This is a genomic window from Microbacterium sp. ARD31 (genome assembly GCF_031844425.1).
Map to the genome: position 1 here is coordinate 1 of NZ_JAUZVE010000043.1, position 56,167 is coordinate 56,167.

Genomic DNA, 56,167 nt, shown 5'->3' on the forward strand with positions numbered 1-56,167 from the left:
TGGATGGCCGTGCCCATCGCGCCGTCCAGCACCAGGATCCGCTCGCGGAGGATCGACGTCAGGGCGTCGGTGGCGTCGGGACGGTGCTCGGGCTTCACGGGATGTGGCCTCTCTCGGCGGCTCTCTGGACGGGCAGACAGCCAGACTAGGAACCCGGTCCGACAGGTGGACGCGGTTTCCACATCGTGGCACCGCGGGACACGAGCGTGAAATCACCACGGCTGGCTAGGCTGGACCGGTGATCGAGTTCGACGACGTGCAGGGTCTGGTCTCCCCGGTGGTGATCGCCGCCTTCGAGGGGTGGAACGACGCAGCCGACGCGGCCTCCGGCCTGGTCGACCACCTGCTCGAGCAGTGGAAGGCCGAGATCATCGGCGCGGTCGACCCCGAGGAGTTCTACGACTTCCAGGTGAACCGCCCCGTCATCGGCACCGACGCCAGCGGGCACCGCCGGCTCACCTGGCCCACGACCCGCATCGCGATCGCTCGGCCGGCCGAGCTCGACCGCGACGTCATCCTGGTGCGCGGCATCGAGCCCAACATGAAGTGGCGGCAGTTCTGCGCGGAGCTGCTCGCGGCGTGCGACGACCTGGGCGCAGAGCTCGTGGTCACGCTCGGCGCGCTGCTCGCCGACACCCCGCACACCCGCCCGATCCCGGTCAGCGGCACCGCCAGCGAGCCGGAGCTGGTCGACCGGCTCGACCTCGAGCAGTCCAGCTACGAGGGCCCGACCGGCATCGTGGGGGTCTTCAACGACGCCTGCATCCAGCTCGACATCCCGTCGGTCTCCTACTGGGCCGCGGTCCCCCACTACGTCGCGCAGCCACCGTGCCCGAAGGCGACCCTCGCCCTCCTGGGCCAGCTCGAGGAGCTGCTCCAGGCGCCGATGCCGCTCGGCGACCTTCCCGACGACGCCAAGGCGTGGGAGCGCGGGGTCGACGAGCTGGCCGCCGAGGACGAGGACGTCGCCGACTACGTCCGCGCGCTGGAGGAGACCCGCGACACCACCGACCTCCCCGAGGCGTCCGGCGAGGCCATCGCGCGGGAGTTCGAGCGCTACCTCAAGCGGCGCGACACCGACTGACCGGCCGCCGCGTCCTGGGTCGAGCGGACCAACGGCCGCTCAACGGCCGCCATGGCGTACGTCCAGCGTCCATTTCGCAACGCCAGTTCGCGGGCCGCGTCCAGGTCACCACTCCAGCGCACGGTTGTCCGCTCGAGCGACCAGATGGACGCTCGACGCCTACGTCACAGGGACAGGCCGAGCGCCGCGTCGAGCAGCCGGTGGACGGTCGCGGCCGCCTCGTGGTCGGATGTGTCGGCCAGCCCGGTCGTGCCGAGGGTGGCGTCGACCCACTCCTGCACGGCCGCGACGGCGGTGGGGGCGTCGAGGTCGTCGGCGAGCGCTGCGAGCACCCGCTCGACCACCGGGGCGGACGCGGCACCATGGCCGAGCGCCAGCGCGCGGCGCCAGTCGGCGAGCGTGTCGACGGCGTCCCACAGCTGGTCGTCGGTCCACTCCCAGTCGCTGCGGTAGTGGTGGCGCAGCAGCACCAGCCGGATCGCCATCGGGTCGACGTCGCTCATCCGCAGCGCCGAGACGAAGACCAGGTTGCCCTTGGACTTCGACATCTTCTCGCCGTCGTAGGCGACCATGCCGGCGTGCGCGTAGGCGCGGGCGAAGCGCTCCCCGGGGTGCGCGACCTGGCCGTGGCCGGCCGACATCTCGTGGTGCGGGAACACGAGGTCGCTGCCGCCGGCCTGGACGTCGAAGGTGGTGCCGAGGTGCTCCAGCGCGATCGCGGTGCACTCGACATGCCACCCGGGTCGGCCGGGACCGAAGGGGCTGTCCCACGACGGCTCCCCCGGGCGCTCGGCGCGCCACAGCAGGCAGTCGAGGGGGTCCTTCTTGCCCTCGCGGTCGGGGTCGCCGCCGCGCTCGGGGAAGATCGTGAGCATCGTGTCGCGGTCGAGGCCGGAGACCTCGCCGAACGCGGAGTCGGCGGTGACGGAGAAGTAGAGGTCGTCCTCGACCTTGTAGACCGCGCCCGCCTCCTCGAGGCGCTGGATCAGCGCGACGACCTGCGGGATCGACTCCACCGCGCCGATGTAGTGCGCGGGTGGCAGGACGCGCAGGGCCTCCATGTCCTCCCGGAACAGCTGCGTCTCGCGCTCGGCGAGCTCGGCCCAGTCGACCTTGACCTTCTCGGCGCGCTCCAGCAGCGGGTCGTCGACGTCGGTGACGTTCTGGACGTAGGTCACGTCGTGGCCGGCGCTGCGCCAGGCACGGTTGAGGAGGTCGAAGGCGACGTAGGTCGCGGCGTGGCCCATGTGCGTGGCGTCGTAGGGCGTGATCCCGCAGACGTACATCCGCGCCGGACCCTCGGGCCGGGTCTCCACGAGCCCGTTGCTCGCGGTGTCGTGCACCCGCACCACGGGACCCGTCACGGGGAGTCGGGGAACGTCGGGGGACGACCAGGCACGCATGCCGCGCAGCCTATCGGCCGCCCCCACGCCCCCTGACGTGGTAGTCCCCGACGTTCCGGTCGGCGCCGACGCTCCGGGGCGTGCAGAACGTAGGGGACCACCCCGGGGTCAGGGCCGGTGACGGTCAGAAGGGTGGCCAGGGGATGACGGGGTAGCGGGAGGACGCCGGGGGCGGGAAGGTGCCGTCCGAGAGCAGGCGCCGCAGCCGACGGGTGGTCACGGCGACCTCGTCGTCGGTCAGCAGGTCGGTGAGCGTGGCCCCGAGCTCGCCGTCGAGGGCGGTCGCGAGCCGCCGCAGTCCCGCGGCCTCGTCGTCGGTGATCGGCTCGCCGACGAACCCCCACAGCACGGTGCGCAGCTTGTGCTCGACGTGGAAGGTCAACCCGTGGTCGACGCCGTGTCGGTGCCCCGAGGCCATGGGCAGGACGTGGCCGCCCTTGCGGTCGGCGTTGTTGACGACCACGTCGAAGAGCGCCATTCGCCGGAGCTCGGGCGAGTCCTCGTGCACGAGCGAGACGGACTGGTCGTGGGCATCGAGCCCGTCGAAGACGTGGCGGAAGCCGCGCGGCACCTCCCCCTCGGGGACGATGTCGACCGGCGCCTGGTCCTCGACCTCGTCGCGCCACAGCTGGACCATCCCGGGACCGTGCGGACCGTCGCGCAGGACGGTGGTCGGCACGATGTCCCAGCCGAGGGCCTGCGAGACGGCGTACGCACCGACCTCGCGCGCCGCCAGGGTGCCGTCGGGGAAGTCCCACAACGGCCGCTCGCCGGCGATCGGCTTGTAGACCACGCGGACCCCGTCGACCTCCCCGACGAAGGTCGCGTTGGAGGCGGGCAGGACACGCCCGTGGAGGGTGAGTTCACCCGTCGGGAAGCCCGCCGGCGGATCGTCAGGGGTCACGGCGACGGAAGCCGTTGGCCCGCACGCACAGGTGGCCGTCGGGGTCGATCGGCTCACCGCAGAAGGGGCAGTCAGGACGCCCGGCCTCGATCACCGAGCGGGCGCGCTCGACGAACGAGCGCGCCGCCGCAGCGGTGATCCGGACGAGGAAGATCTCCTCGGGCTCGGGCTCGAGGAGGTCCTCGAGGTCCTCCTGGAGCTGCTCGGGCGAGACGACGGCCGCCTCGGTGAAGGGGAACACCTCGATCACCACGCGCTCGTCGCCCGCGTCCCACGACAGCGTCATGGTGCCGGCGCGGAACTCCTCCTCGATCGGCTGCTCGAGGGGCTGGTTGTCGGTGAGGTCGCGCGGCGCGATCGCAGGGATGAGCACGTCGTCGCCCGCCGCGGTCATCAGCTCGTCGAGGAGCTCGTCGATGCGCTCGGCCAGCGCGGAGACCTGCTGCTTCTCGAGCGAGACGCTGATCAGACGGGCTCCCTCGCGGGCCTGCAGGAAGAAGGTGCGCTGGCCGGGCTCGCCAACGGTGCCGGCGACGAAGCGCTCGGGTGGGTCGAAGCGGTGCACGACGGGCATGTCACTCACCCTAGGACCTCCCTGTCTGGGCGCCGGGGCCTGCTCCCCCACCCACCTCGGCGTCGTCGCGGCGACGGCGCGACCGCGCCTTCTTCGGCGGGGTCAGCCAGGACAGGTCGCCCGCGTGGGTGTTGGTGCCGAGGACGAAGGGCCGGGTCTCGCCGTAGCGGATGATCGACACCGAGCCGGGGTCGACGTGGATGCGCTGGAACAGGTCGAGGTGGCTGCCCAGGGCGTCGGCCAGGATCGACTTGATCACGTCCCCGTGGCTCACGGCCAGCCAGACCGCGTCGTCGCCGTGCTCGGCGCCCACGCGGCTGTTGTGGCGACGTACGGCGGCCACGGCCCGGTCCTGCATCGCTCGCATCGACTCCCCGCCGGGGAACGTGACGGCCGACGGCTGGGCCTGGACGGTCCGCCAGAGCTTCTCCTTGGCCAGCTCCTTGATCGGACGTCCCTGCCACTCGCCGTAGTCGCACTCCGAGAGCTGCTTGTCGGTGGTCGCGCGCAGTGCGGCGGGCTGCCGCGAGGTGATCTCCCTGGCCGTCTCCCGGCACCGCTCGAGCGGACTGGTGACCGCGGCTGCGAGCCGCACGCCGGCCAGCCGCTCGCCGACCGCGCCCGCCTGCTGCACGCCGGTGTCGTCGAGGTGCACGCCGGGTGTGCGGCCGGCCAGGACGCCGGCGGTGTTGGCCGACGAGCGGCCGTGTCGGACGAGGATGACGGTGGGCACGGGAGCGACCCTAGTAGGACTAGCCTGACCCGGTGATCGTCGACAACGCCCTCTACCACCAGGGACGGCGGGTGGGCCTGGGAGCGGGCGACGACCAGAGCCTCGGCTACGCCCGGATCCCGTGCGACCCCGGTGACTTCCAGTGGATCGGCATCCACGACCCGAGCGCCGAGGAGCTCGAGCTCATCGCCCGCACCTTCGGCCTGCACCCCCTCGCCGTGGAGGACGCCGGCGACTCCCACCAGCGGCCCAAGCTCGAGCGCTACGGCGACACGCTGTTCCTGGTGCTCAAGACGCTCTGGTACGTCGACGAGGAGGACGCGGTCGAGACCGGTGAGATCAACATGTTCGTCGGCCCCGACTTCGTGGTGACCGTCCGGCACGGCCAGGGCATCGACCTCGCGGCGTCGCGGCGCGACCTCGAGCGCCGCGCCAAGGTCCTCGAGCACGGCCCGATGGCGGTGCTGTACGCCATCTGCGACCGGGTGGTCGACGAGTACGAGAAGGTCGGCGCGGCGCTCGAGGTGGACGTCGACGAGGTCGAGGAGTCGGTCTTCTCCCCCGCCCGCACCGACGACTCCACCCGCATCTACGTCCTCAAGCGCGAGATCGCGGAGGTGCGCCGCGCCGTCTTCCCGCTCCGGGAGCCGATGCGCAAGTTCGCGATGGGCGTCGAGGAGCGCGTCTCCCCCGAGACCGCGACGTACTTCCGGGACGTGGCCGACCACCTCCAGCGGGTCTCCGAGGTCATCGACAACCTCGACCAGCTGCTGTCCACCGCCTTCGACGCGCACCTCGCCCGCATCTCGGTGCAGCAGAACGAGGACATGCGCAAGATCTCCGCCGGCGCCGCGCTGGTCGTCGTACCCACCCTGGTGGCCGGGGTCTACGGCATGAACTTCGACCACATGCCCGAGCTGCACTGGACCTACGGCTACCCGTTCGCCCTGCTGCTGATGGCGTCGATCGTGGTCGGGCTGTTCGCGTGGTTCAAGAAGTCCGGGTGGTTGTGAGCCGACCTGCTCCGACCGCGTGGCGCGTGGTCTGGTGGTTCGGCTTCGTCAGCCTCGCCGCGGACATGGTCTACGAGGGCGCCCGGTCGGTCTACGGCCCGCTCCTGGCGGCGCTGGGCGCGTCCGCGGTCGTCGTCGGGCTGGTCACAGGCGCCGGCGAGGCGGTCGCGCTGGTACTGCGGCTCGCCTTCGGCCCGATCGCGGACCGCACCGGGCGGTACTGGTCGCTCACGATCGTCGGCTACGGCCTGACCGCGGTGTGCGTGCCCCTCATCGCCCTGGCGCCGCGGCTGGGCGCGGCAGGCGTCGCCTTCGCGGCCACGCTGATCCTGCTCGAGCGCCTCGGCAAGGCCGTGCGCTCACCCTCCAAGTCGGCCCTCCTCGCGCACGTGGCCGCCGCCGTCGGCCGCGGCCGCGGGTTCGGGGTGCACAAGGCGCTCGACCAGGTCGGCGCCTTCGCCGGCCCGTTGCTCGTCGCCGCCGTCGTCGCCGTCGCGTCGATCTGGTGGGGCATGGCGGTCCTCGCCGTCCCCGGCGCGGTCGCGATGGTGCTGCTGCTCACCTTGCGCCGGCGGGTCCCCGACCCGGCCGTGTACGACGCCCAGCCGTCGGCCGCGACCCCCGGCGGGGAGCGCCGCGGCTGGTGGGCCGAAGCGGTCGGCGCGGGCCTGTCCGGCGACTTCTTCCGCTACGCCGTCGCCGCCTCGCTCACCACCGGCGCGCTGGTGACCTTCGGCATCATCGGCTACCACCTCACCGTCGAGGGCCTGGTGCCGGTCGCGGCGGTCCCGGTCGTCTACGCCGCCGCGATGGCGGTCGAGGCGCTGGCGGCGCTGCTGGTCGGCTCGGTCTACGACCGCACAGGCACCCGCGTGCTGCTCGTCGTACCCGTCCTGGTCGCGCTCGTGCCCGCCCTCGCGCTCGGCCCGGCGCCCGTTGCGGTGCTGGCCGGGGTGGTGGCGTGGGGCTTCGCGCAGGGCGTGCAGGACTCGACGGTCAAGGCGGTGGTCGCCGACCTCGTCGAGGCCCCGCGGCGCGCGACGGCGTACGGCGTCTTCGCGGGCATCCAGGGCATGTTCGCAGTCGTCGGCGGCGTGGGCGCCGGCTGGCTCTACGAGCGGTCCCTGCTCGCGCTCGTCGCGGTGGTCGCGGTCACGCAGGCCGTCGCGCTCGCGCTCCTGGCCGACACGTTCAGGCGCTCAGCACGCCTGCGCCGAGCAGGATGAGCGTGGCGGCGCCGAGCGCGATGCGGTAGAGCACGAACGGGGTGTAGGACTTCGTGCTGACGTAGCGCAGCAGCCAGGCAATGGCGGCGTAGCCGACCACGAACGACACCACGGTGGCGGTGATCGTGGGTGCCCAGCCGAAGTCGTTGTGGCCGTGCGGGATCTCCTTGAGCTCGAACAGGCCCGCGCCGACCACGGCTGGGATGGCGAGCAGGAACGCGAACCGGGTGGCGGCCTCGCGCTCGAAGCCGAGGAAGCGGCCCATCGAGATGGTCGCGCCCGAGCGCGAGACGCCCGGGATGAGCGCCATGGCCTGGGCGGCACCCATCAGCACGGCGTCCTTGAGCGTGATCTTGCCCAGTGCCCGGTCGGTGCGGCCGACGCGGTCGGCGACGCCGAGCACGACGCCCAGCACGATCAGCGTGCAGCCGATGATCCAGAGGTTGCGGAAGTCGCGCTCGATGACGTCCTTGAGCAGCACTCCGAGCACGACGATGGGCAGCGAGCCCACGATGATGAACCAGCCCATGCGCGAGTCGATCGTGCCGCGGAACTCCGGCTGGAACAGCGAGCGCACCCATGCGCTGCCGATGCGCCAGATGTCCTTGCGGAAGTAGATCAGCACGGCGAGCTCGGTGCCGATCTGGATGACCGCCGTGAACGCCGCCCCCGGGTCGCCCCACCCGAACAGCTCCGGGAAGATCCGGAGGTGGGCGCTGCTCGAGATCGGGAGGAACTCGGTCAGGCCCTGGATGACGCCGAGGACCACGGCCTTGAGGAGATCGGTCACAGGGCAGGAGCCTACGGGCGCGTCCGTGCCCGTCCGCGCAGGACCCGTGGCTACGCTCACCTGCATGCAGCAGCGACGGCTCGGCGCGACCGGCCTGAAGGTCTCCCGCCTCGGCCTCGGCACCATGACGTGGGGCCGTGACACCGACGAGCACGAGGCCCGCGACCAGCTCATCTCCTTCGCCGAGGCGGGCGGGACGCTGCTCGACACCGCTGCCGGCTACGGCGATGGCGCCAGCGAGGAGCTGATCGGGTCACTCGTCGGCGACGTGGTGGCGCGCGACGAGGTCGTGCTGGCGACCAAGGCCGGCATCTCGCGCCGCACCGGCGAACGGGTCACCGACACCTCCCGCGGCACCCTGCTGTCCACGCTCGACGCCTCGCTCGCCCGGCTCGGCGTCGACCACGTCGACCTGTGGCAGGTGCACGTCTGGACCGACGAGACGCCCGTCGAGGAGACCCTCTCCGCGCTCGACCTCGCCGTGTCGTCGGGCCGCGCCGCCTATGTCGGCATCTCCAACTACACCGGCTGGCAGACCGCCCAGGCCGCCACCTGGCAGCGGGCGGTCCCCGGCCGCACTCCCCTGGCGTCCACGCAGGTCGAGTACTCCCTGCTCAACCGCCAGGTCGAGCACGAGGTCGTGCCGGCCGCGCAGGCCCTCGGCCTGGGTGTGCTGCCCTGGTCCCCGCTGGGCCGCGGCGTGCTCACCGGCAAGTACCGCACCGGTACGCCGTCCGACTCGCGCGCCGCGACCGAGCACTTCGCCCGGTTCGTGGGCGCCTACCTCGACGAGCGGGGGCGGGGCATCGTCGAGGCCGTCGCGCGCGCCGCCGACGGCCTGGGCTGGACCCCGCTCGAGGTGGCGCTGGTCTGGGTGCGCGACCGCCCGGGCGTGACCGCCCCCATCGTCGGGGCGCGCACCGCCGCCCAGCTCAAGGGAGCGCTGGCGGTGGACGAGCTGACCCTGCCCGCCGAGATCGTCGACGCGCTCGACGACGTCTCCGCCGACTGACCGACGAGTCCGACGCACGAGGAGGTTGCCCATGGCCCGGATCCAGCGCCGTCCACCCGGACGGGGCATCGAGTGGGAGTTCGAGACGCTCGTGCTGCCCAAGGACTTCTCGCGCAACGTGGTGACCCGCATGCTGGTCGAGCGCGCGGAGCACGGAGGCTGGGAGCTGGACCGCCTGCGCATCGGCAACGACGGCAAGCGCCGCGTGGTGCTGCGCCGCAAGATCATCCGCCAGCGACTGACGCTGTTCGCCGGCTGACCCCCGCCTTCGGCGTAGGGGACTACCACCGCCGATGGGGTCGGGACCCCATGGCGGCCGGAGGCCGGAGGTGCTCGACTCGAGGTGACGGGGTCGCCCGACCCCGGTGAGGGGACGACGTCGATGTCCATGCGACGCAAGCACAAGACCGAGCTCGGGATCGTGGAGCTGGCCGTCGACCCGGCGGACGTCGACCGTCGCACGTACCCGGTGCGGATCCGGCTCACCCGCCCGCTCACGTCGTGGGAGGTCGAGGGCCTGGCGACAGTCGTGCCCGGTCTCCGCGCCGACGGGGACGCGATCGTGGTGCCCGACGCCCGGTTGGACGACGTGGCGCGCGAGCGCGAGGAGTGGACGTTCCGGCTCGAGCGCGTGCAGTCGCTCGCCGACGAGCTGGAGGGCGAGAACCTGGTGGCCGACCACCGGCGCGTGGACCGGCAGGCCCGGCACGGGTCGCACCTGTGGAGCCGGCAGGCCGACGACCGCGGCCTGCACTGAGGGCTACCAGCCGGAGGTGCCCGGGGCGCCCTTGAACGGGCCGGTGACCCTCGACGTGATCCAGCCGCCATAGAAGCTGCCCGGCTGCGGCTGGACGACCTCGCCGTCGACCGTGCACTCGTCGACGCGGCCCGGGTAGAGCGCGACGTGGTCGAGCAGTGCTTCGAAACCCGGGCTCGGGGTGGGGTAGGTCCACGCGACGGCGGGCACCACCTGGTCGCCGACGACGAGGTCGAGGTAGGCGGCCTGGCCCTTCCACTCGCACCACGAGGCGCCGTCGGCGGGCCGGAGCGCGCCGGGCGCGAACGCGTCAGCCGGCAGGTAGTACGTCGGCGGGTGGCTGGTCTCCAGCACGCGCAGGCTCGCGGTCGTGTCGGCCACCACGACACCCCCGTGCGTCACCACGACGCGTTCGCTGCTCGGCTCCACCCTCGGCGGACGCGGGTAGTCCCACACGGACTCGGTCATGGCGCCAATGTACGGAGCCCGACCCAGCAGAGCAGTCAGTCGGGCAGGCCGCGCGACGCCAGCCACGCCCGGCCACGCCGGTCGGAGGCCTGGGCGAGCCAGGCCTCCTCGACGATCTCCACCAGCTCGTCGCGGTCAATCTCGCCCACCCGGGAGGCGCGCAGCAGCACGGACGGGTGCCCGTCGAAGTGGGGCGTGGTGAAGAACGGCAGGCGGTCGTCCTGGAGCAGCGCCTGCTTGTCGCCCTCGGACGCCACCCAGATGACCACCACGTCGTCGTAGCGCTCACCGGTCTCCGGGTCGACCGCGTCGGGTCGTGGGGTCCGGAAGAAGACGAACGACTTGCTGCCCACCTGGTAGACGGGGTTGCGCTCGGGACGGAACACGGTGACGTGCGGCATCGCCCGCGCCGTGGCGTGGATGTCGTCGACCGTCGCCCGTCGGCTCACGTCGCGGCGGACTCGGCTCTCTCGCGCAACGCCGCCACCATGGCGTCGGGGTCGTCGGCGGAGTAGACCGCCGAACCGGCCACGAACACGTCGGCACCGGCCTCGGCGCACCGCTCGATCGTCTCCAGCGACACCCCGCCGTCGACCTGGAGCCACGTCTCGACGCCGTGCTTGCGCATCAGCTCGCGGGCGGTGCGGATCTTCGGCAGGCACAGGTCGAGGAACTTCTGGCCGCCGAACCCCGGCTCCACCGTCATGACGAGCACCATGTCGAGCTCGGGCAGCAGGGCCTCGTAGGGCTCGATGGGAGTGGCCGGCTTCAGCGCCATCGACGCGCGCGCCCCCTGCGCGCGGATCTCCCGGGCCAGCCGGACCGGTGCCTTGGCCGCCTCGGCGTGGAAGGTCACCGAGCCGCAGCCCGCCTCGGCGTACGCCGGTGCCCAGCGGTCGGCGTCCTCGATCATCAGGTGCGCGTCGAGCGGCTGCGAGGCGTGCTTCGCGAGCGACTCGATCACCGGCAGGCCGAGCGTCAGGTTCGGCACGAAGTGGTTGTCCATCACGTCGACGTGCACCCAGTCCGCGCTGGGGATCCGGGCCACCTCGTCGGCCAGGCGCGACAGGTCGGCGTTGAGGATGCTCGGCGTGATCTGGATGCCCACGGGGTCGATCCTAGGGACTGCCGGGTCCGTCCATCCGGGCGGCTCGGCTCCCGGTGGGTACGACGACGTGGAGGGCGTTGCGGTCGACCTCGAAGGTGGCCGGGGTCGTGGCCGCGATCTCGCCGTCCAGGTTCACCGGCAGCGGCTCGTCGGTGACGAGGCGCAGCCGGCGGGCGGTCACGTGGTGGACCCGTTCGTGCTCGACGAGGTGACCCGTGCGCAGCAGGCGGGCGACCGAGACGTGGTCGCGCAGCCGGCCCTGCTCGACGGCGTACACGTCGAGCAGGTGGTCGTCGATCGAGGCCCTCGGCGCGACCGTGAGGCCGCCGCCGTAGTGGCGCCCGTTGCCGACCGCGACCTGCATGAGGTCGGACAGCTCCAGGACGGTGCCGTCGTCGAGCTCGAGCCGGGCGCCGAAGGGGCGGTGCGCCCGGTAGGCCGCCAGCGTGGCCACCGGGTAGGCGAGCCGGCCGAGCCGTTGCTTCAGGGCCGGGGAGAGGCGCTGAGTGACCGCCACGGACAAGCCGACCGAGGCGACGTTGAGGTAGGCCCGCCCGTCCACCCGGCCGAGGTCGATGTCGACGACCTTGCCGGTGACGAGCGTGTCCACGGCCTCGACCAGGCCCGTGGGGACCCCCAGCGTCCGGGCGAAGTCGTTGGCCGTGCCGAGCGGCAGGACGCCCAGCCGGGTGGGCGTGTGGGCGACCATCTCGGCCGCGCACCCGATGGTGCCGTCGCCTCCCCCGGCCACCAGCAGGTCGGGCGCGTCCTCCATCGCGGCGGACAGCGCCTCGAGCAGCTCGAGGCCGCCGTGCACCGGCCGGACCGTGACCTCCCCGGCCACACCGCGCAGGGCCTGTACCACGAGCGGCAGGACGCGCGCGCCGCTGCGGGAGGCGGTGTTCACCACGACGGCGACGCGGTCGGTGCGCAGGTGGGCTGGGGTCTCTGGCGGCATGCCCAGAACGTAGGTGGTGAGGGTGAGAGGAGTCTGAGGGCGACCTGTGGCAGGGCTGTGCGCCGGTCCACCCCTACGCCTGCTCCTCCAGGTCCGGGGTCGTGTGGCCCTCCGCCTCGTCGCGGTCGGCCCACTCCAGCAGCGGCGCGATGTCGAAGGGGTGCTCGTCGATGTCGGCGTGGAGGTCGCCGAGGTCGGCGTACCGGGCCGGCATGGTGAAGAGGGTGAAGTCGTCGGGCGTGCAGTCGTCGACCTCGTCCCAGCGGATCGGCGCCGAGACCCGCGCCTGCGGGACGCCCCGCACGGAGTACGCCGCCGCGATGGTGTGGTCGCGGGCGTTCTGGTTGTAGTCGACGAACAGCTGCGCGGGGTCGCGGTCCTTGCGCCACCACGCGGTCGTGACGTCCCCGCCCGCTCGGCGCTCGATCTCCCGGGCGAACGCGAGCGCACCGCGCCGTACGTCCTGGAAGCCGTGGTCGGGCGGGATGCGGACGTAGACGTGGAGGCCCGAGCCACCGCTGGTCTTCGGGAACCCCACCGCGCCCAGCTCGTCGAGGATCTCGTGCGCGACGTGCGCCACCCGCTGGACGGTGGCCCAGTCGCACTCCGGGCCGGGGTCGAGGTCGATGCGCCACTCGTCGGGCTTCTCGGTGTCGTGGCGCCGGCTGTTCCACGGGTGGAACTCGACCGTCGACATCTGCACGGCCCAGATCACGCTCCCCAGCTCGGTGACGCACAGCTCGTCGGCGGTGCGCTTCCACCGCGGGAAGAACAGCTGCACCGTCTCCACCCAGTCCGGAGCGCCGGCGGGGAGCCGCTTCTGGTGGACCTTGTCGCCCGCGAGGCCCTTCGGGAAGCGGTGCAGCATGCACGGGCGTTCGAACAGCGCGTTGACGATGCCGTCGCCGACCGCGAGGTAGTACTCGACCAGGTCGAGCTTGGTCGCCGCCGGCCGGCCCTCGAAGGGCGGGAAGTAGACCCGGTCCGGGTTGGTGACCTTGACGACGCGGCCCTCGACCTCGATCTCGGTGAAGGGCGACGCCATGTCGAGGAGCCTAGCCGGACGGGGTGGGCTAGGGGGTCGGCTGCTCGCTCGGCTGGTCGGTCGGCTTGTCGGTGGGGGTCCCCGGGTCGGCACCGGCCTCGACGGTCACGGTGACCGTGCCGGACCAGCCCTCGTCGGCGTACTGGCTCTCGGGACGGTGCCAGCGGAACTCGGTGGTCTCGGTGACGGGTACGTCGACGGCCACGAGCCCGTCGGCATCGGCGAGCACCGGCGCGCCGGTCGCCTGCCATGCGCCGCCGGGCGCCCGCGACTCGAGGACCAGCGGGTCGCCGGTGACGCGCGCGTGCGCGTCGGTTACCCGGCCGGTGAGGGTGATCGTGTCGCCCGCCGCCGCCTGGTGCCGGCCGGCGGAGATCGTGGTGTCGAGCGACACGCCCTCGAAGTCGAAGGTCGACCCGCCGCCCTGCACGGCGTCGAGGTTGAACGCGCCACCGTCGCAGCCGAAGCCGGACACGACGAGGCCCTTGCCGTCACCGTGGGCGGCGGTGAACGCCGCGGTCGTCGCGGTGCCGCCGGACTGCACGGACGCGTGGGTCGCCAGGTCGACGAGGGTCCACTCGTAGGCGATCTCGGAGGTCGAGACCCGGCTCCATCCGCCGGGAGACGCGGACAGCGGCGCCCGGGCCAGCCAGGCAGCGCCAGCCGGGGTGTCGGGGGTGACCACGACGACGTACGACACCCCGGTGCTGCCGCCGGTCGAGGCGACGGAGAAGCTCGACTGGACCGCCGCGAGCGAGTCGAACCAGACCACCGGGCCGGAGGCGGTGCCCGCGCTGCCCGGCACGAGGCCGAGCGAGCGGCGACCCATCGGGGCCTCGAACGGACCGAGGTTCAGCCGTGACGCAGGCGCGGTGCCCGGGCTGAACAGGTCGTCGCAGTCGACGTAGGTCAGGTAGACCTCGGCGTCGCCCGTGGCCGGGCCGGTCAGCGTCTGGACGCCCTCGGCGTGGGCGGGCGCCACCGGCAGCACGCACAGCAGCGCAGCCGCAGCGACCGTCATGAGCGTGGACCGCACCCGCATGCTTCGTCTCTCTCCCCGTCGCACGGCACACCCCTCCGGCGCATCGCGCTGAACCCATCATGCGCGGGTACGCCCGGGTTGGGAACAGGCGACACGGAGATGACCAATTCTTCGTACCCCTTCGGGCGGGGTGGTGCCCGCTCCGTCAGGCGAGCGGCCGGCGGCGGAGCGTCGCCGCGAACATCGCGTCGGTGCCCTCGCGGTGCGGCCAGAGCTGGAAGCGGTCGACCTCGTCGGCGTCGCCGCGACGCGCCAGGACGGCGGAGACGACCTCGGACGTCTCCGCGAGCACGGGCGAGCACGTGGCGTAGACGACCACTCCCCCGGGCCGCACCGAGTCGATCGCGACGTCGAGCAGGACCTGCTGGAGGGCCACGAGGACGTCCAGGTCGTCGGGGCTGCGTCGCCACCGCGACTCCGGGCGGCGGCGCAGGGCGCCGAGGCCGGAGCATGGCGCGTCGACCAGCACCCGGTCGAACGTGCCGGGCACCCAGGCCGGGCGCGTACCGTCGCCGGCGACGACGTGCACGGCGGACGCCGGCACGGCGCGCAACGCGGACGACACGAGCGCGGCCCGGTGGGGCTGGCGCTCGTGGGCGACGAGATGGGCCCCGCGCTGGGCGGCCAGCGCGGCCAGCAGCGCCGCCTTGCCGCCCGGACCGGCGCACAGGTCGAGCCAGCGCTGGTCGCGACCGGCCAGCGGTGCGTCGGCCAGGGCAAGGGCGACGAGCTGGGAGCCCTCGTCCTGCACCCCGGCTCGCCCCTCCGCGACGGCGGGGACGGCGGACGGGTCGCCGCCCGCGAGCACGGCGCCGTACGGCGACAGGCTGGTGCGGGCGGCGCCGGCCGCCTCCAGCTCGCCGACCTCCGCCAGCCCGGGACGGGCGACGAGGGTCACGCGCGGGGCCGCGTTGTCCGCGGTGAGGAGGGCCTCCAGCTCGTCGTCGCCGCCGAGGGCCTCGGCGAGCGCGTCGACGACCCACCGGGGGTGGGACTGGGCGACCGCGAGGTGGCCGTGGGGGTCCGCGGCGGCGTCGGGAGCCACCTCGTCCACCCACGACGCCAGGTCGCGACGGGACACCTTGCGGAGCACGGCGTTCACGAGGCCGGAGGGTCCCTGTCCGACGGTGGCGCGCACCAGGTCGACGCTGGTGGAGATCGCCGCGTGGTCGGGGACGCGCATGGACAGGAGCTGGTGGGCGCCGAGCCGGAGCACGTCGCGCACCTCCGCCTGGAGGCGCGGCCGGGTCAGGCACGCGTCGATGATCGGGTCGTAGAGCCCCTGCATCCGGATCGCGCCGGACGCCAGCTCCGTGGCCAGGCCGGCGTCGCGTCCCTCGAGGCGGTGCTTGCGCAGCACCTGCGGCAGGACCAGGTTGGCGTACGCGTCGTCGACGCGGACCGCGGTCAGCACGTCGAGCGCCGCGTGGCGCGGACGGTCCACCGGCCGGCGGCGCTCACCCACCGAGGTGCTCCCGGACCAGCCGCTTCGGTGCCCGGGCGGCCCACGCGTCGGTGATCACCTCGACGAGCTCCTGACGGCTCAGCTCGCCCAGGCGGGACTGCCGCACCAGCACGGCGTTGTAGCCGTTGAAGTGGTCGATGGTGAAGAACGGCGTGGTGTCGTCCTCGACGAGGGCCTGCTTCTCCGCCTCGGTGGGGGTGACGATCACGACCAGGTCGTCGTACATCTCCCCCGTGTCGGGGTCGACGGCCGTCTTGTGCGGTGCGCGGTAGAGGACGAACCCCCTGCCCTTGTCGCCGCGCGGGACCTTCCAGGTCGGACGGTCGCCCCACGACGTGCCGAGCTCGGTCTCGGGCAGCGACGCGCAGATCTCGTCGACGTCGTCCGGTCGCGCCGGCCGCTCCGTGCTCACGCGCCGCCCCCGTCACCGAGGCGGGCGCCGGACTCGAGGCGCACTCCGCGCGCCCAGTCAGCCGCCGGCATCTGCTTCTTCCCGAACGCCTTGACGTCACCCAGCCGGACGGGAGTCGTGCCGGTGCCGACGAGGACGGCGTTCTTGGTGACCTCGAGCACGCCCGGAGCGATCGGCTCGTGGTCGGTGAGGTCCACCGGGCCGACCTTGAACCGCTCGCCCTCGAAGGTGCTCCACGCGCCGGGCGCGGGCGTGCAGGCCCGCACCTGGCGGTCCACGGCGACGGCCGGGTGGCGCCAGTCGATCCGCGCGTCGTCGACGAGGATCTTGGGAGCGAAGGACACGCCGTCCTCCTGCTGCCGGCGTGCCTCGAGGGAACCGTCCTCGATGCCGTCGAGGGTCTGGACGAGGAGGCCGGCTCCGCCCTCGGCGAGCCGGGCGAGGAGGTCACCCGCGGTGTCGCCCGGTCGGATCCGCTCGGTCATCACCCCGAAGACGGGACCGGCGTCGAGCTCCCGGACGATCCGGAACGTCGTCGCGCCGGTCACCTCGTCACCGGCCCAGAGGGCGTGCTGGACAGGGGCCGCGCCGCGCCAGGCAGGGAGCACCGAGAAGTGCAGGTTGATCCACCCGTGGGGCGCCAGGTCGAGCGCCGACTGCGGGAGCAGGGCGCCGTACGCCACCACCGGGCAGGCGTCCGGTCGCAGGGCCGCGAGGGCGGCCTGGAACTCCGGCTCCCGGGGGTGCGCGGGCTTCAGCACGGGTACGCCGAGCTCCTCCGCCCGCTCCGCGACAGGGCTCGCGACCAGCCTGCGGCCGCGGCCGCTGGGCGCGTCGGGCCGGGTGACGACCCCGACGAGCTCGTGCCGGCTGGCCGCGACGGCGTCGAGGGCGGGCACGGCGACCTCCGGGGTGCCCGCGAAGACGACCCGCATCAGCGTCCCAGCCCGAACGTGCTGTGCGGGCTGACCCGGACGGTCGGCCTCTCGAGGCCGAACCAGTCGGACTCCCGGATCTCCTTCATCGCCGCCTTGCGCGCCTCGGTGTCGAGCTTGTCGATGAACAGGATCCCGTCGAGGTGGTCGGTCTCGTGCTGCATCGCCCGGGCGAGCAGCTCGGAGGCCTCGATGCGCACCGGCTCCCCGTGCACGTCGAACCCGGTGGCGACGACCGACAGGGCCCGCAGGCACTCGTAGGTCAGCTCGGGCAGCGAGAGGCAGCCCTCGGGGCCGTCCTGGGTCTCGTGGGAGAGCGACAGCGTCGGATTCACCAGGTGGCCCACCTCGCCCTGGACGTTCCAGGTGAAGACGCGCAGGCCGACGCCGATCTGCGGCGCGGCCAGACCGGCGCCCGGCGCGGCGAGCATGGTGTCGGTGAGGTCGGTGACCAGCCGCTGCAGCTCCTTGTCGAAGCTGTCGACCTCGATCGCGCGCTGGCGCAGGACGGGGTCACCGAACAGGCGGATGGGCTGGACGGCCACGGAACTCCTTCGACCTGGGGAGCAACGGCGACCCGGTTCGGGGGACGCCGCACGGAGCGCCCCAGTCTAGGGACGGCGCCGCTGCCGGACCCAGTCGCGGTCAGACGCTGAGGGGATCGACGTGGATCCGGACCGGGTCGAGCTTGCGCGCCGACCGCACGCGCTGCAGGTCGCCGAGCGCCTCGGACAGCGCGGCGCCGCGCGACCACGGCACCCGCAGCAGGACCCGGTGCTCGTCGCCGACCGGGACGGGGCCGAGCACCTCCGCGCCCTCCGGGAGGTCGAGCAGGTGGAGGACGTCGTCGAGGGCGCCGAGGTCACCGGTCACGGTCGCAAGCCGGGCCGCCGGGGGCAGGTGCGCCTGGGCCCGCTCGTCGGACTCGCGCTGCGCGAAGCCGGCCGGGTCCCACCGGACGAGGGCCTGGAGCGCCGGGTGGGCGGGGTCCCCCACCGCCACGACGTGGCCACCCTCGCGCACCAGGGCCGCGGCGTTGAGCCAGCGCCGCAGGGCCTCCTCGGCGGCCCGCAGGTCGTCGCGGGCCAGGCTCAACCACGCGTCGAGGAGGACCACGGCGGCGTAGCCGGCCTCGGCCACGGGCTCCGCGCCGACGGTGGCGACGACGATGTCGGGACGGTCGGTGACGTGCTCGAGGACCCGCTCCCCGCTGGAGCTGCGCACGGTCGTGCCGACGAACATCCGGCCGAGCTCCTCCGCGGTGCGGGCCTCTCCCCGCACCGGGGCGCGCAGGCCGCGCCCCCCGCAGGTCGGGCACGCCCAGGAGCCCTCGACGTGCCCGCACCACCGGCAGTGCGGGGGCTCGGTGGGGCCGCCCACGGCGAGCGGTCCGGTGCAGACGGTGCAGCGGGCCGGCGAGCGGCAGGTGTCGCAGGCGAGCGACGCGGCATAGCCGGCGCGCGGGGTCTGCACGAGGACCGGCCCGCTCGACAGCCCGCGGCGGATGGCGTCGTACGCCGCCCGCGGGACGCGGGTGCCGACCGCGCGGTCCTCGGCGGGAACGGCCTCGACCCGCACGCGTCGTCGCAGCACCTCCCGCGGGACGGCGAGCTCGTGGGCCCAGCCGCTCGCGAGCAGCTGCTGCGCCTCCGGGGTCCGGGCGAAGCCCCCCAGCAGGGCCGACGTACCCTGCTGCGCCACGCGCGCGAGCAGCACCTCGCGGGTGTGCGGGTAGGGCGCGCGGGGCTCGGCGTGGAGGTCGTCGCCGTCGTCCCACAGCACGACCAGGCCGAGGTCGTGCACCGGCGCGAAGGCCGCCGAGCGGGTGCCGACGAGCACGCGGCGGGCTCCGCGGGAGACGGCGAGGAAGTCGCGGTAGCGGCGTGCCGGGCCGCCCTCGGCGGTCAGGCACACGTGGTGCCCCTCGCCGAGCACGGCTGTGAGCGCCGCGTCGACGCGGGTGACGTCGCGGCGGTCGGGGACGCACACCAGCGCGCCCCGCCCGGCGGCGTACGTCGTCGCGACCGCCGCGGCGACCATCGTCGGCCAGTCGTCGGCGGGCGCGGCCGACCACACGGCGCGGGGAGAGTCGCCGCTGCGCAGCCGGCGCAGGAAGGCGTCGCCGTGCGCGACGTGACCCCAGGCTGGCGGGGGCGTGCCGGACCAGGGCGGAGCCGCGGGCGACGGCTGCTTCTCGGTCGCGGCGTGCCGCGGCGGCACCGCGAGCCGCAGCACGTCGGAGCGCGCGCCGGCATAGCGGGTGGCGAGGGCCTCGCTGAGCCGGGCGACCTCCGGTGCGAGCACGGGCTCGGCGCTGACCACCCGGCGCAGCGGCTGCAGACGGCCGGTGTGGTCGGTCTCGGTCGCCCGCTCGACCACGAAGCCGTCGACGTCCTGGCCGGCGAACCGGACCTTGACCCGCGCGCCCGGCACGGCCGTGTCGGCCATCGCCGTGGGGACGGCGTAGTCGAAGGGGCGGTCGAGGTGGGCCAGCGCGATGTCGACCAGCACCCGGGCGACCGGGTCGGTCGCCGCGGGCTCCCAGGCCGCGGCCTTGCGCCGGCGGGTGGCCGCGGCCTTGGCGCGGGCGTCGTCGACGGCAGCACGAAGCCCCGGGAGCATGTCTGCTTCCGGGGCCTCGTGCTCGCTCATGCGGTGGATTCTGTCAGCGGCGTACGACTGTCGGGCGGGCACCGTCTCGTGCGCTGGTGTTGTCAGGCTCTCGCTGAACTTGTCGGCCCGTGCACGGCCTGACAAGTTCAGTGATCCCCGGTCAGCCGGGGATCACTGGAGACCGAAGCCAGGACTCAGATGCCGGCGGCGGCCTTGAGCTTCTCGGCGCGGTCGGTGGACTCCCAGGTGAACTCGGGCAGCTCGCGGCCGAAGTGGCCGTAGGCCGAGGTCTCGGCGTAGATCGGGCGGAGCAGGTCGAGGTCGCGGATGATCGCGGCCGGGCGGAGGTCGAAGACCTCGAGCACGGCGTCCTGGATCTGCTCGTCGGACACCACGCCGGTGCCGAAGGTCTGGATGAAGACACCGACGGGCGCGGCCTTGCCGATGGCGTACGCCACCTGGGCCTCGCAGCGGCGGGCGAGGCCGGCCGCGACGACGTTCTTGGCGACCCAGCGCATGGCGTAGGCGGCCGAGCGGTCGACCTTCGACGGGTCCTTGCCGGAGAAGGCGCCGCCGCCGTGGCGGGCCATGCCGCCGTAGGTGTCGACGATGATCTTGCGGCCGGTGAGGCCGGCGTCGCCCATCGGGCCGCCGATGACGAAGGTGCCGGTCGGGTTGACCAGCATCCGGTAGCCCTCGGAGGGGATGGCGAACGTGGCGAGCACGGGGTCGATCACGTGCTGCTTGATGTCGGCCTCGAGCCGGCCGTGCTCGATGCCGGCGTCGTGCTGGGTCGACAGCACGACGGTGTCGATGCGGACCGGACGGTCGTCCTCGTCGTACTCGATGGTGACCTGGGTCTTGCCGTCGGGACGGAGGTAGGCCAGCGTGCCGTCCTTGCGGACCTCGGTGAGGCGCTGGGCGAGCCGCTGGGCGATGGTGATCGGGAGCGGCATCAGCTCGGGCGTGTCGTCGCAGGCGTAGCCGAACATCAGGCCCTGGTCGCCCGCACCGCGCTTGTCGAGCTCGTCGTCGGAGTCGCCGACGCGGGACTCGTGGCCGGCGTCGACGCCCGCGGCGATGTCGGAGGACTGGGCGCCGATCGCGACCTGGACGCCGCAGGAGTGGCCGTCGAAGCCCTTCTCCGAGGAGTCGTAGCCGATCTCGAGGATCGCCTTGCGGACGATGTCGGCGACCGGGGCGTAGGCGCCGGTGCGGACCTCACCGGCCACCACGACGAGGCCCGTGGTCAGCAGCGTCTCGACGGCCACGCGCAGGTTGGCCTTGTCGGGGTCCGCCGCCATCAGGTGGTCGAGGACCGAGTCGCTGATGCGGTCGGCGATCTTGTCCGGGTGACCCTCGGTCACGGACTCGGAGGTAAAGAGGCGTCCAGCCACGTCGTCACTCGCTTCTTCTGTGGAACGGTTCGGTCACAACGTACCTGCTGCCCAGCATCCGGGACGCATGTCTCACCCGACGAATCGACGGGCGACCTCGTCCCAGATGACGTGGGCCAGCGCGGTCTTGCTGCCGCGGGGCACCTCGACGGAGCCACCGTCGGCGCCGAGGATCACCGCCTCGTTGTCGCTGCTGCCGAAGACCGCTCCCCCGCTGACGTCGTTGACGACGAGCAGGTCACAGCCCTTGCGGGCGAGCTTGGCGCGCCCGAGGTCGAGGACCGACCCGCTCGCGTCGCCGGTCTCGGCCGCGAACCCCACGATGACGGCGCCCTCGCGGGCGCGGTCGTGGGAGATCTCGGCCAGGATGTCGGGGTTCTGGGCGAGCTCGATGGCGGGCGCCGAGCCGTCGTCGGCCTTTTTGATCTTCGCGTCGCTGACGCTCGTGGGTCGGAAGTCGGCGGGCGCGGCCGCCATCACCACGGCGTCGGCCGTCGCGGTCGCGGCCACCACGGCGTCGCGCAGCTGCGCCGTCGTCTCCACGCGTACGACGCTGACCCCGGCCGGGTCGGGCAGGGACACGTTGGCGCTGACCAGCGTGACGTGGGCGCCACGCGCGGCGGCGGCCCGGGCGAGGGCGTAGCCCTGGAGGCCGGAGGACCGGTTGCCGAGGAACCGGACCGGGTCGAGGTACTCGCGCGTGCCGCCGGCGGAGACGACGACCTTGCGACCGGCGAGGTCGTGCCCGGCGTCGCCCCGGTCGAGGACGCCGACCACGAGCTCGAAGATCTCGGCGGGCTCGGGCAGGCGGCCCTTGCCGGTGTCGGCGCCGGTGAGGCGCCCCTCGGCGGGCTCGATCACGATCGCCCCACGCTGGCGCAGCGTGGCGACGTTGGCCTGGGTGGCGGGGTGCTCCCACATCTCGGTGTGCATCGCCGGGGCGAACACCACCGGGCAGCGCGCGGTGAGCAGGGTGTTGGTCAGCAGGTCGTCGGCCAGGCCGTGGGCGGCCTTGGCCAGCACGTCGGCGGTGGCGGGGGCCACGACGACCACGTCGGCGCTCTTGCCGATGTGGACGTGCGGCACCTCGTGGACGTCGGTCCACACCTCGGCGGACACCGGCTTGCCGGACAGCGCCGCCCACGTCGGGGCGCCGACGAACTGCAGCGCCGCAGCGGTGGGCACGACCGTGACGTCGTGTCCGGACTCGGAGAACCGGCGGAGCAGCTCACAGGCCTTGTAGGCCGCGATCCCGCCGGAGACGCCGAGGACGACCCGTCTGGTCATCGTGGGGCTCGCGTCACTCCGTGTCGTCGCCTGCGGCGGCCTCGGCGGCGGCGGCCTCGGCGGCGGGGTCGATGTCCTCACAGGTCAGGAGGTCGTCGTTGATCTCGCGGAGCGCGATGGAGAGGGGCTTCTCCTGCACGTGGGTGTCGACCAGCGGGCCGACGTACTCCAGGAGGCCCTCACCGAGCTGGGAGTAGTAGGCGTTGATCTGGCGAGCACGCTGGGCGCTGTAGAGCACCAGCTTGTACTTGCTGTCGGTCTTGCTGAGCAGGTCGTCGATCGAGGGGTTGGTGACGCCCTCGGCTGCGATGGTGGGAGAAGCCACGGTCGCGTGCCTCGCTTCTGGTCGGTGGTGCGGTCGGGTGGGTCCTGTGCACGCCGGAACGCCCGGCGGACTCAGTCGAGCGACGAGTCTTCGCCCTGGATCGTCATCAAGGCTACCAACTCGTCCGCGGCAGCGTGAACTTCGTGGTTGACGATGGTCACGTCGAACTCCGACTCGGCGGCCAGCTCGTCGCGGGCGGTGGCCAGTCGGCGCTCGCGCTCGGCCTCGTCCTCGGTGCCGCGCCCGACGAGGCGGCGGACGAGCTCCTCCCACGACGGCGGCTTGAGGAAGACGAACAGCGCCTCGGGCATGGTCTCGCGCACCTGGCGAGCGCCCTGGAGGTCGATCTCGAGCATGGCCGGATGGCCGGAGGCCAGCGCGAGGTCGACCGGGCCGCGCGGCGTGCCGTAGCGGGCGGCCTTGTGGACCACGGCCCACTCGAGGAGGTCGCCGCGCTCGATCATCGCGTCGAACTCCTCGTCGGAGACGAACCAGTAGTGGACGCCGTTCTCCTCACCCGGCCGCGGTGGGCGGGTGGTGGCCGAGACGGAGATCCACACCTCGGGATGCGTCTCGCGCACGGCCGCGGCCACGGTGCCCTTGCCGACCGCGGTCGGGCCGGCGAGCACGATGAGGCGGGAGCGGCGGTGGGGGTTGCCCCCTCCGGTGCCGCTCACGAGGCGTCGGGGCCGAACTCGCGCTCGAGCGCCGCGACCTGCTTGACGCCGAGGCCACGCACCCGGCGGCTCTCGGCGATCCCGAGGCGCTGCATGACCTGGCGGGCGCGCACCCGGCCCAGGCCGGGAACGGACTGGAGCAGCTCGACCACGCGCATCTTGCCGATGACCTCGTTGGTCTGGCCCTCGTGGAGCACGTCGAGGATGGAGCCGCCGGAGTTCTTGAGCCGGTTCTTCACCTCGGCCCGCTCACGTCGGGAGGCCGCAGCCTTGTCGAGGGCTGCCTGGCGCTGCTCGGGCGTCAGAGGGGGCAAGGCCACGAAAGCTGTCCTTCTACGTCGGGTGGAGGTCGGGTCCGGCGGTGGTCCGGCTCAATCTAGTCATCTCGCGACGAGGCAGGCAATCGAGCCGACCGGGGCCCTGGCTGGACGTGACGTACGCCATGACGGTTCACCACGGTATGTCGGCGGACAGGCACTTCACACGGTGAGCTCACCGTGGGAAGTGCCTGCTGGGCGACATCCCATGGTGGAGCGTCAGCGTGAGAGCGGGGTGCCGCACACGTCCAGGGCGTGCTGCTCGACCGCCCCCATGGCGGTGACGGTGCGCTCCGACCCGACCTTGCGGGCCGCGGCCTCGATGGCCGCCCGGTCGTCGGCGGACAGCTCGGCCGGTGGCTCCTCGGCGGAGTACGTCGACGGGTCGACGCCGGCGTGCTCGAGTGCGTCCTCGAGGTCGCGCAGCGGCTCGATCACCGCCGCCCAGTCGTCGGCGATGTCGCGGGGCGCCCGGGCGTGCAGGTCGTCGTAGGTGTCGAGGACCTCGAACAGCGCGCCGGCGTCCTCCGCGGCGGCGACGTCGGTGAGCGCCTCCTGGTGCTCCTCCACCGCCTCGCAGTAAGCCTCGGCCGGGTCGCTCGAGCAGGCGGCCAGTGCGACGGGGAGCAGCAGCGCGAGGAGGAGGGACCGGCTCACCCGCCCAACTCCTGCACGGCCTCGTTGCCGCGCAGCGCGGCGTCGCGGAGCGCGATGACGTCCGGGCCGGCCCGGAGCACCTCGCGCGAGGAGCTGGGCAGCGCCCACCGGGCGGCGGCGCCGAAGATCCGCCTCAGGTCGGCCGTCGTACCTCCCTGCGCGCCGTAGCCGGGCACCAGGAACGGGCCGTTGACGTCGAGGTCCTCGCCGGTCTCGCCGATGGTGGCGCCCACGACAGCCCCGAACGAGCCGACCGGCTCGGCGCCGGCGTTGAGCGCACGGAGGTGCCCGAGGACGGTGCCGGCGACGGTCGAGTCGCCCGTGCGGGCGTGCTGCACCTCGGGACCCTCCTTGTTGGAGGTGAGGGCGAGCACGAAGAGGCCGCCGCCGTGCTGGTGGCAGGCCTCGACCATCGGGTCGAGGGAGCCGAAGCCGAGGTAGGGGCTGGCCGTGATCGCGTCGGAGGCCAGAGGGGAGGACGGGTCGAGGTAGGCGTCGGCGTAGGCCTGGCTGGTGGACCCGATGTCGCCGCGCTTGACGTCGAGCAGGACGAGCGCGCCGGCCTGCCGGGACTCCGCGACCACCCGCTCCAGCACCGCGATGCCGCGGCTGCCGAAACGCTCGTAGAACGCGCTCTGCGGCTTCACCACGCTCACCACGGGCGCGACCGCCTCGACCACCGTCAGCGCGAAGCGCTCCAGGGAGGCCACGTCGTCGCCAAGACCCCAGTCGTGGAGCAGGGCGGCGTGCGGGTCGATGCCGACGCAGAAGCGTCCGCGCGCGTCGATCGCCCGGGCGAGCCGGGTGCCGAAGGGGGTCATCGGGTCTCCTCGGAGTCGGTGAACGTGGCCCGGAGCCGGGCGAGGGTCGTCGGGTCGTGCAGCAGGGCGGTGCCGACCTGGACGGCGGCGGCACCGGTGGAGAGGTACGCCCGAGCGCTGGCGACGTCGTGCACTCCCCCGCACCCGACCGTGGGCACGTCGGGGAGCGCACGGGCGACCTCGGCGACGCAGCGCATCGCGACCGGGGCCACGGCAGGGCCGCTCAGCCCGCCCGACCGGCCGTCGGGGAAGGCCGCGGGGACGGCGTTGCCGACCACCACGGCCGTGGCGCCGGCCTCGTGGCAGGACCGCGCGCCCTCCACGATGCGCGAGACGTCGGGGCGCAGCTTGGCCAGGACCGCCCGGTCGGCCGGGAACTCGCGTCGCACCGCGGCGATGACGCTGGCGGCGTGGTAGGGCTCGCGCACCTCGAACAGGCCGGCGCCGGCCTCGTCGGGGGCACCCACGTTGACCTCCAGCCCGGCCACCCCGGGTGCGCGGCTGAGCCGGCGGGCGAGGTCGGCGTACTCCCCCATGGTGCTGCCGGCGATCGACACGAGCACCCGCGCGCCCGCGCGCACCAGCCACGGCAGCTCGGTGGCGAGGAAGTGCTCCAGCCCGGGGTTGGGCAGGCCCACGGCGTTGACCAGGCCGCCGGGGACCTCGACCAGGCGGGGACCGGGACCGCCGGGTCGCGGGTCGAGGGTGATCGACCGGGTGACGAAGTCGAGCCCGGCGAGCCCGGCGGGACCGGCGTACGGCACGAGCTCGCGGCCGGTGCCGCCACACCCCGAGGCCACCATCACCGGGCCGGGGACCGGGGCACTCACAGGGAGTCCCAGCGGACGCGGTCGCCGCGGACGACCGGACCCTCGGTGCAGGCCCGCACGACGCGGTGCACGCCGTCCTCGCCGACGACCGGGAGCGGACAGCCGTGGCACAGCCCCGTGCCGCACGGCGTGCCGGTCTCGACGGCCACCTGGCTCCAGGCGCCGGCCCGCTCGGCCGCGACGGCGGCGGCCTGCAGGACGTCGGCCGGTCCGGCGGCGTAGACGACGTCGGCGTCGGTGCGCCGCACGAGGTCGTCGACGTGGTCGGCCACGGTGCCGCGCTGGCCGACCGACCCGTCGGCGGTGAGGACGGTGACCGACCGCGCGGAGCGCCGCGCCTCGAGGGCGGACAGCAGCCGTGCCTCGTCGGGGGCGGAGACGACCAGGGAGACCGCGCAGCCGCGCTCGCGCAGCCGCCCGGCGAGCGGGAAGAGCGGCGCCGCGGCGTACCCCTCCCCCACGAGCAGGCAGGAGACGGGCTCCTTGGGCAGGGCGAAGGCCCGGCCCAGCGGTCCGGTGATGGCCACCGTGGCGCCCACCGGCTGCGCCGCCAGCCAGGTGGTCCCCTCGCCGCGCGCCTCGATGACGACGTCGAGGGTGGGCCCGAAGGCGCTGGACGCGCGCACCCGGTGCACCCAGAGGGCCCGCCGGGCGACGTGCCCGGCGACGGTGACCGCGACGAAGTTGCCGGGCCGGAACGCCTCGGGCACCCCGGGTGCGGTCAGGGTCAGGTGGCGGTAGCCGCCGATCCGCTTGGTGGCCACGACCTCGCCCACCACGTGGACCGGACCGTGCACGGGACCGTGCACGGGACCATGCGCGGGGTGGCGGGCGCCGCCGGGGACCGGGACCTGGGTCATGCCTGCGCGAGCCCCCGCACGATGCGGCGCGGCCACAGCGGACCCTCGTAGACGAACGCGGTGTAGCCCTGGAGCAGGTCGGCGCCTGCGGCGAGGCGGCGGCGGGCGTCGTCCACCGTGGTGATGCCGCCCACGCCGACGAGCGCCAGGTCCGGGCCGACGCGGCCGCGCAGGAGCCGTACGACGTCCTCCGACCGCCGGGTGAGCGGGCGACCGCTCAGCCCTCCCGCACCGATCCCCTCCACCGTCGCGGCGGGGCTGGCCAGCCCGTCGCGGCTGATCGTGGTGTTGGTGGCGATGATGCCGTCGAGCCCGGTGGCCAGCGCGAGGTCGGCCACCGCGAGCACGTCGTCGTCGCTGAGGTCGGGCGCGATCTTCACCAGCAGGGGCACCCGGTGGTCGGGACGCACCTCGTCGGCGCGCCGCCGCACGGCGGCGAGGATCGGCCCGAGCTTCTCGACCGCCTGCAGGTCGCGCAGGCCGGGGGTGTTGGGCGAGGAGACGTTGACCACGAGGTAGTCGGCGTAGGGGGCCAGCAGGCCCGCGGACTTCTCGTAGTCGCGGGCGGCCTCCTCCTCGGGCACGACCTTGGTCTTGCCGATGTTGACCCCGAGCAGCGTCGAGCCACCTCCGGCTCGCCAGGTGGCGAGCCGCCGGGCGACCACCTCGGCACCGTCGTTGTTGAAGCCCATCCGGTTGACGATCGCCCGGTCGTCGGTGAGGCGGAACAGGCGGGGCCGGGGGTTGCCCGGCTGGGCCTCACCGGTGACGGTGCCGACCTCGACGTGGCCGAAGCCGAGTGCCGCGAGCCCGTCGATCCCGACGGCGTTCTTGTCGAACCCGGCCGCCAGGCCGAGCGGGTGCGGGAACGTGAGACCCAGGGCGTGCACCGGCGCGGTCGGCACGCGGACGGCCCGACTCGTCACCGGGGCGGCGGCGCGGATCGCCCGGAAAGCGGCGTGGTGGATCCGCTCCGGCTCGACCCGGGTGAGCGCCCGCTCGAACAGGACGTCGTAGGGGCGTGGTCTCGAGGCCCGCACCTCAACCACCGTTGGAGGGGGCGGTCCGGAGGTGCGCGGCCCAGTCCTGCAGGGACCGCACGCCGATGTCGCCGCGCCGCATCGCCTCCAACCCCTGCACCGCCGCGCCCAGGCCCTGGATCGTGGTGATGCACGGGATGTCGGTCAGCACCGCCGCGGTGCGGATCTCGTAGCCGTCCGCGCGCGGGGAGCCGCCGCTGGTGGCGCCGTGGGGCGTGTTGATCACCAGGTCGACCTCGCGGTCGAGGATCTTCCCGACGATCGTCTTCTCGCCGTCTGGGCCCTCGCCCTCGGACTGCTTGCGCACCACGGTGGCGACGACGCCGTTGCGGCGCAGCACCTCGGCGGTGCCGGCCGTCGCCAGGATCTCGAACCCCATGTCGGCGATCTGCTTGACCGGGAAGATCATGTGCCGCTTGTCGCGGTTGGCGACCGACACGAACACCCGACCGGACAGCGGCAGCGAGCCGTAGGCCGCGGACTGGGCCTTGGCGAAGGCCGTGCCGAAGAAGGCGTCGAAGCCCATCACCTCGCCCGTCGAGCGCATCTCCGGGCCGAGCAGGGCGTCGACCGTGCGGCCGTCGGCGGTCTTGAAGCGGTCGAAGGGCATGACCGCCTCCTTCACCGCGATGGGCGAGCCGTCGGCCAGGTGGCCGCCGTCGCCCTCGGCCGGCAGCACCCCGGCGGTGCGGAGGTCGGCGATCGACTCCCCGAGCATCACCCGCGCCGCCGCCTTCGCGAGCGGGGTCGCGGTCGCCTTGGAGACGAACGGCACCGTCCGCGACGCGCGCGGGTTGGCCTCGAGGACGTAGAGCACGTCGGAGGCGAGGGCGTACTGGATGTTGAGCAGGCCCCGGACACCCAGCCCGCGCGCGATCGCCTCGGTCGAGCGGCGGATGCGGTCGATCTCCTCCCGGCCGAGCGTGATCGGCGGCAGGGCGCACGACGAGTCGCCGGAGTGGATGCCGGCCTCCTCGATGTGCTCCATCACGCCACCGAGGAAGAGGTCCTCGCCGTCGAACAGGGCGTCGACGTCGATCTCGACCGCGTCGTCCAGGAAGCGGTCGACGAGCACGGGCTGGCGCTCGTTGATGAGGCCGTTGGCGACGTAGCGCTCGAGGTAGCGCTCGAGGGCGGCGTCGTCGTAGACGATCTCCATGCCCCGGCCGCCGAGGACGTAGGACGGGCGCACCAGGACCGGGTAGCCGATCTCGTGGGCGATGCGCTGCGCCTGCGGGTACGACGTCGCGGTGCCGTGCTTGGGCGCCGGCAGGCCCGCGTCGGCGAGGACCCGGCCGAAGGCGCCCCGCTCCTCGGCGAGGTGGATCGCCTCCGGGGTGGTGCCGACGATCGGCACGCCCGCGTCGGCGAGCCCCTGGGCCAGGCCGAGCGGCGTCTGCCCGCCGAGCTGGCACACGACGCCGGCCACCGGGCCGGCCTGCTGCTCGGCGTGCACGATCTCCAGGACGTCCTCGAGGGTGAGCGGCTCGAAGTAGAGCCGGTCGGAGGTGTCGTAGTCGGTACTGACGGTCTCGGGGTTGCAGTTGACCATGATCGTCTCGTAGCCGGCCTCGGCCAGCGCGAGCGAGGCGTGCACGCAGGAGTAGTCGAACTCGATGCCCTGGCCGATGCGGTTGGGGCCGGAGCCGAGGATGATCACGGCCTCCTTGCCCTCCGCCCGGGGCTGCACCTCGGTCTCCTCGTCGTAGGACGAGTAGTGGTAGGGCGTGCGCGCCGCGAACTCGGCCGCGCAGGTGTCGACGGTCTTGAAGACCGGCCGGATGCCCAGGGCGTGGCGCACGCCGCGGATCACGTCGGCACTGAGGCCGCGGATCCGCCCGATCTGCTCGTCGGAGAAGCCGTGCCGCTTGGCCAGGCGCAGCAGGTCGGGCGTGAGCTCGGTGGCGTCGATGAGCTCCACGGCGACCTCGTTGATCAGGGCGAGCTGGTCGACGAACCAGGGGTCGATCTTCGTGGCGTCGAAGATCTCCTGCGGCGTGGCGCCGGCCCGGATCGCGTCCATGACCTTCTTCAGGCGCCCGTCGTGCGGGACCTTGATCTCCTCGAGGAGGGCGGCCTTCGACTCGGCGGAGGCCAGGTCGTCGTCGAAGTGCTTGTGCCAGTCGAACGGCGCGTGCTTGCTCTCCAGCGACCGCAGCGCCTTCTGGAGCGCCTCGGTGAAGTTGCGGCCGATGGCCATCGCCTCGCCGACCGACTTCATGTGCGTCGTCAGCGTCGGGTCGGCCTCGGGGAACTTCTCGAAGGCGAACCGCGGCACCTTGACCACGACGTAGTCGAGCGCCGGCTCGAAGGAGGCCGGGGTCTCCTCGGTGATGTCGTTGCGGATCTCGTCGAGGGTGTAGCCGATGGCGACCTTGGCGGCGATCTTCGCGATCGGGAAGCCGGTGGCCTTGGAGGCCAGCGCGGAGGACCGCGAGACGCGCGGGTTCATCTCGATGACGATGAGGCGGCCGTCGGCCGGGTTGACGGCGTACTGGATGTTGCACCCGCCGGTGTCGACGCCGACCGCGCGGATGATGCCGATCGCGAGGTCGCGCATCTTCTGGTACTCGCGGTCGGTCAGCGTCATCGCGGGGGCGACGGTGATCGAGTCGCCGGTGTGCACGCCCATCGGGTCGAGGTTCTCGATCGAGCACACGATCACCGTGTTGTCGGCGCGGTCGCGCATGACCTCGAGCTCGTACTCCTTCCAGCCGAGGATCGACTCCTCGAGGAGCACCTCGGTGGTGGGGCTGGCGGCGAGGCCGGCACCGCCGATGCGGCGCAGGTCCGCCTCGTCGTACGCCATGCCGGAGCCGGTGCCGCCCATCGTGAACGACGGGCGGACGACCATTGGGTAGCCGAGCTCCTCGGCGCCGGCGAGCAGGTCGTCGACCGAGTGGCAGATGAAGCTGCGCGCCGACTCGCCGCCGAGCTGCTCGACGATCTTCTTGAACTGCTGGCGGTTCTCGCCGCGCTCGATCGCCTCGATCGAGGCGCCGATCAGCTCGACGCCGTACTTCTCCAGCGTGCCGGCCTTGTCGAGGGCCATCGCGCAGTTGAGCGCGGTCTGGCCGCCGAGGGTGGCGAGCAGCGCGTCGGGGCGCTCCTTGGCGATGACCTTCTCGACGTATTCCGGGGTGATCGGCTCGACGTAGGTCGCGTCGGCGAACTCCGGGTCGGTCATGATCGTCGCCGGGTTGGAGTTCACCAGGATGACCCGCAGGCCTTCCTGACGCAGGACGCGGCACGCCTGGGTGCCGGAGTAGTCGAACTCGCAGGCCTGGCCGATGATGATCGGCCCCGAGCCGATGACCAGGACGCTCTGGATGTCGGTGCGCTTGGGCATCTCAGGCCTCCTTCCTCTCGGTCATGAGATCGCAGAACCGGTCGAAGAGGTACGCCGCGTCGTGGGGGCCGGCAGCGGCCTCCGGGTGGTACTGCACGGAGAACGACAGCAGCCGTCCCCCTCGCTCCTCCGGGTCACGCAGCTCGAGGCCCTCGACCACGTCGTCGTTGAGGCACACGTGGCTGACCGTGGCCTCGCCGAACTCGGTGGTGGTCGAGCCCTCGAGGGGCGCATCGACGGCGAAGCCGTGGTTGTGCGCGGTGACCTCCACCTTGCCGGTGGTGCGGTCCATGACCGGCTGGTTGACGCCGCGGTGGCCGTACTTCAGCTTGAAGGTGCCGAAGCCGAGCGCGCGGCCGAAGAGCTGGTTGCCGAAGCAGATCCCGAAGTAGGGGATGCCGGCGCGCAGCGCGTCCTGCAGCAGGGCGACCTGGGCGGTCGTGGCAGCCGGGTCACCGGGGCCGTTGGAGAAGAAGAGTCCGTCCGCCCCGGTGGCCTGCACGTCGTCGAGCGTCGCGGTCGCGGGCAGCACGTGCACCTCGATGCCGCGCTCGCTCATCATGCGCGGGGTGTTGGCCTTGATGCCGAGGTCGACCGCCGCGACGGTGAAGCGCTTGTCCCCCACGGCCGGCACGACGTAGGCGTCGGCCGTGGTGACGGCCTCGCTGAGGTTGGACCCGGTCATCTCCGCCGAGCCGCGGACCTTCTCCAGCAGGCGCTGGGGGTCGGTCTCGGTGGTGGAGATCCCGACGCGCATCGCGCCCCGCTCGCGCAGGTGGCGGGTCAGCGCGCGGGTGTCGACCCCGCTGATCCCCACGACGCCCTGCTCGCGGAGGTCGTCGGCGAGGCTGCGGGTGCTGCGCCAGTTGCTGGGCACCCGCGCGGGGTCGCGGACGACGTAGCCGGCGACCCAGATGCGCGAGGACTCCATGTCCTCGTCGTTCATCCCGGTGTTGCCGACGTGCGGGGCCGTCATGACGACGACCTGGCGGTGGTAGCTGGGGTCGGTGAGCGTCTCCTGGTAGCCGGACATGCCGGTCGAGAAGACCGCTTCGCCGAAGGTCTCACCGACGGCGCCGAAGGACTCACCGCGAAAGGTGCGCCCGTCCTCCAGGACCAAGAGCGCAGGGGCAGGCAGAGCCATGCCGCACCTCCTTCTCCGCCTCACGGGACGGATCGTTAAAGGATGTTCGAGCCGTCGCCGACCCTACCAGCGCGGACCGCACTGCCCGGCATCGTGTCCACGACGCGACTCGAGCGGCCACATGTCCGCTCGAGTGGCCCCATTCCGGGGTCCCAGCGGCCATTTCGCGCGCCCAGCGGGCGTCACCACGACGTCAGTCCCAGCTCCGGGCCCTCCCAGCGCCGACGCAGCCACCTGTCGTGCGAGGCCAGCAGCACCCCGCCCGGGGCGGTGGCCAGCGCCTCCTCCAGCTCGCCGGCCAGCGCCAGCGAGACGTGGTTGGTCGGCTCGTCGAGGAGCAGCAGGTCGGGTGCGGCGGCGATGGCGACCGCGAGGCCGAGCCGGCGGCGCTGCCCGACGGACAGGCTCCCGACGGGGGTCCGGTGGTCGCGCGGGTGGAGCAGCCCGAGCTCCCGCAGCGGCGGTGCGTCGGGCAGGGCGCGCACCGCGGCGTCGTACGTCGCCAGCGCGGAGCGCGACGGGTCGGTGGGCTGCGGGTCCTGGGTGAGCTCGCGGACGGTCCGGGCGGCCACCACGGCCGTGCCGCTCGACGGGGTCACCCGTCCCGACAGCACGCCCAGCAGCGTGGACTTGCCCGAGCCGTTGGGGCCGGTGAGCAGCAGGTGCTCCCCCGCCGCGAGGTCCAGCCGTGCCACCCGGAGCCGGCCGGCCACCTCGAGGTCGCGGACCTGCACGAGGCGGCCGGCGGCGCGCGCGGTGAGGGCGCCGCGGAACCGCAGGGGCGCCGGCGGCTTGCGCACCTGCTCGCGCTCGGCCACCTCCAGGCGACGCTGGGCGTCGGCCTTGCGGCGTGACAGCGCCTTGGCGACCTTCTGCCCCTTGCCGAAGTAGATGAACTTGTCGTTGTCGGTCGGGGGACGGTTGTGCGCGATCGCGCCGGTGCCGATCCGCGTGGCGTCACGCAGGCGGGCGATCTCCTCCTGCTGCTCGGCGTAGGTCTGCTCCCAGCGCCTGCGCGCGTCCGCGCGCGCCACCTCGTACGCCGTCCACCCGCCGCCGAACCGCCGGCCACCGTTGCCGTCGGTGCCGAGCTCGCCCGCGTCGAGGTCGACGAGGTCGGTGCACACGTCGTCGAGCAGCACGCGGTCGTGGCTGGCGAGGACCACGACGCCCGGCAGGTCCGCGAGGAAGCCGGTCAGCACCTCGATCGCGTCGTCGTCGAGGTGGTTGGTCGGCTCGTCGAGGAGCAGGCACGTCGGCCGGGTCGTCATGATCGTGGCGAGCGCGAGCCGGGTCCGCTGGCCGCCCGACAGCGTGCCGACCGGGCGCGCCGGGTCGAGGTCGTCCAGCCCGAGCCGGGCCGCCGCGAGCGACGCCCGGCGGTCGGCGTCCCAGGCGTCGTGCGCCAGGGCGAGCTCGAGGGCGCGCTCGTAGGCCGCATCGCCCTCTGGTGTGCCGACCTCCGCCGCCGAGCGCTCCACCTCCGCGACGGCGTCGCGCAGCGGTGCGAGGGTCATCGCGAGGACGTCCGCGACCGTGGCCCGGTCGCGGAACGGTGGCTCCTGGCCGAGCAGGACGAGGTCGCCGGGCGCGGTGATGCTGCCGGACGTGCGGGCACGGGACGGCAGCCGGCCCGCGACCGCCCGGAGGAGGGTGGACTTGCCGGCGCCGTTCTCACCGACCAGGCCGATGCGCCGGCCGGGCTGGGCCAGCAGGTCGACACCGGTGAGGACCGACCGGTCGGGATATCCGACGGACAGCCCGGAGACGACGAGCGGGGCGAGGAGGGAGGAGGTGGTCGAGGAGGGTGCAGGCATGCGGACGTCCTTCGCGCGATCAGGAGAGGACTCGCCGGGCATGGGGGCGCACGAGGGCGCCGCCGCGGACGCGAGTCGGGTCAGTCCTGGATCCACATGGTGGGTCCACCCTAGGCCGCGCGCCGGACCTCGCCAACCGATTTTGCCGACGCCCCCGTTTCACCGCGGCCGTGCCCGGGGAGCATCGCGGCCATGAAGACCACGACGTCAGTCCTGTCCCGTGCCGCCCTTGCTGCCACCACCGCCCTCGGCGCCGCTACTGCCCTGGTGGCCGTCGCCGCGCCGTCCCACGCCGGCACCGTCGTGCAGGACTGCGCCGGCGGTCCGGTCACGATCGGCTCGACGCTCGACGACGTGACCCTGACCGGCGTGTGCACCGACGTCCGCGTGGACGCGTCCAACATCACGGTCGTGCTGCCCACCACCACCTCTCTCACGATCACCGGTGCGAACCTCGAGATCACCGCCTCCGGCCCGGTCGGGGCCGTCGGCCTCGGCGGTGCCAACAACACGCTCTCCGCCCCCGAGGCCGGCGACGTCGCCGTCAGCGGCGGCAACAACGAGGCCACCTTCGCCGGAACCATCGGGCGGACGTCGGTGGTCGACGGGAACAACACCGTGCGGGCCGCGAGCATCACCCGGCTCCGGGTGGAGGACGGCAACCAGGTCGTCCGGGCCGGGACCGTCGGGGCGGTCACGATCCAGGGCAGCAACGCGACCCTCACCGCCTCCCGAGCGCCCAAGGTCACCGTCAAGGGGGCCAACAACTCGGTGCGGCTCGGTCGACTGCCGGTCCTCCGCATCGTCGGCAGCAACAACCGCGCCGTGGTGACCAAGGGCAGCACCAAGGTCACGGTCCGTGGCGCCAACAACGTGGTGCGGGTGAAGAAGCGCGCCTGATCCGTCCCCCCGCGGGAGGGCGGGCTGGCAGGCTGTCCGCATGCGAGTGGTCGACATCGCCCGGGCCGTCGAGGCCGTCCGAGCCCACTGCGAGTCGCTGGGCCGGGTGCCCCGGCTGGCGACCAGCGGCAACTTCGCGTCGCCGGTCACGCTGCTCGAGCCGGTGCTCGCCGAGCTGCCGGCCGTCCGGCTGCACGCCCTCAACGCCCAGACCTCCCTCCCGCTGCACGACGGCGTCGTCCCCGAGACGACGTTCGTCGGTCCCGGCTTCCGGGGACATCCGCGCCTGTCCTACGTCCCGTGCCGGCTGTCGATGGTGCCGCGGCTCTTCCACGGGCCGCTGGCGCCCGACGTGGTGGTCGTGCACACCACGGCACCGCGCGAGGGGCTGGTGTCGCTCGGGCTCGAGGTCAACGTGCTGCCCGCGGCCATCGAGGCGGCGCGCGAGCGGGGGGCGCTCGTGGTGGCCCAGCTCAACCCGCGGATGCCCTGGACCTCCGGCGACGCTGTCATCCCGGTGGACGCCTTCGACCTCGGCGTCGACGTGGAGGTCGCGCCCACCACGCACACCGCACGGGCGCCGGGCGAGGACGCCCGGCTGATCGGGGCGCTGGTCGCGGCCGAGATCGGTGACGGGGCGACGCTCCAGGCGGGGATCGGCGAGGTGCCCGACGCGACCATCGCCGGCGTCCTCGACCGGCGCGGCCTCCGGATCTGGACCGAGATGTTCAGCGACGGCGTCCTCACCCTCGAGAAGGCCGGCGCCCTCGACCCCGCCACGCCGCTGCGGACGTCGTTCGTGTTCGGCAGCGAGGAGCTCTACGACTGGGTCGACGACAACCCGCGGGTGCAGATGCTGCGGACCGAGACCACCAACTCCCCCGCCGAGATCGCCCGCCAGCCGGCGATGACCTCGATCAACACCTCGCTGCAGGTCGACCTGTTCGACCAGGCCAACGCCTCGCGCATCGGCGCCCGGATCTACAGCGGCTTCGGCGGCCAGACGGACTTCACCGTGGGGGCCAGCCACTCGCCGGGGGGCCGCGCCTTCATGGCGCTGCGCAGCTGGCACCCCCGCGCGGACGTGTCCACCATCGTGCCGCTGGTCGACGAGCCGGTCACGTCCTTCCAGCACGGGGCCGTGGTCACCGAGCAGGGCATCGCCTGGATGTGGGGCCGCGACGAGCGCGAGCAGGCGCGCAACCTGATCGAGCACGCGGCGCACCCCAGCGTGCGCGACGACCTCCGGGAGGAGGCGCGGGCTCTCGGCCTGGCGTGAGGCCCGTCGGGACCGTCAGCCCCAGGACGCCCGCATGACGTCGTACGTCACCGCGGGGGTGTCGTCCTGCTCGGGCACGTGGTTGCGCATCACCATCTCGACCGAGGTGCCCGCGACCCGCACCTCGACGTCCCAGCGCCAGCCGGGCGCGTACTCGTAGCCGACGGTGGCCGAGGCGCCGTCGCCGCTGCCGGTGAGGTGCGCATGGTCCGGCTGGTGCCAGCTGTCCACCCACCCCGCCCTGACCAACCCGTCGTCGCCGGCCACGCCCAGCAGCAGCGTGCCGGCCTGCTCGCCGTCCTCCGGGTGCACCCACGTGTAGTCCAGCCGGACCGCGCGGCCGCGAGCCGAGGCGGCTGCCTCCAGGGACGACGCGCCGGTGGCGAGGTCGTCGGTCGGCATCAACCGGAAGCCGGCGCTGCCGGACGCGGGGCCGGGAGGTACGTCGTACGGCAGCGGGGTCGTCACCGGACCATCATCGCCCCGGTCAGGCCACGAAGACGCAGAAGACGTGGCCGGCCGGGCTGGCGTACGCGCGCAGCGGCTCCTCGGGGTCGTCGGTGCGGTCGAAGCGGAGCTCGCCGCCCAGCTCGAGCACGCGCTCGTGCACGGCGTCGAGCGCGCTCCGCGACGGAACGGTGGTGTCGAGGTGCGACACCGACGGGTGGCCGGGCTCGGGCCACCGGCTCGGCGGGAGGGCGTCGACCTCCTGGACGGCCAGGCAGCGTCGTCCGTCGGGGTGGGTCAGCACCAGCCAGTCGGCGTCGTCCGCGCCGTCGGCCGGCACCTCGTCGCCGTCGCGGTAGGCCAGACCGAGCAGGTCGCGCCAGAACTCGGCCTCCGCGCGGACGTCGACCGCGTCGAGGACCGTGTGGAGCAGCTGCGGGACCACGGGCGGGAAGTCGCTCATCCCCCGACCCTACGAGGTGTCAGGATCGGACCGTGCTCCCCCGCCCTGCCTGGATCCAGCTCTTCCTCGACACCCCCGCCGCGGCCTTCGAGGAGGCGGTCGCCTTCTGGTCGGCCGTCACCGGCTGGGCGCCGTCGCAGCGCCGCGGCGAGGACGGCCAGTTCCTCACGCTGCTCCCGCCCGGGGGGTCGGCGTACCTCAAGATGCAGGCGGTGGACGGGCCGCCCGGCATGCACCTCGACCTCGACTCCGCCGATCGCGCGGCCGTCGCCGAGCGGGCCCGCGAGCTCGGTGCCACGCCGGCATGGACCTACCACGACGTCGAGGTGATGCGCTCGCCCGGCGGCCTCCTCCTCTGCCATACCCGCCTCGAGGGGACGCCGCTCCTCGAGCGCTCCGGCGCCACTGTCCTCGACCAGGTGTGCGTCGACGTCCCCCGCCCGCACTGGGACGCCGAGGTCGCGTTCTGGGCGGCGCTGACCGGGCGGGAGCCGCAGGTCGGCTCCCTGCCGGAGTTCGTGCGCCTCGTGCAGGACGGCCTGCCCCGGATGCTGCTCCAGCTGCTCGACGAGGACGAGGGACCGGTGCGCGCCCACCCGGACCTGGCCACGGCCGACCGGGAGGCCGACACCGCTGCCCATGTGCGGCTGGGTGCCGACGTGCGGGCGGTGAACGAGTTCTGGACGGTCCTGGCGGCGCCGGGCGGGCAGGTCTACTGCCTCACCGACCGCGACCCCCGGACCGGCTCCGCCGGGTGATGTGACCGGGCCCACGGCGGCGACCTGCCCAGTTGCGTACTGTCGGTATGTGACCTCGAGCCGCCGCGTCCTGTCCAGCAGCCTCCTCGTCCTCGCCCTCGGCGCGAACGCGACGGGCGCCGTCCCCGCGAGCGCCGCCGGCATCACGGTCCCCGTGCAGTGCGAGCTCGGGAACGAGACGCTGCTCCCCTGGGACGGCATGTCGTACGACCTGCAGGGCACGTGCGGTGCGGTGCGCGTGACGGCCGACGACGCGACCGTCACCATGCCCGCCGCCACCCGGCTCACCGTCGAGGGCGCCGGCAACGTCGTGACCGCCAAGCCGTTGGGCGCCGTGTCAATCACCGGATCCGGCAACGCCGTCACCACCCCGAGCGTGCAGGACCTCGCGGTCTCGGGCGGCGGCTCGGTCGTGAGCGTCGCCGGCCTCGTCGAGCGGGCCGAGCTGGCCAGTGCGGGGTCGGCGCTCTCCGCCGACACCGTGAACGTGCTCCGGCTCCGGGCCTCCGACAGCGTGACCGCGCGCAAGGCCTACCGCACCCGCGTGACCGGGTCGGGCAACACCCTCGACCTGACCCGCGCCGACCGGCTCGTCGTCACCGGCGACCGCAACGCCGTCACCGTCGCCCGGGGTCGTACGACGGTGCGCGACCGCGGGCAGGACAACGTGCTCGACCTGCGCCGGCGCCGGCGCTGAGCCGCGCCGCCGGTCCCGGTCAGGCCAGGGCGCCGTCGCGGACCGTGACCCGGCCGGCGTGCACCGTGTGGACCACCCGCGAGGTGAGGGTGCGCCCGTGCCACGGGTTGTTGCGCGAGAGCGAGGCCGAGGTGGACCGGTCGACGGTCACCGAGGCGCCCGGGTCGACCAGCACGAGGTTCGCCGGCGAGCCCGGCTCGAGCGCCTGTCCCTGGCCCTGCAGCCCCGAGATGCGAGCCGGGTTCACCGACATCACCCGGGCGATGTCGGCCCACGTGAAGTCGTCCATGACCGTCCGCACGACCGCGAGCGCGGTCTCGAGGCCGACCATCCCGAAGGCCGCGTCGACGAAGGCGTGCTCCTTGTCGTGGCGCGCGTGTGGCGCGTGGTCGGTGGCCACCGCGTCGATCGTGCCGTCGGCCAGTCCCGCGCGGACGGCGTCGACGTCCTCCTGCGGACGCAGGGGCGGGTTCACCTTGAACGTGGGGTCGTAGCCGGTGAGCAGGTCGGTGGTCAGCAGCAGGTGGTGGGGCGTCACCTCGGCGGTGACGTCGATGCCCTGGGCCTTGGCCCACCGCACGACCTCGACCGATCCCGCGGTCGAGACGTGGGCGACGTGCACGCGCGACCCGGTGTGGCGGGCCAGCATCACGTCACGGGCCACGATCACCTCCTCGGCGATGCCGGGCCACCCCGGGAGGCCGAGCCGTCCGGACAGCTCGCCCTCGTGGCAGCACGCCGACGAGCCGGCGAGCGTCGGGTCCTGGGCGTGCTGCGAGACCACGCCGCCGAAGGCCTTGACGTACTCCAGGGCCCGGCGCATGACGCGGGCGTCGTGGACGCACCTCCCGTCGTCGGAGAACACGGTGACCCCGGCCCGCGAGCGGTGCATGAGCCCCAGCTCGGCCAGCTCCTCGCCGCCGAGGCCGCGCGTCACGGCGCCGACCGGCTGGACGTGGACGAGCCCGGCCTCGCGGCCGAGCTCCCACACGCGGGTGGCGGCCTCGGCCGTGTCGGTGACCGGGGTGGTGTTGGCCATCGCGAGGACGGCGGTGTAGCCGCCGAGCGCCGCGGCCCGCGACCCGGTCAGGATCGTCTCCGCGTCCTCACGCCCGGGCTCGCGCAGGTGCGTGTGGAGGTCGACGAGGCCCGGCAGCGCGACCAGGCCACCGGCGTCGATGGTCTCCGCGCCGGACGGTGCGGTGTCGACGAGCCTCCCGGCGTCGTCGACGTACAGGTCCGCGGTGCGCTCGCCGAGCAGCGAGGCTCCCTTGATCACGAGGGCCATCAGGCTTCCTCTCCTGCCAGCAGGTGGTAGAGCACGGCCATCCGGATCGCCAGCCCGCTGGAGACCTGCTCCAGCACGACCGACTGCGCCGCGTCGGCGGCGTCGGCGGCGATCTCGAGGCCTCGGTTCATCGGGCCGGGGTGACAGATGGGCACGTCGGGCTTGAGCAGCGCGAGCCGGTCGCGGGTGAGGCCGTAGCCGACGGTGTACTCCCGCGCGCTCGGGAAGAACGCGCCCGACATCCGCTCGCGCTGGACCCGCAGCATCATCACCGCGTCGGCCTCAGGCAGCACCGCGTCGACGTCGTACGACGTCTCGAAGCCGGCCGCCGCCGACCAGCTGCCGATGCCGCTGGGCATCAGCGTCGGCGGGGCGACGACGGTCACCCGGGCGCCGAGCTTGGTCAGGCACTGGACGTTGGAGCGGAAGACCCGGCTGTGGGTGAGGTCGCCGATGATGGCGACGTGGCGTCCCTCGAGGGAGCCCAGGTGGCGCTGCAGGGTGTAGGCGTCGAGGAGCGCCTGCGTGGGGTGCTCATGGGTGCCGTCGCCGGCGTTGACCACCGCCGCGTCGACCCACTCGCTGACCTGCAGGGCCGCGCCGCTGGCGGGGTGCCGGATCACCAGGCCGTCGACACCCATCGCGCAGACCGTCAGCACGGTGTCGCGCAGGCTCTCGCCCTTCGACGTGCTGGAGCCCTTGGCGCTGATGTTGATGACGTCGGCCGAGAGCCACTTGCCGGCGATCTCGAAGGACGACCGGGTGCGGGTGGAGTCCTCGAAGAACATGTTCACGACCGTGCGGCCGCGCAGGGCCGGCAGCTTCTTGACGTCGCGGCGCTGCACGTCGTGCATGTCGGCCGCGGTCTCGAAGAGCTGCTGGACCTCGTCGGTGGAGAGGTCGTCGATGGAGAGCAGGTGCTTCACGAGATGGTCACCTCGTCCACGCCGTCGACCTCGCTGAGCCGGACGCTCACGCGCTCGGCCAGGGCGCTCGGCAGGTTCTTGCCGACGTGGTCGGCGCGGATCGGCAGCTCGCGGTGGCCCCGGTCGACCAGCACGGCGAGGCGGACGGCCGACGGACGGCCCAGGTCGGCCAGCGCGTCGAGGGCGGCCCGGATCGTCCGCCCGGAGAAGAGCACGTCGTCCACCAGCACGACGACCTTCTTGTCGATGCCGGTCGGCGGCAGCGCGGTCTTGTGCGCGCGACGCGTCGGCTGCGAGCGCAGGTCGTCGCGGTACATCGTCACGTCGAGCTCGCCGACCGCGACGGGCGCGCCCTCGACCGCGGCGATCTTCTCTGCGATCCGCCGCGCCAGCGGTACGCCGCGCGTGTGGAGGCCGAGCAGCACCAGGTCGGTCGCGCCCTTGTTGCGCTCGAGCAGCTCGTGGGAGATGCGGGTGAGGGCCCGGGAGATGTCACGGGCGTCGAGGACGGTGCGGTCCGCCCGGTCGCTCACGGAACTGGGCGTGGACCCGGGCAGGGCTTCTTCGGGGGCAGGCATCTGCGCGCCGGACCTCCTTCTCCGCCTCACGGGACGGCTCGTTAAAGGATGTCGATCGGCCCCGACCCTACCGGACCGACCGGGCACTTCCTCGCGCTGGCGCAGGCTGACCGGGCACTTCCTCGCGGTGTAGCGCGAGGAAGCGCCCGCTCAGCGCTCGAGGATCGCGACGACGCCCTGGCCGCCGGCGGCGCAGATCGAGATCAGCGCGCGGCCCCCCGTGCCGGTCGACTCAGCCTTCTGGGCGAGCAGCTTGGCGGCGACGGGGAGGATCCGCCCGCCGGTCGCGGCGAACGGATGGGCGGCCGCGAGCGACGAGCCGTTGACGTTCAGCCGGTCCCGGTCGATGGCCCCGAGCGGCCCGTCGAGGCCCAGGCGCTCCTTGCAGAACACCGGGTCCTCCCACGCGGCGAGGGTGGAGAGGACCTGGGAGGCGAAGGCCTCGTGGATCTCGTAGTAGTCGAAGTCCTGCAGGGTGAGCCCGTTGCGCTCCAGCATCCGCGGCACGGCGTACGCCGGTGCCATCAGCAGGCCCTCGTGCCCGTTGACGTAGTCGACCGCGGCCGTCTCGGCGTCGACGAGGTGCGCCAGGACGGGCAGCCCTCGCTCCTCGGCCCACTCGTCGCTCGCGAGCAGCACGGCCGAGGCGCCGTCCGAGAGCGGCGTGCTGTTGCCGGCGGTCATCGTGGCGGCCGAGCCCTTGCCGAAGACCGGCTTGAGGGTGGCGAGCTTCTCGACGGTGGAGTCGGGACGCAGGTTGTTGTCGCGCTCGACACCGCGGAACGCCGTGATCAGGTCGTCGTGGAAGCCCTCGTCGTAGGAGCGGGCCAGGTTGTGGTGCGAGCGCGCGGCGAGCTCGTCCTGCGCCTCGCGGGTGATCCGCCACTCCAGCGCGGTGAGGGCCGCGTGCTCCCCCATCGACAGCCGCGTGCGCGGCTCGCCGTTCTGCGGGATGTCGAGGCCGATGTCTCCCGGGCGGATGGCGCCGAGCGCCTTGAGCCGGCTGGCCGTGTCCTTGGCGGAGTTGACCTTCATCAGCTTCTTGCGGAGCTTGTCGCTGATCGCGACAGGCGCGTCGGACGTGGTGTCGGTGCCGCCGGCGACACCCGCGTCGATGACCCCCAGGGCGATCTTGTTCGCCACCTGGATCGCCGCCTGGAGGCCGGTGCCGCACGCCTGCTGGATGTCGGTGGCGGGGGTCTCGGGGGCGAGCCGCGAGCCCAGCACCGACTCGCGCGTGAGGTTGAAGTCGCGCGAGTGCTTGAGCACGGCACCAGCCACGACCTCGCCGAGGCGCTCGCCCTGCAGGTCGAAGCGGGTGACCAGGCCGTCGATGGCGGCGGTGAGCATCTCCTGGTTGGAGACACCGGCGTAGACCGTGTTGGACCGGGCGAAGGGGATGCGGTTGCCGCCGACCACGGCGACCGGGCGAGTGGAGTTCTGCATGTCCATATCCTTGCCGGTGAGCACCCCGACGCCAACGGGGTGAGGGGCACGTCACGAAAAGTGGACTCCGAGTTGCACAGGGAGTTACATGTGCCCGTCCGCCGCACACCGAAAGGCCCCGTCCCATGAGCGACCGCTACCAGGGCTTCGCGTCCACCCCCATCGGCCAGCTGTTCGTCAAGAACCTCGGCCTGCCGAACCCCACCGCGCTCGAGCGCTGGTCGGAGGGGGCGCCGCTCGTGGACGGCGTGGTCGTGCTCGGCGGGTCCGGGCGCCTCGCCGAGGTGCTCCCGACGACCCTCAACGGGCTCGGCGTCGCCTCCACGGACGCGCTGGAGGACGGCGCGCGGGCCAAGGGCCTCGTGTTCGACGCCACCGGCATCACCGACACCACCGGGCTTGTCGCCCTGCAGGAGTTCTTCACCCGGCTGATGCGGCGGCTCGAGACCTGCCCGCGCGTCGTCGTCCTCGGTACGCCGCCGGAGCTGGCGTCCGGCTCCGAGCGCGTCGCCCAGCGCGCGCTGGAGGGGTTCACCCGCTCGCTCGGCAAGGAGATCGGCCGGGGCGGGACCGTCCAGCTCGTCTACGTCGCGCCCGCCGCAGACGGCGCCGTGGACTCCACGCTCGCCTTCCTGCTCTCCCCCAAGTCGGCCTACGTCTCGGGCCAGGTGGTGCGGATCGGCGTCCACGGCGCGACGTCGACCGACCGGGTGGCCGACTGGACCCGCCCGCTCGCCGGCAAGGTCGCGCTCGTCACGGGCGCGAGCCGCGGCATCGGCGAGGAGATCGCCCGGGTGCTGCACCGTGACGGCGCCACCGTCGTCGGGGTGGACGTGCCCCAGGCTGCCAGCGAGCTGCAGACGCTCATGGCCGAGCTCGACGGCGACCACCTCGTGCTCGACATCACCGCCAAGGACGCACCGCAGCGCATCGCGCACCACCTGCGCGAGCACCACGGCGGGGTCGACGTCGTGGTCCACAACGCCGGCATCACCCGCGACAAGAAGCTCGCCAACATGGCCGAGGACCGCTGGAGCAGCGTGGTCGCCGTCAACCTCACCGCGCCCGAGCTGATCACCCGCGAGCTCCTCGACGCAGGCGTGGTCCACGCAGGCGGCCGCATCATCGGCGTCGCCTCGATCGCCGGCATCGCCGGCAACGTCGGGCAGACCAACTACGCCACCTCGAAGGCCGGCGTGATCGGGCTCGTGGAGAGCCTGCGCGACGAGCTCCCCGACGGGATCACCGTCAACGCCGTCGCCCCCGGCTTCATCATCACGCAGATGACCGCCGCCGTGCCCTTCGCGACCCGTGAGGTCGGCCAGCGCCTCAACGCGATGGCGCAGGGCGGCCTGCCCGTCGACGTGGCCGAGACGATCGCGTGGTTCGCGAGCGCCGGCTCCGGCGCCGTCAACGGCAACGTGGTGCGCGTGTGCGGCCAGATGATGCTGGGCGCCTGATGGGCGGCCCGACGCCCGCTCCCAGGACCCTCACCGCGGAGCCGGGCGGCCTCACCACCCTCGTCCGGGCGGCGCTGCCGGCCCTCCCCGGGGTCAACCGGTTGCCCGGCATCCGCAAGCGCCCGGCCTCCGACTTCGACGGGCTCGCCTGCTCCCGCACGGACGTCGTCGTGGCACGCGAGCGGGTCGACGCGTACGCCGCCGTGTGCGGGTTCCCGCGCAAGGACGTCACGCCGGTGACGTACCCGCACCTGCTCGCCTTCCCCCTGCACATGGCGATCATGAGCGATCCGGCGTTCCCCTACCCGGCGATCGGCATGGTGCACGTCGAGAACGCGATCACCGCGCACCGCCCGGTCGGTGTCGGCGAGACGCTCGACGTCACCGCGGCGGTCGGGGCGCCGCGTCCCCACGCCCGGGGCGTCCTGCTCGACTTCGTCACGACCGTGACGGCGGGCGGCGAGGTCGCCTGGGAGTCGACGTCGACCTACCTGCGCCGCGGCCGCTCCGTCGAGGGCGAGCCCGCCCCCGGGATGACGATCGCCGGCGCGCCGAGCGGTGGCATCGAGTGGCGGCTGCCCGCCGACCTCGGCCGGAGGTACGCCGCGGTGTCCGGGGACGCCAACCCGATCCACCTCTACCCGCTCACCGCCCGCGCGCTCGGCTTCCCCCGCCAGATCGCGCACGGGATGTGGACCCTGGCGCGCTCCGTCGCCGCCATCGAGAACCGCCTGCCCGACGCGGTGACGGTCGAGGTCGCGTTCAAGAAGCCGGTGCTGCTCCCGGCCACGGTGGCCTTCGCCGCCCGCCAGGACGACGACCGCTGGAGCTTCGCGATGACGAGCCCGAAGGACGGCTCGCCCCACCTGCTCGGCCGGACGTCGCCCGCCTGACGCGCCGCGGGTGGCGCGTCAGCGGCGCGGGTTTCCGAAGCGGAGGGTGCGCACGACCCGCCGCACCGACGTCGCAGCGCGGCCGACACCCTGGGTGAACGTCGCGGTCGCGGGCGACCAGACGCCCAGGTCGGTGACGCCGTCGCCGTTCCAGTCACCGGTGACCGGCAGGTCGCCGGCCGCGCCGAACTGCACGACCTCCAGGGCCGACAGCCCGGTCGGGCCCACCACGCGGAGGGTGAAGGTCGCGGTGGCCTGGTCGAAGACGCCGAGGTCGGTGGTGCCGTTGCCGTCCCAGTCGCCCGTGACGGGCAGGTCGTCGGCGTCGCCCAGCCACACCGGGCTCGCGGACCCGTCGGGCATCCGCTGGTAGAAGGTGCCCTCCGAGGGGCGGCGTACGCCGATCTCGGTGGTGCCGTTGCCGTCCCAGTCGCCGCTCACCGGGATGTCGGACGTCAGGCCCCACTTCGTCCGGATGATGCCCCGGGGCGTCTTGAGGCGGAACTTGCTGTTCCGCGGCGTCCGGACGCCCACGTCGAGCTGCCCGTCGCCGTCCCAGTCCCCGAGCAGCGGCTCGTCGAAGGCCTTCCCGAACGTGACCGTGACCCCCGAGCGGAAGAGGAACGACGACCGCTTCGCGCGGCGGAACACCGCGACCTCCGAGACGCGGCTGCCGGCGAGGTCGCCCGCCAGCGGCACGTCGACGCAGTTGGCGGAGGTGAGGGCCCCGCTGCGGAACGCGGTGCCGGCGAACCAGGCCGGCACGACGCTGCGGCCGACCTTCTCCTCGAAGTGCAGGTGCGACCCGGACGCGTTGCCGCTGTCGCCGAGCGTCCCGACCATCGCGCCCTGGTCGACCCGCTGGCCGACGCCCACCACCACGCTCGCCAGGTGCGCGTAGAGCGACGACTCGCCGTTGCCGTGGTCGAGGACGACCCAACGGCCGTAGCCGCCCTTCGGGGTCGCGTACGCCGTCGTCACCACCCCCGCGGCGGCGGCCACGACGGGCGCCCCGAGGTCGGGGTTGCGGTTCCAGTCGATCGCGTGCGGGCTCGGGCTGTGCCCCGCGCGGGTCGCTCCGCTCCACGTCTCCCCGCACGGGAACGGCATCTGGTACGCCGTCACCGGCGCACCGCGACGCGCCGCCGCCGGTGCCGCCGGCGCGAGCAGCGCCAAGGTCGCCGCGGCAGCCACGACGGTCGTCGTACGCGGGGTCAGGCGCATGGGTGAGCGTCCTCGTCACGGTGCAGTCAGGGGTGGAGGCGTCACCGGACCGACCGCACGAACCGTCACGGCAGTCACAGACGCCACACGAGCACTCGCAGGTTACGGCGACGCGACACGCCGCGTACGCCGAATGCCGAGAACTACAGCGATGTAGTGCTACGAGCGGTCGTCGCGAAGCCTGATCAGGCCCTCCTGCGCGACCGTCGCCACCAGCTCGCCCGACTGCGTGAAGACGCGTGCCAGCGCCAGGCCCCGCGCTCCCCCGGCGAACGGGGAGAACTGGTCGTAGAGCCACCACTCGTCGGCCCGGAACGGCTTGTGGAACCAGATCGTGTGGTCGAGCGAAGCCGGCATCAGTCGCGGCGAGGCGATGTGGATGCCGTGGGGCACCAGGGCCGCGCCCAGGAGCGTCAGGTCGCTGGCGTAGGTGAACGCCGCGGCCTGGAGCGTGGGGTCGGAGGAGACCTCGCCGTCCACCTTGATCCACAGCCGGGCCCGGGCGGGGTGGTCGGGGTCGTCCGGGATCCCGGTGCCGGTGATGCCGACGTGCCGGATGTCGAGCGCCGACCACTCCCGCTCCCAGAGCTCGGCGGCCTCCGGACCGCGCTCGCGCGCGAGCTCGACGAGCGGCATGCCCTGCTCGGGCGGCACCACGTCGGGCATCCGGTCCTGGTGCTCGAGGCCCGGCTCGGGGATCTGGAAGTTGGCGGTCATGTAGTAGATGGGCCGGCCGTGCTGGCGCGCGGAGACCCGCCGGGTGGAGAACGAGCGGCCGTCGCGGATGCGCTCGACGTCGTACACGATCGGAACGGCCGGGTCGCCCGGCCTCAGGAAGTAGGAGTGCAGCGAGTGGAGGACGAAGTCGCCCTCGACACTGCGCGTGGCCGCCACGACGGCCTGGGCCGCGACCTGGCCGCCGAAGACGCGCTGGCGCTCGGTGCGCGCCTGGGTGCCACGGAAGAGGTCGACCTCCAGCTCCTCGAGCTCGAGCAGGGTCGCGAGCTCGGCAGCGCTGCCCGCCATCAGCGGTCCTCCCAGCCGGTCTCGTCCCCGTTGTCCTTGCCGGGGTCCTTGGACGGGTCGTCGAGCCCGGCCAGGAACGCCTCGAAGGCGCTGCCGATCTCCTCGCCGGTCGGCAGCGGCTCGTCGCCGGCGAGCAGGGACGTGCCCGAAGCCTCGGCCTCGCGGAAGGAGTCGTACTGCTGCTCGAGGCCGCGCACGACGTCGCCGACCTCGTCGTGGGAGGCGAGGTAGCGGTCGACCTCGGTCTCGGTGATCTCGGCCGCCTCGCGGACGTCGGTGAGGTCGATGGTCAGGTGGCCGCCGATCTCGAGGTGCTCGAGCAGCACGAGCGCGGCCTGGGGGTACTCCATCTGCGCGAGGTAGTGGGGGATGTGGGCGACGAAGCCGAGCGCGTCGTGCCCCCACTCCCCCAGCCGGATCTCGAGCAGCGCCTGCGCGCTGGCCGGCACCCGCAGCTCGCCCTGCCACGGGCTCTCGCCGGGCACGAGGTCGGGCCGGTTGGCGTGCGGGGTGATGGCGATCGGGCGCGTGTGCGGGACGGCCATCGGGACCGCGCCCAGGCTGACCACGCGGGCCACGCCGAAGTGCTCGACGACCTCGCGGACCGCGCGGGCGAAGGCCTCCCACCGGATGTCGGGCTCGGGCCCCGCGAGCAGCAGGAACGGCGTACCGCCGGTGTCGCGCAGGGCGCGGACCGCCAGGCGCGGCGCCTCGTAGTCGGCGTAGTGGTCGCGGTGGAACGTCACAGGCGGGCGGCGGGCGCGGTAGTCGTGCAGCGCGTCGACGTCGAAGGTGGCCACGACCTTGCCGCCGGCCAGCTCGGAGAGGTGGGTGGCGGCGAGCTCGGCCGCCTTGCCGGCGTCGAGGAAGCCGGTCAGCACGCAGACGAGCGTCAGGTCGCCCGCGTCGGCGAGCACCTCCGCGTCGTCCACGATGTGCACGAGTCGTTCGGCCATGGGGCAACCCTAGTGAGTGGGCACCCGTGACCCGACACACACCCGCACTTCTGGGCAGGTCTTGTTACTCAGGGGTAACGTGTCGCCGTCCTGCTGTTCTCATCCTTGGGAGACATCCGTGCCCCGTCCACAGCGTGAGGTCGTCTTCGTCGACGGCGTGCGCACCCCGTTCGGTAAGGCCAAGGGCCAGTACGCCGAGACGCGCGCCGACGACCTCGTCATCAAGTGCATCCGCGAGCTGATGCGCCGCAACCCGTCCCTGCCGCCCGAGCGGGTGGACGAGGTCGCGGTCGCCGCCACCACCCAGATCGGCGACCAGGGCCTGACCATCGGCCGCACCGCCGCCCTCCTCTCCGGGCTGCCGCAGAGCGTCCCGGGCTACTCCATCGACCGCATGTGCGCGGGCGCCATGACCGCGGTCACCAACACCGCGTCCGGCATCGCCTTCGGCGCCTACGACGTCGCCATCGCCGGCGGCGTCGAGCACATGGGCCGCCACCCGATGGGCGAGGGTGTGGACCCCAACCCCCGCATCCTCTCCGAGCGGATCGTCAACCCCGACGCGCTCGTGATGGGCAAGACGGCCGAGAACCTCCACGACCGCTACCCCACGATCACCAAGCAGCGCGTGGACGAGTACGCCGTCCGCAGCCAGCAGAAGACCAAGGCCGCCTACGACGCCGGCAAGATCCAGCCCGACCTCGTGCCCGTCGCGACCCGCTCCGCCGACGCCGGCTGGGGCCTGGCGACCCTCGACGAGCCGATGCGCCCCGAGACCACGCTGGAGTCGCTGGCCGGCCTCAAGACGCCGTTCCGCTCGCACGGCAACGTCACCGCCGGCAACGCCGCGGGCATCAACGACGGCGCCACCGCGGCGCTCCTCGCGGACGAGGAGACCGCGCGCGAGCTCGGCCTGCCGGTCAAGATGCGCCTGGTGACCTACGCCTTCGTCGGCGTCGAGCCCGAGGTGATGGGCGCCGGTCCGATCCCGGCCACCGAGAAGGCCCTGCGCCTCGCCGGCCTGACCATCGACGACATCGACGCCTTCGAGGTCAACGAGGCGTTCGCGGTGCAGGTGCTCGCGTTCCTCGAGCACTACGGCATCGCCGACGACGACCCGCGCGTGAACCCCTACGGCGGCGCGATCGCGATGGGCCACCCGCTGGCCTCCTCCGGCGTGCGCCTGATGAACCAGCTGGCGCGCCAGTTCGAGGAGCGTCCCGAGGTCCGCTACGGCCTCACCACCATGTGCATCGGCATCGGCATGGGCGGCACCGTGATCTGGGAGAACCCCCACTGGAACGGCGCCGCCTCGGACGAGGGAGACACCAAGTGAGCACCATCTTCGAGCGCGCGCAGGCGATCGTCTCCGACGCCGAGCGCGTGACGCAGGCCCACCTGCGCAAGGTCACCCTGCCCGGCGCGACCTTCGGCCTGATCACCCTCGACAACGGCGAGGACCACACCAAGCCGAACACGTTCGGCCCGGCCTCGCTGCTCGCGCTGAACTCCGCGATCGACGCTGCGCTGGCCGACGAGTCGGTCGACGCGATTGCGGTGACCGGCAAGCCGTTCATCCTCGCCGCGGGCGCCGACCTGACCTCGATCCAGGGCGGCGGCCCCGACGCCGTGCGCACCGTGGCCGAGCTCGGCCACGCGGTCTTCCGCAAGCTGCAGGACGGCGGCAAGCCGTCGTTCGGCTTCATCAACGGCCTCGCGCTCGGCGGCGGCCTCGAGGTCGCCCTGCACTGCACCTACCGCACCGTGATGGACTCCGCGCCGGCCCTCGGGCTTCCCGAGGTCATGCTCGGCCTGGTGCCCGGCTGGGGCGGCGCCTGGCTGGTGCCCAACCTCGTGGGTGCCGACAAGGCGGTGACGCTGATCATCGAGAACCCGCTCAACCAGGGCAAGACTCTCGGCGGGCAGGCGGCGTACGACGTCGGGCTGGCCGACGCGGTCTTCAACGGTGCCGACTTCCTCGAGCAGTCGCTCCTCTGGGCGGCCTCGGTCCTGCGGGGCGAGGTCACCGTGGAGCGTCCCGAGGTGGACCGGGGCGAGGCCTGGGACGCCGCGATCGCCCGCGCCGAGGGCATTGTCGCGAGCAAGACCGGCGGTGCCTCGCCGGCCGCGAAGAAGGCCGTGGAGCTCATCGCCGCGGCCCGTGACACCGACCGCGACGCCGGCTTCGCCGCCGAGGACGACGCCCTCGAGGCGATGTCGCAGACGGCGGAGCTGCTTGCCTCGCTGTACTCCTTCGACCTGGTGCAGAAGCGTGCCAAGCGGCCCGCCGGTGCGCCGGACAAGTCGCTGGCGCGCCCCGTCACCAAGGTCGGCATTGTCGGTGCCGGCCTGATGGCCAGCCAGCTCGCGCTGCTCTTCGTACGACGGCTCGAGGTGCCCGTCGTGCTGACCGACCTCGACCAGGAGCGGGCCGACAAGGGCGTCGCCTACGTCCACGCCGAGATCGACAAGCTCCTCGCCAAGGGTCGGATCAACCAGGACAAGGCGAACCGCCACAAGGCGCTGGTCTCCGGAGCGACCGACAAGCAGGTCGCCTTCGGCGACGCCGACTTCGTCATCGAGGCCGTCTTCGAGGAGATGTCGGTCAAGAAGACCGTCTTCGCCGACGTGGAGAAGGTCGTCTCGCCCGAGTGCGTGCTGGCCACCAACACGTCCTCGCTGTCGATCACCGAGATGGCAGCCGACCTCGAGCACCCCGAGCGGGTCGTCGGCTTCCACTTCTTCAACCCGGTGGCGGTCATGCCGCTGCTGGAGATCGTCAAGGGTGAGGCCACCGACGACGCGACGCTGGCGACGGCGTTCGCGACCGGCAAGGCCCTGAAGAAGACCACGATCCTGGTCAAGGACAGCCCGTCCTTCATCGTGAACCGGCTCCTGGGCCGCTTCATGAGCGAGGTCGGCCGCATCGTCGACGAGGGCACCCCGGTCGAGGTCGCCGACGGCGCGTTCGCCGGCATCGCCCCGATGCCGCCGTTCGTGCTGCTGTCCCTCGTCGGTCCCGCGATCGCGCTGCACAACAACGAGACGCTGAAGGCCGCGTTCCCCGACCGCTTCTACGTCTCCCCCGCCCTGGAGCGGATCGTGGCGGCGAGGAAGGGTGCCTACTACGGCCCCGACGGGGCGCTCGACCCCGAGGTCGAGGCGCTGCTCGAGAAGCCGGCCGACCCGGTCGTCCTCACCGCCGAGGAGGTGCGCGAGAAGACCCTCTCCGGCCTCGCCGAGGAGGCGCGCCTGATGCTCGACGAGGGCGTGGTCGCGGCCCCCCAGGACATCGACCTCGCCATGATCACCGGTGCGGGGTTCTCGTTCTGGAACGGCGGCCTGACCTTCATGCTGGACGTGAAGGGCATCTCGGAGAAGGCGACCGGCAAGCGCTTCCACTGACACACCACAGGTGGTCGAGCAGCTCGCGAGCGCAGCAAGCGGCGTATCGAGACCTTCTCCGAGAGGGGTCTCGATACGCCGCGCTCGTTCCTCGCGCGGCTACTCGACCACCTGGGTGCTGTCTGCCGGGCGGGTGTGCTTGTCGTACTCCCCGCGACCGAGCCGGCTGTGCGAGCGGCCGTAGAGGAAGTAGACAGCCAGCCCGATCGCCATCCAGATCAGGAAGCGGACCCAGGTCTCGCCGATGAGGTTGAGCATCAGGTAGAAGCACAGCAGCACCGACAGCGTGGCGATCACGCCGACCGCCGGCGTGCGGAAGGCGCGCGGCAGGTCGGGACGCGTGCGCCGCAGCACGAGCACGCCGACGCTGACGAGGACGAAGGCGAAGAGCGTGCCGATGCTCACGAGGTCGCCGAGCGTGGCGAAGTCGACGAAGCCGGAGAGCAGGGCGACGCCGACGCCGGTGATGGCGGTGATGCGGTAGGGCGTGCCGCACGTGGGGTGCACCCGCGCCAGCCACGTCGGCAGCAGCCCGTCGCGCGCCATCGCGAAGGCCACGCGGGTCTGGCCCATCACCAGGATCAGCACGACGACGGTGAGCCCGATCGTCGCGCCGATGGAGATGACGTTGCCGATCCACTCCACGCCCGCCTTGTCGAACGCCGTGGCCAGGGGTGCGGCGTCGTCGGGGTCGATGTCCTCGTAGGACTGCATGCCCGTGATGACGAGGCAGACGGCGATGTAGAGCACGGTGACGATCGCCAGCGAGCCCAGGATGCCGATGGGCACGTCGCGCTGGGGGTTGTGGGTCTCCTCCGCGGTGGTGGCGACGACGTCGAAGCCGATGAAGGCGAAGAACACGATCGCGGCGCCCGCGATGACGCCCCCGATCCCGAACACCGCCGGCTCCAGGCCGAAGAGCGACGTGATCAGGGGCGACTTCCAGAAGCCGCCGTCGGCGCCGCTGGTCGGCTGGCTCTCGGGGATGAACGGCGAGTAGTTGGCCGTGTTGATGTAGCCGATGCCCATCACGATCACCAGCGCGACCACCGCGAGCTTGATGGCGACGATGACCTGGTTGATCCGGCTGGAGAGCTTGATGCCGCCGATCAGCACGGCCGCCACGAGGAGCGAGATGATCACCGCCGGCAGGTTGACGTACCCGTCCCCGGCCGACGCGAGGGACGCGGGCACCTCCAGCGGGGTGCCCTCGAGGACGTTCTGGAGGTAGCCGGAGAACCCGGCAGCCAGCGCAGAGGCACCGACCGTGAACTCCAGCACGAGGTCCCACCCGATGACCCACGCGATGAGCTCGCCGAACGTCGCGTAGCTGAACGTGTAGGCGCTGCCGGCGACCGGCACCGTCGAGGCGAACTCGGCGTAGCAGAGCGCCGCGAGCGCGCACGCCAGGCCGGCGATGAGGAACGACAGCGAGATCGCCGGTCCGGCGTTCGTCGCTGCGACCAGCCCGGTGTAGACGAAGATGCCCGCGCCGATGATCACGCCGACGCCGAAGATGGTCAGGTCGAGGGCGCCGAGGTTCTTCTTCAGCCGGTGCTCGGGCTCCTCCGTCTCGGCGATCGACTGCTCGACGGACTTGGTGCGGAAGAGGCTCATCCCAGCAACCTAGGACTCGCCAGTCGTTACCGTCGAGTCACCCTTCGTGACGGATGGTCAGGCGGAGTGGTCCACCTGCACCGGTGCCACGCCCTCGTCGAGCGCGGTGACGTCCTCGACGATGCCGCGGGCGATCGTCTGCGCGTCGAGGCCGATGCGGCTGAGGATCGCGTCACGCTTGGCGTGGTCGAGGAACTCCTGCGGGATGCCGTGGAGGCGGAACGGCGTGTGCACGCCGGCGTCGTTGAGCGTCTGCAGCAGCGTCGCCCCGCAGCCACCGACGCGGCCGTTGTCCTCGACGCTGACCACCAGGCGGTGCTGCGCAGCGAGCTCGATGAGGGCCGGGTCGACCGGCTTGACCCACCGGGGGTCGACCACCGTCACGCCGATCCCCTGCGCCGTCAGCCGGGTGGCCACGTCGACAGCGGTCGACGCCATCGAGCCGACGGCGACGATGAGCACGTCGGGCGATCCCTCGCTGACGAGGATGTCCACCCCACCGTGGCGCTCGATCGCCGGCACGTCCTCGGGCGGCGGGCCCTTGGGGAAGCGCACGACGGTGGGGGCGTCGTCGACGTCGACCGCCTCGCCGAGCAGCTCGCGCAGGCGGGGCACGTCGCGGGGCGCGGCCAGGCGCAGGCCGGGCACGACCTGCAGGATCGACATGTCCCACATCCCGTTGTGGCTGGCCCCGTCGTCACCGGTGACGCCGGAGCGGTCGAGCACGAAGGTGACGCCGCACCTGTGGAGCGCGACGTCCATCAGGACCTGGTCGAAGGCACGGTTGAGGAACGTCGCGTAGACGGCGAACACCGGGTGCATGCCGCCCATGGCCAGCCCGGCGGCCGACGTGGCGGCGTGCTGCTCGGCGATGCCGACGTCGAAGGTGCGCTCGGGGAACTTCTCGGCGAAGACGTCCAGGCCGACCGGGTGCATCATCGCGGCGGTGATGGCGACGAGGTCCTCGCGCTGCTCGCCGAGCTCGACGATCGCCTCGGAGAAGTGGTCGGTCCAGATCTTGCCCTTGGGCTTCTCGGCGCCGGTCTGGACGTCGAAGGGGCCGGGGGCGTGGAACTGGTCGGCCTCGTGGCGCAGGGCCGGGTCGTAGCCCTGGCCCTTGCGGGTGATCGCGTGGACGATGACGGGGCCGTTGAACCGCTTCGCGCTGGCGAGCGCCTGCTCCATCGCCGCCCGGTCATGGCCGTCCACCGGACCGACGTACTTCAGGCCGAGGTCCTCGAAGAGGCCCTGCGGGGCCAGGGCGTCCTTCATGCCCTTCTTGACCGCGTGGAGCGCGTCGTAGGCGGCGTGACCGACGCCGGGGACGGCGTTGAGGCGCTTCTTGACCAGGTCGAGGACCTGCTCGTAGCGCGGGTTGGTGCGCAGCGACGTCAGCGCGGTCGCGAGCCCGCCGATGGTCGGCGTGTAGGAGCGCTCGTTGTCGTTGACCACGATGACCAGCCGGCTGTCCTTGGCGATCGCGATGTTGTTGAGCGCCTCCCAGGCCATGCCGCCGGTCAGCGCGCCGTCACCGATGACGGCGACGACGTGCCGGTCCTCGCCGCGGATCGCGTAGGCCTTGGCGAGGCCGTCGGCGTAGGACAGGGACGTGGAGGCGTGGGAGTTCTCGACGATGTCGTGGTCGGACTCGGCCTGGCTCGGGTAGCCGCTGACGCCACCCTCCTTGCGCAGGGTGCCGAAGTCGCCGTGGCGGCCGGTGACCAGCTTGTGGACGTAGGACTGGTGCCCGGTGTCGAAGACCACGCGGTCGTGCGGGGAGTCGAACACCCGGTGGATCGCCAGCGTCAGCTCGACCACGCCGAGGTTCGGGCCGAGGTGACCAGAGTTCGTCGCGACGGTGCGGATCATCAGGTCGCGGATCTCCGCGGCCAGCTCGTCCAGCTGCTCGGCCGAGAGCCCGCGGAGGTCGCGCGGCGACGCGATCGAGTCGAGGTGTCCCATGGCGGATGAGTCTATTTCATGCCCGGTCGAGGACAGCCACCGCCGGTTCGTGGAGGCTCCCCATCCACACCCGGCCGTCGTGCTCACGCACACCGGTGACCATGTGGTAGCCGGGGTGGTCGATGTCGAGGTCGTGCACGAGGCGGCCGGCGTCGTCGTAGGCCTGGACGCGGATCGTGCGCTTCGGCTTGGGCTGCAGCGCCTCCGGGATCCTCGTCACCGCCCGCCGGAGCACCATCGGGGCGGACCCGAGCCGCTCCACCAGCGGGTCCACCGGGCTGGCGACGGTGACCCAGATGAGCCCGTCGCTCCCGCGGCTGATGTTGTCGGGGTAGCCCGGCAGGTCGGTGACCAGGTGGTCGCGCTCCCCCGCCCGCGGGCCCGTCAGCCAGAGACGTACGACGGTGCGGCCACGGCACTCGGCGACCGCGACGTAGGACTCGTCGGCGGCGAGGGCCACCCCGTTGGCGAAGGCCAGCCCGTCGAGCGCGACGGTGACCGTGCCGTCGGAGTCGCGCCGGAGCAGCCGGCCGGTGCGGGTGTCCTGGACGAAGTCGTCCTTCCACGCAGCGACGCCGTGGTGCAGCGAGGAGTCACTGAACCAGATCGTGCCGTCGCCGGCGACGGCCGCGTTGTTGCAGAACCGCATCGGCACGCCGTCCACGCGGTCGAGGAGCAGCTCCACGTCGCCGGTCACCGGCGAGACCTGCAGCAGGCCCCGCTCGGCGTCGCACACGAGCAGGTCGCCGTCGGGGAGCAGCTCGATGCCGAGCGGGCGC

At 73.0% G+C, this 56,167-nt stretch carries 55 protein-coding genes (1 of these 55 cut by a window edge); 14 read left to right on the top strand and 41 right to left on the bottom strand.

The annotated features are described in order from the left end of the window. Positions 1-238: 238 nt before the first annotated feature. On the top strand, positions 239-1,084 hold the full coding sequence (locus Q9S36_RS41515; protein WP_311290612.1) for a PAC2 family protein: 846 nt from the start codon (positions 239-241) through the stop codon (positions 1,082-1,084). 164 nt (positions 1,085-1,248) lie between these two features. Here the strand turns inward: Q9S36_RS41515 and mshC are convergent, their stop codons facing one another. The 4 genes from mshC to Q9S36_RS41535 form a co-directional block, all read right to left on the bottom strand. Continuing rightward, the gene (gene mshC, locus Q9S36_RS41520; protein WP_311290613.1) at positions 1,249-2,487 is read right to left on the bottom strand and encodes a cysteine--1-D-myo-inosityl 2-amino-2-deoxy-alpha-D-glucopyranoside ligase; all 1,239 of its coding nucleotides are present in this window, start codon (positions 2,485-2,487) and stop codon (positions 1,249-1,251) included. A 124-nt stretch (positions 2,488-2,611) separates the two neighbouring features. Beyond that, entirely contained in the window at positions 2,612-3,391 is a 780-nt protein-coding gene (locus Q9S36_RS41525) for an SCO1664 family protein (protein WP_311290614.1), read from the bottom strand. Further along, positions 3,381-3,965, bottom strand: a complete 585-nt coding sequence (locus tag Q9S36_RS41530; RefSeq protein ID WP_311290615.1) for a DUF3090 domain-containing protein — start codon at positions 3,963-3,965, stop codon at positions 3,381-3,383. Before Q9S36_RS41530 ends, Q9S36_RS41525 begins: the two co-directional genes overlap by 11 nt. Before the next feature lie 10 nt (positions 3,966-3,975). After that, positions 3,976-4,698: a histidine phosphatase family protein gene (locus Q9S36_RS41535; protein ID WP_311290616.1), complete on the bottom strand. Its 723-nt coding sequence runs from the start codon at positions 4,696-4,698 to the stop codon at positions 3,976-3,978. Between the two features lie 32 nt (positions 4,699-4,730). On the opposite strand from Q9S36_RS41535, the gene corA reads away from it, so the two are divergent. Together corA and Q9S36_RS41545 are read left to right on the top strand one after the other, a co-directional pair. Further along, positions 4,731-5,711 (top strand): magnesium/cobalt transporter CorA, encoded by a 981-nt coding sequence (gene corA, locus Q9S36_RS41540; RefSeq protein ID WP_311290617.1) that lies wholly within the window; start codon positions 4,731-4,733, stop codon positions 5,709-5,711. Further along, entirely contained in the window at positions 5,708-6,937 is a 1,230-nt protein-coding gene (locus tag Q9S36_RS41545) for an MFS transporter (RefSeq protein ID WP_311290618.1), read from the top strand. The genes corA and Q9S36_RS41545 overlap by 4 nt, the downstream gene beginning before the upstream one ends. Here the strand turns inward: Q9S36_RS41545 and Q9S36_RS41550 are convergent. Continuing rightward, positions 6,903-7,727: an undecaprenyl-diphosphate phosphatase gene (locus Q9S36_RS41550; RefSeq protein WP_311290619.1), complete on the bottom strand. Its 825-nt coding sequence runs from the start codon at positions 7,725-7,727 to the stop codon at positions 6,903-6,905. The two genes, Q9S36_RS41545 and Q9S36_RS41550, sit on opposite strands and share 35 nt — an antisense overlap. A gap of 64 nt (positions 7,728-7,791) precedes the next feature. On the opposite strand from Q9S36_RS41550, the gene Q9S36_RS41555 reads away from it, so the two are divergent. From Q9S36_RS41555 to Q9S36_RS41565, 3 genes are all read left to right on the top strand, one after another. After that, positions 7,792-8,739, top strand: coding sequence for an aldo/keto reductase (locus Q9S36_RS41555; RefSeq protein ID WP_311290620.1), 948 nt, complete (start codon positions 7,792-7,794; stop codon positions 8,737-8,739). Positions 8,740-8,770: 31 nt separating this feature from the next. After that, entirely contained in the window at positions 8,771-8,998 is a 228-nt protein-coding gene (locus Q9S36_RS41560; protein ID WP_311290621.1) for a DUF5703 family protein, read from the top strand. A gap of 123 nt (positions 8,999-9,121) precedes the next feature. After that, entirely contained in the window at positions 9,122-9,496 is a 375-nt protein-coding gene (locus tag Q9S36_RS41565; RefSeq protein WP_311290622.1) for a hypothetical protein, read from the top strand. A gap of 3 nt (positions 9,497-9,499) precedes the next feature. On the opposite strand, the gene Q9S36_RS41570 is transcribed toward Q9S36_RS41565, so the two are convergent. The 24 genes from Q9S36_RS41570 to Q9S36_RS41685 all read right to left on the bottom strand — a co-directional run bounded on the left by Q9S36_RS41570 (position 9,500) and on the right by Q9S36_RS41685 (position 34,063). Next, positions 9,500-9,964 (bottom strand): DUF427 domain-containing protein, encoded by a 465-nt coding sequence (locus tag Q9S36_RS41570; protein ID WP_311290623.1) that lies wholly within the window; start codon positions 9,962-9,964, stop codon positions 9,500-9,502. Positions 9,965-9,999: 35 nt separating this feature from the next. After that, on the bottom strand, positions 10,000-10,413 hold the full coding sequence (locus tag Q9S36_RS41575) for a hypothetical protein (RefSeq protein WP_311290624.1): 414 nt from the start codon (positions 10,411-10,413) through the stop codon (positions 10,000-10,002). Next, positions 10,410-11,066, bottom strand: a complete 657-nt coding sequence (rpe, locus tag Q9S36_RS41580) for a ribulose-phosphate 3-epimerase (RefSeq protein ID WP_311290668.1) — start codon at positions 11,064-11,066, stop codon at positions 10,410-10,412. Before rpe ends, Q9S36_RS41575 begins: the two co-directional genes overlap by 4 nt. A gap of 16 nt (positions 11,067-11,082) precedes the next feature. Further along, positions 11,083-12,030, bottom strand: coding sequence for a lipid kinase (locus Q9S36_RS41585; protein WP_311290625.1), 948 nt, complete (start codon positions 12,028-12,030; stop codon positions 11,083-11,085). A 73-nt stretch (positions 12,031-12,103) separates the two neighbouring features. Further along, on the bottom strand, positions 12,104-13,075 hold the full coding sequence (gene ligD / locus Q9S36_RS41590; protein WP_311290626.1) for a non-homologous end-joining DNA ligase: 972 nt from the start codon (positions 13,073-13,075) through the stop codon (positions 12,104-12,106). 28 nt (positions 13,076-13,103) lie between these two features. Continuing rightward, positions 13,104-14,117 carry a hypothetical protein gene (locus tag Q9S36_RS41595; RefSeq protein WP_311290627.1) on the bottom strand — a complete coding sequence of 338 codons (1,014 nt, stop codon included), beginning with the start codon at positions 14,115-14,117 and terminating at the stop codon, positions 13,104-13,106. 145 nt (positions 14,118-14,262) lie between these two features. After that, complete coding sequence (locus Q9S36_RS41600; RefSeq protein WP_396653950.1) at positions 14,263-15,582, bottom strand: RsmB/NOP family class I SAM-dependent RNA methyltransferase; 1,320 nt, start codon at positions 15,580-15,582, stop codon at positions 14,263-14,265. Next, on the bottom strand, positions 15,575-15,994 hold the full coding sequence (locus Q9S36_RS41605) for an MmcQ/YjbR family DNA-binding protein (RefSeq protein ID WP_311290670.1): 420 nt from the start codon (positions 15,992-15,994) through the stop codon (positions 15,575-15,577). Before Q9S36_RS41605 ends, Q9S36_RS41600 begins: the two co-directional genes overlap by 8 nt. After that, a complete protein-coding gene (gene fmt / locus Q9S36_RS41610; protein ID WP_311290671.1) occupies positions 15,991-16,929 on the bottom strand; it encodes a methionyl-tRNA formyltransferase in 939 nt (312 codons plus the stop codon). Before fmt ends, Q9S36_RS41605 begins: the two co-directional genes overlap by 4 nt. Then, positions 16,929-17,474, bottom strand: a complete 546-nt coding sequence (gene def / locus Q9S36_RS41615) for a peptide deformylase (RefSeq protein WP_311290629.1) — start codon at positions 17,472-17,474, stop codon at positions 16,929-16,931. Before def ends, fmt begins: the two co-directional genes overlap by 1 nt. A 100-nt stretch (positions 17,475-17,574) precedes the next feature. Then, positions 17,575-19,581, bottom strand: a complete 2,007-nt coding sequence (locus Q9S36_RS41620) for a primosomal protein N' (RefSeq protein ID WP_311290630.1) — start codon at positions 19,579-19,581, stop codon at positions 17,575-17,577. A gap of 155 nt (positions 19,582-19,736) precedes the next feature. Next, complete coding sequence (gene metK, locus Q9S36_RS41625) at positions 19,737-20,939, bottom strand: methionine adenosyltransferase (protein WP_311290631.1); 1,203 nt, start codon at positions 20,937-20,939, stop codon at positions 19,737-19,739. A 72-nt stretch (positions 20,940-21,011) separates the two neighbouring features. After that, positions 21,012-22,226, bottom strand: coding sequence for a bifunctional phosphopantothenoylcysteine decarboxylase/phosphopantothenate--cysteine ligase CoaBC (coaBC, locus tag Q9S36_RS41630; protein WP_311290632.1), 1,215 nt, complete (start codon positions 22,224-22,226; stop codon positions 21,012-21,014). 13 nt (positions 22,227-22,239) lie between these two features. Beyond that, a complete protein-coding gene (rpoZ, locus tag Q9S36_RS41635; protein ID WP_311290633.1) occupies positions 22,240-22,551 on the bottom strand; it encodes a DNA-directed RNA polymerase subunit omega in 312 nt (103 codons plus the stop codon). 71 nt (positions 22,552-22,622) lie between these two features. Continuing rightward, positions 22,623-23,228 (bottom strand): guanylate kinase, encoded by a 606-nt coding sequence (gene gmk / locus Q9S36_RS41640; RefSeq protein WP_311290634.1) that lies wholly within the window; start codon positions 23,226-23,228, stop codon positions 22,623-22,625. Then, complete coding sequence (gene mihF, locus Q9S36_RS41645; protein WP_310252650.1) at positions 23,225-23,548, bottom strand: integration host factor, actinobacterial type; 324 nt, start codon at positions 23,546-23,548, stop codon at positions 23,225-23,227. The genes gmk and mihF overlap by 4 nt, the downstream gene beginning before the upstream one ends. A gap of 216 nt (positions 23,549-23,764) precedes the next feature. After that, positions 23,765-24,202: a hypothetical protein gene (locus Q9S36_RS41650; protein WP_311290635.1), complete on the bottom strand. Its 438-nt coding sequence runs from the start codon at positions 24,200-24,202 to the stop codon at positions 23,765-23,767. Further along, the gene (gene pyrF / locus Q9S36_RS41655; RefSeq protein ID WP_311290636.1) at positions 24,199-25,023 is read right to left on the bottom strand and encodes an orotidine-5'-phosphate decarboxylase; all 825 of its coding nucleotides are present in this window, start codon (positions 25,021-25,023) and stop codon (positions 24,199-24,201) included. Before pyrF ends, Q9S36_RS41650 begins: the two co-directional genes overlap by 4 nt. Continuing rightward, entirely contained in the window at positions 25,020-25,853 is an 834-nt protein-coding gene (locus tag Q9S36_RS41660) for a tRNA-dihydrouridine synthase (RefSeq protein WP_311290637.1), read from the bottom strand. The genes pyrF and Q9S36_RS41660 overlap by 4 nt, the downstream gene beginning before the upstream one ends. Then, on the bottom strand, positions 25,850-26,713 hold the full coding sequence (locus tag Q9S36_RS41665) for a dihydroorotate dehydrogenase electron transfer subunit (protein ID WP_311290638.1): 864 nt from the start codon (positions 26,711-26,713) through the stop codon (positions 25,850-25,852). Before Q9S36_RS41665 ends, Q9S36_RS41660 begins: the two co-directional genes overlap by 4 nt. Continuing rightward, positions 26,710-27,753, bottom strand: coding sequence for a quinone-dependent dihydroorotate dehydrogenase (locus Q9S36_RS41670; protein WP_311290639.1), 1,044 nt, complete (start codon positions 27,751-27,753; stop codon positions 26,710-26,712). The genes Q9S36_RS41665 and Q9S36_RS41670 overlap by 4 nt, the downstream gene beginning before the upstream one ends. A 1-nt stretch (position 27,754) precedes the next feature. Further along, positions 27,755-31,102, bottom strand: a complete 3,348-nt coding sequence (gene carB / locus Q9S36_RS41675; protein WP_311290640.1) for a carbamoyl-phosphate synthase large subunit — start codon at positions 31,100-31,102, stop codon at positions 27,755-27,757. A 1-nt stretch (position 31,103) separates the two neighbouring features. Beyond that, positions 31,104-32,246 carry a glutamine-hydrolyzing carbamoyl-phosphate synthase small subunit gene (carA, locus tag Q9S36_RS41680; RefSeq protein WP_311290641.1) on the bottom strand — a complete coding sequence of 381 codons (1,143 nt, stop codon included), beginning with the start codon at positions 32,244-32,246 and terminating at the stop codon, positions 31,104-31,106. Between the two features lie 182 nt (positions 32,247-32,428). Further along, complete coding sequence (locus Q9S36_RS41685) at positions 32,429-34,063, bottom strand: ABC-F family ATP-binding cassette domain-containing protein (protein ID WP_311290642.1); 1,635 nt, start codon at positions 34,061-34,063, stop codon at positions 32,429-32,431. Positions 34,064-34,255: 192 nt separating this feature from the next. Here Q9S36_RS41685 and Q9S36_RS41690 point away from each other — a divergent pair, with 192 nt between their 5' ends. Together Q9S36_RS41690 and Q9S36_RS41695 are read left to right on the top strand one after the other, a co-directional pair. Continuing rightward, positions 34,256-34,963 (top strand): DUF3060 domain-containing protein, encoded by a 708-nt coding sequence (locus Q9S36_RS41690; protein ID WP_311290643.1) that lies wholly within the window; start codon positions 34,256-34,258, stop codon positions 34,961-34,963. A 40-nt stretch (positions 34,964-35,003) separates the two neighbouring features. After that, positions 35,004-36,242, top strand: coding sequence for an acetyl-CoA hydrolase/transferase C-terminal domain-containing protein (locus Q9S36_RS41695; protein ID WP_311290644.1), 1,239 nt, complete (start codon positions 35,004-35,006; stop codon positions 36,240-36,242). Positions 36,243-36,257: 15 nt separating this feature from the next. Here the strand turns inward: Q9S36_RS41695 and Q9S36_RS41700 are convergent, their stop codons facing one another. Then, entirely contained in the window at positions 36,258-36,710 is a 453-nt protein-coding gene (locus Q9S36_RS41700) for a hypothetical protein (protein ID WP_311290645.1), read from the bottom strand. A gap of 19 nt (positions 36,711-36,729) precedes the next feature. Beyond that, positions 36,730-37,152, bottom strand: a complete 423-nt coding sequence (locus Q9S36_RS41705) for a VOC family protein (RefSeq protein ID WP_311290646.1) — start codon at positions 37,150-37,152, stop codon at positions 36,730-36,732. A gap of 32 nt (positions 37,153-37,184) precedes the next feature. Between Q9S36_RS41705 and Q9S36_RS41710 the strand changes: the two genes are divergently transcribed. Together Q9S36_RS41710 and Q9S36_RS41715 are read left to right on the top strand one after the other, a co-directional pair. Then, positions 37,185-37,910, top strand: coding sequence for a VOC family protein (locus tag Q9S36_RS41710; protein ID WP_311290647.1), 726 nt, complete (start codon positions 37,185-37,187; stop codon positions 37,908-37,910). 49 nt (positions 37,911-37,959) lie between these two features. Further along, positions 37,960-38,607, top strand: a complete 648-nt coding sequence (locus tag Q9S36_RS41715) for a DUF3060 domain-containing protein (RefSeq protein WP_311290648.1) — start codon at positions 37,960-37,962, stop codon at positions 38,605-38,607. A 19-nt stretch (positions 38,608-38,626) separates the two neighbouring features. Here the strand turns inward: Q9S36_RS41715 and Q9S36_RS41720 are convergent, their stop codons facing one another. The 4 genes from Q9S36_RS41720 to Q9S36_RS41735 form a co-directional block, all read right to left on the bottom strand. After that, positions 38,627-39,895: a dihydroorotase gene (locus tag Q9S36_RS41720; RefSeq protein WP_311290649.1), complete on the bottom strand. Its 1,269-nt coding sequence runs from the start codon at positions 39,893-39,895 to the stop codon at positions 38,627-38,629. Then, on the bottom strand, positions 39,895-40,821 hold the full coding sequence (locus tag Q9S36_RS41725; RefSeq protein ID WP_311290650.1) for an aspartate carbamoyltransferase catalytic subunit: 927 nt from the start codon (positions 40,819-40,821) through the stop codon (positions 39,895-39,897). Before Q9S36_RS41725 ends, Q9S36_RS41720 begins: the two co-directional genes overlap by 1 nt. Next, complete coding sequence (gene pyrR / locus Q9S36_RS41730) at positions 40,818-41,399, bottom strand: bifunctional pyr operon transcriptional regulator/uracil phosphoribosyltransferase PyrR (RefSeq protein WP_396653951.1); 582 nt, start codon at positions 41,397-41,399, stop codon at positions 40,818-40,820. Before pyrR ends, Q9S36_RS41725 begins: the two co-directional genes overlap by 4 nt. Positions 41,400-41,549: 150 nt before the next feature. Next, the gene (locus Q9S36_RS41735; protein WP_396653952.1) at positions 41,550-42,845 is read right to left on the bottom strand and encodes an acetyl-CoA C-acetyltransferase; all 1,296 of its coding nucleotides are present in this window, start codon (positions 42,843-42,845) and stop codon (positions 41,550-41,552) included. Between the two features lie 125 nt (positions 42,846-42,970). Here Q9S36_RS41735 and Q9S36_RS41740 point away from each other — a divergent pair, with 125 nt between their 5' ends. Together Q9S36_RS41740 and Q9S36_RS41745 are read left to right on the top strand one after the other, a co-directional pair. Beyond that, positions 42,971-44,305, top strand: a complete 1,335-nt coding sequence (locus Q9S36_RS41740) for a 3-oxoacyl-ACP reductase (protein ID WP_311290652.1) — start codon at positions 42,971-42,973, stop codon at positions 44,303-44,305. Further along, complete coding sequence (locus Q9S36_RS41745) at positions 44,305-45,198, top strand: MaoC/PaaZ C-terminal domain-containing protein (RefSeq protein WP_311290653.1); 894 nt, start codon at positions 44,305-44,307, stop codon at positions 45,196-45,198. The genes Q9S36_RS41740 and Q9S36_RS41745 overlap by 1 nt, the downstream gene beginning before the upstream one ends. An 18-nt stretch (positions 45,199-45,216) precedes the next feature. Here the strand turns inward: Q9S36_RS41745 and Q9S36_RS41750 are convergent, their stop codons facing one another. The 3 genes from Q9S36_RS41750 to Q9S36_RS41760 all read right to left on the bottom strand — a co-directional run bounded on the left by Q9S36_RS41750 (position 45,217) and on the right by Q9S36_RS41760 (position 48,404). After that, on the bottom strand, positions 45,217-46,422 hold the full coding sequence (locus Q9S36_RS41750; RefSeq protein WP_311290654.1) for a M23 family metallopeptidase: 1,206 nt from the start codon (positions 46,420-46,422) through the stop codon (positions 45,217-45,219). Positions 46,423-46,581: 159 nt separating this feature from the next. After that, positions 46,582-47,448, bottom strand: coding sequence for an acyl-CoA thioesterase II (locus tag Q9S36_RS41755; protein WP_311290655.1), 867 nt, complete (start codon positions 47,446-47,448; stop codon positions 46,582-46,584). Then, positions 47,448-48,404 carry a PAC2 family protein gene (locus tag Q9S36_RS41760; RefSeq protein ID WP_311290656.1) on the bottom strand — a complete coding sequence of 319 codons (957 nt, stop codon included), beginning with the start codon at positions 48,402-48,404 and terminating at the stop codon, positions 47,448-47,450. Before Q9S36_RS41760 ends, Q9S36_RS41755 begins: the two co-directional genes overlap by 1 nt. A gap of 118 nt (positions 48,405-48,522) precedes the next feature. Here Q9S36_RS41760 and Q9S36_RS41765 point away from each other — a divergent pair, with 118 nt between their 5' ends. After that, the gene (locus Q9S36_RS41765) at positions 48,523-49,740 is read left to right on the top strand and encodes a thiolase family protein (RefSeq protein ID WP_311290657.1); all 1,218 of its coding nucleotides are present in this window, start codon (positions 48,523-48,525) and stop codon (positions 49,738-49,740) included. Next, a complete protein-coding gene (locus tag Q9S36_RS41770; RefSeq protein ID WP_311290658.1) occupies positions 49,737-51,809 on the top strand; it encodes a 3-hydroxyacyl-CoA dehydrogenase NAD-binding domain-containing protein in 2,073 nt (690 codons plus the stop codon). The genes Q9S36_RS41765 and Q9S36_RS41770 overlap by 4 nt, the downstream gene beginning before the upstream one ends. 99 nt (positions 51,810-51,908) lie before the next feature. On the opposite strand, the gene Q9S36_RS41775 is transcribed toward Q9S36_RS41770, so the two are convergent. The 3 genes in view from Q9S36_RS41775 to Q9S36_RS41785 are tightly spaced (at most 57 nt apart) and all read right to left on the bottom strand, a layout consistent with a single transcriptional unit that may run on beyond the window. Then, positions 51,909-53,426: an amino acid permease gene (locus Q9S36_RS41775; RefSeq protein WP_311290659.1), complete on the bottom strand. Its 1,518-nt coding sequence runs from the start codon at positions 53,424-53,426 to the stop codon at positions 51,909-51,911. 57 nt (positions 53,427-53,483) lie between these two features. After that, the gene (dxs, locus tag Q9S36_RS41780; protein WP_311290660.1) at positions 53,484-55,388 is read right to left on the bottom strand and encodes a 1-deoxy-D-xylulose-5-phosphate synthase; all 1,905 of its coding nucleotides are present in this window, start codon (positions 55,386-55,388) and stop codon (positions 53,484-53,486) included. Positions 55,389-55,404: 16 nt separating this feature from the next. Beyond that, positions 55,405-56,167, bottom strand: partial view of an SMP-30/gluconolactonase/LRE family protein gene (locus tag Q9S36_RS41785; protein WP_311290661.1) — the 3' portion only. It continues 161 nt past the right edge of the window; 763 of the gene's 924 nt are visible here — the last part of the coding sequence; its start codon lies beyond the right edge, outside the window — the gene reads right to left on this strand; it ends in the stop codon at positions 55,405-55,407.

What these genes read in the sequence shown, in the direction of transcription:
- Q9S36_RS41570 (WP_311290623.1), bottom strand. Translation starts at nt 9,964, where the DNA reads ATGACCGAGTCCGTGTGGGACTACCCGCGTCCGCCGAGGGTGGAGCCG.
- Q9S36_RS41565 (WP_311290622.1), top strand. Translation starts at nt 9,122, where the DNA reads ATGTCCATGCGACGCAAGCACAAGACCGAGCTCGGGATCGTGGAGCTG.
- Q9S36_RS41620 (WP_311290630.1), bottom strand. Translation starts at nt 19,581, where the DNA reads ATGAGCGAGCACGAGGCCCCGGAAGCAGACATGCTCCCGGGGCTTCGT.
- Q9S36_RS41665 (WP_311290638.1), bottom strand. Translation starts at nt 26,713, where the DNA reads ATGACCCAGGTCCCGGTCCCCGGCGGCGCCCGCCACCCCGCGCATGGT.
- Q9S36_RS41720 (WP_311290649.1), bottom strand. Translation starts at nt 39,895, where the DNA reads ATGGCCCTCGTGATCAAGGGAGCCTCGCTGCTCGGCGAGCGCACCGCG.
- Q9S36_RS41695 (WP_311290644.1), top strand. Translation starts at nt 35,004, where the DNA reads ATGCGAGTGGTCGACATCGCCCGGGCCGTCGAGGCCGTCCGAGCCCAC.
- Q9S36_RS41530 (WP_311290615.1), bottom strand. Translation starts at nt 3,965, where the DNA reads ATGCCCGTCGTGCACCGCTTCGACCCACCCGAGCGCTTCGTCGCCGGC.
- Q9S36_RS41760 (WP_311290656.1), bottom strand. Translation starts at nt 48,404, where the DNA reads ATGGCCGAACGACTCGTGCACATCGTGGACGACGCGGAGGTGCTCGCC.
- carA (WP_311290641.1), bottom strand. Translation starts at nt 32,246, where the DNA reads ATGGCTCTGCCTGCCCCTGCGCTCTTGGTCCTGGAGGACGGGCGCACC.
- pyrF (WP_311290636.1), bottom strand. Translation starts at nt 25,023, where the DNA reads ATGACCCCCTTCGGCACCCGGCTCGCCCGGGCGATCGACGCGCGCGGA.
- Q9S36_RS41585 (WP_311290625.1), bottom strand. Translation starts at nt 12,030, where the DNA reads ATGCCGCCAGAGACCCCAGCCCACCTGCGCACCGACCGCGTCGCCGTC.
- Q9S36_RS41735 (WP_396653952.1), bottom strand. Translation starts at nt 42,845, where the DNA reads ATGCAGAACTCCACTCGCCCGGTCGCCGTGGTCGGCGGCAACCGCATC.
- dxs (WP_311290660.1), bottom strand. Translation starts at nt 55,388, where the DNA reads ATGGGACACCTCGACTCGATCGCGTCGCCGCGCGACCTCCGCGGGCTC.
- Q9S36_RS41705 (WP_311290646.1), bottom strand. Translation starts at nt 37,152, where the DNA reads ATGAGCGACTTCCCGCCCGTGGTCCCGCAGCTGCTCCACACGGTCCTC.
- fmt (WP_311290671.1), bottom strand. Translation starts at nt 16,929, where the DNA reads ATGCGGGTCGTCTTCGCGGGCACCCCGGAGGTCGCCGTGCCCGCCCTC.
- Q9S36_RS41745 (WP_311290653.1), top strand. Translation starts at nt 44,305, where the DNA reads ATGGGCGGCCCGACGCCCGCTCCCAGGACCCTCACCGCGGAGCCGGGC.
- Q9S36_RS41690 (WP_311290643.1), top strand. Translation starts at nt 34,256, where the DNA reads ATGAAGACCACGACGTCAGTCCTGTCCCGTGCCGCCCTTGCTGCCACC.
- pyrR (WP_396653951.1), bottom strand. Translation starts at nt 41,399, where the DNA reads ATGCCTGCCCCCGAAGAAGCCCTGCCCGGGTCCACGCCCAGTTCCGTG.
- Q9S36_RS41595 (WP_311290627.1), bottom strand. Translation starts at nt 14,117, where the DNA reads ATGCGGGTGCGGTCCACGCTCATGACGGTCGCTGCGGCTGCGCTGCTG.
- Q9S36_RS41555 (WP_311290620.1), top strand. Translation starts at nt 7,792, where the DNA reads ATGCAGCAGCGACGGCTCGGCGCGACCGGCCTGAAGGTCTCCCGCCTC.
- Q9S36_RS41750 (WP_311290654.1), bottom strand. Translation starts at nt 46,422, where the DNA reads ATGCGCCTGACCCCGCGTACGACGACCGTCGTGGCTGCCGCGGCGACC.
- ligD (WP_311290626.1), bottom strand. Translation starts at nt 13,075, where the DNA reads ATGGCGTCGCCCTTCACCGAGATCGAGGTCGAGGGCCGCGTCGTCAAG.
- Q9S36_RS41740 (WP_311290652.1), top strand. Translation starts at nt 42,971, where the DNA reads ATGAGCGACCGCTACCAGGGCTTCGCGTCCACCCCCATCGGCCAGCTG.
- Q9S36_RS41560 (WP_311290621.1), top strand. Translation starts at nt 8,771, where the DNA reads ATGGCCCGGATCCAGCGCCGTCCACCCGGACGGGGCATCGAGTGGGAG.
- Q9S36_RS41755 (WP_311290655.1), bottom strand. Translation starts at nt 47,448, where the DNA reads ATGGCGGGCAGCGCTGCCGAGCTCGCGACCCTGCTCGAGCTCGAGGAG.
- Q9S36_RS41775 (WP_311290659.1), bottom strand. Translation starts at nt 53,426, where the DNA reads ATGAGCCTCTTCCGCACCAAGTCCGTCGAGCAGTCGATCGCCGAGACG.
- Q9S36_RS41685 (WP_311290642.1), bottom strand. Translation starts at nt 34,063, where the DNA reads ATGCCTGCACCCTCCTCGACCACCTCCTCCCTCCTCGCCCCGCTCGTC.
- mshC (WP_311290613.1), bottom strand. Translation starts at nt 2,487, where the DNA reads ATGCGTGCCTGGTCGTCCCCCGACGTTCCCCGACTCCCCGTGACGGGT.
- coaBC (WP_311290632.1), bottom strand. Translation starts at nt 22,226, where the DNA reads ATGACCAGACGGGTCGTCCTCGGCGTCTCCGGCGGGATCGCGGCCTAC.
- carB (WP_311290640.1), bottom strand. Translation starts at nt 31,102, where the DNA reads ATGCCCAAGCGCACCGACATCCAGAGCGTCCTGGTCATCGGCTCGGGG.